Consider the following 57,104-nt stretch of genomic DNA (forward strand, 5'->3'; position numbering starts at 1 on the left):
AGACAGCACCACAAGCATCTCAAATCCACCAACATGCTGGAGCGGCTCAACGAGGAAATCCGCCGGCGCACCTATGTCGTGCGCATCTTCCCCAACACCGAAAGCTGCCTGCGCCTGGTCAGGGCCTTGGCCGTCGAGACCAATGAAAACTGGATGGAGGCCAACCGATACATCAATATGGACGACCTGCGCGAGCACAAGAAGCTCGCTCTGCGCCAAGCCGCATGACCAGCATCATGGCCGCCCCATTTTGCAGAACTTGACGCACACAACCATGAAGGCCCGCGCCGGCGTTGGGGTATTTATGTTTGATGTTAGCGCTGCCCCTCACCCTTACCCCTCTCCCCGTATATTGACTGGGAGGGGGGTAGCGAACGTTTGGCTCAGCGACGACCTCCGTCAGTTCAAGAAAGGCTTAGCCTTCATGGTCTCCGGCACCGGCACACCCAGCCGCTTCAGCACCGTCGGCGCCAGTTGCAGTTGATCAAGCAGCGTGTCCGGATCCGGCCCTTTGCCGGCTCCGAAATAATACAGCGCGAAATCCTGCATTTCGTCGTCATGGCCGCCATGATGGCCGCGGTCTGTCTGGCCGTGGTCGGCGGTTACGATCACCTCGTAACCGGCCTGCCGCCAGCCCGGCAGGAAGGCTGCCAGCATGCCGTCCATCGCATAGCAGGCATGGTCCATTTCGTGGCAGTCATGGCCGAAGCGATGGCCCATCGAATCCAGAGTGCAGGTGTGCAGGATACCGTAGTCGATGGCATGGCGTCGGGTCAGCATGGTCAGCGTCGCAAACAAATCGACATCGCTTGGCGTCATCTGGTTGCGGGCATTGTAGCCGGTCATGGTGTGGAAGCGGCCATGCGCGATCGGTCCGTTGGGCTCGTCATACTCCATGTCCTCGACCAGATCGAACGGATAGGAACGAAAGAATTCCGACCAGTAGGAATGCGTCACTGCGCCGGTCTTGCCGCCGGCCTTGCTGACCTCGGAGAAAATATCCGGCTTGTTGACGAGAAAACGGTTCTCGTTGGACAGGATGCCGTGCTCCTGCGGCGAAACCCCGGTGTGGATCGAGGCATAGCAGCAGGCCGAGGTCGACGGCAGCACCGAGCGCATCTTCCACACCTGCGCCTCGCCCGACTGCACCCAGCCCTCGAGATTGCCCATCAGCCGGCGCCAGTTCCGGTAGGGCACGCCGTCGAGAATGATGAGCAGCAGTTTGGTCTTGAGCGCCATGGGCGGCTCCGGAAAGCTTTTGCCGTTGAAGGAAGTTTTCGCGACAAAGGCCGCGAATTCCCTACTAGTTCCCCGCGCTCGCCATGCGCCGTCCCTTGATCGCCTTTTCCAGCCAGCCGATCTCCATCTCGGGAACGGACGACAGCAGCAGGTCGGTATAGGCGTCGAAGGGCGGCGTCAGCACCTTGCTCTTGGCGCCATAGCGCACCACCTCGCCGCGATACATCACCGCGATCGAATCGGCGATCGACTTCACCGTCGCCAGATCGTGGGTGATGAAGAGGTAGGCGACCTTCTCGTGCTGCTGCAGGTTGAGCAGCAGCTTGAGAATGCCGTTGGCCACCAGCGGGTCGAGCGCCGATGTCACCTCGTCGCAGATGATCAGCTTGGGCTTGGCGGCGAGCGAGCGGGCGATACAGACGCGCTGTTTCTGGCCTCCGGAGAGTTCGGCCGGATAACGATCGAGAAAGCCCTTGCCCATCTCGATCTCGTCGAGCAGTTCGGCGACGCGCTTGTCGCGCTCGCGGCCGCGTATGCCGAAGTAGAATTCCAGCGGCCGGCCGATGATGGTGCCGACGGTCTGGCGCGGGTTCATCGCCACGTCGGCCATCTGGTAGATCATCTGCAATTGCCGCAGATCCTCCTTCGGCCGGTCGGCAAGCCTGTTGGCGAGCGGCCTGCCGTCGAAGGTGACGGTGCCTTCTTCCGGCGGCAACAGCCCGGTGATGGCGCGCGCCAGCGTCGACTTGCCGGAGCCGGATTCACCGACGACGGCCAGCGTCTGTCCCGGATAGATGTCGACCGAGACGTTCTTCAGCACCTTGACGTGGCTGCCGCCGTAAGCGGCGGTGACGTTCTTGACCGACAGGAACGGCGCGGCGCCGGGCTTCTGCTCGGCATGCTCGATCTCATGCACCGAGACCAGCGCATTGGTGTATTCCTGGCGCGGCTCCTTGATGATCTGGCGAGTGCCGCCCCATTCGACCAGCCTGCCATGGCGCAGCACCATGATCTCGTCCGAGACCTGGGCGACGACGGCAAGATCGTGGGTAATGTAGAGCGCCGCGACATGGGTGTCGCGGATGGCGTCCTTGATCGCCGCCAGCACGTCGATCTGCGTCGTCACGTCGAGTGCCGTGGTCGGCTCGTCGAAGACGATCAGGTCAGGTTCCGAACACAGCGCCATAGCCGTCATCACGCGCTGCAACTGGCCGCCGGAGACCTGGTGCGGGAACCGTTCGCCGATGATTTCGGGGTTTGGCAGGCTGAGCTTCTTGAACAACGCCACGGCACGTTTCTCGGCCTCGGCGCGTGTCGCCGTGCCGTGCAGCAGCGTTGCTTCCACCACCTGGTCCATCAGCTTGTGCGCCGGATTGAAGGCCGCGGCCGCCGACTGCGCGACATAGCAGACCTCGCGGCCGCGCAATTTGCGGAAACCTTCCTTGCCGCCCTTGAGGATATCGCGGCCGTTGAGCAGCACCTCTCCGCCGGTGATGCGCACGCCGCCACGGCCATAGCCCATCGACGACAGGCCGATGGTCGACTTGCCGGCGCCGGACTCGCCGATCAGGCCGAGCACCTTGCCCTTTTCCAGCGTCAGCGAGACATCGTGGACCAAAACGATGTTCTTCGGCGCCTCGCCGGGCGGAAACACTGTCGCTTCGATGCGCAGATTGCGGATATCGAGCAGCAGGCCGGGCTTTGCTTTTGTGTCAGCCATCACCCGCGTCCTCCCTTCAGGCTTGTCGTGCGGTTGAGCACCCAGTCGGCGACCAGATTGACCGAAATCGCCAGTGCTGCGATCGCCGCGGCGGGAATGAGTGCCGCCCCGATACCGAAGACGATGCCGTCCTTGTTCTCCTTGACCATGCCGCCCCAGTCGGCATCCGGCGGTTGCACGCCAAGCCCGAGAAAGGAGAGCGTCGACAAGAACAGCACCGCGTAGATGAAGCGCAGGCCAAGTTCCGAGACCAGCGGCGAAAGCGCGTTGGGCAGGATCTCGCGGAAGATGATCCAGCCGCTGCCTTCGCCCCGCAGCTTGGCGGCCTCGACATAGTCCATGACGTTGATGTCGACGGCCACCGCGCGCGACAGCCGGTAGACGCGGGTCGAGTCGAGGACGCCCATCACCAGGATCAGCGTCACCAGATTGGTCGGCAGCACCGAAAGCACGACGAGCGCCATGATAAGGGTCGGGATCGACATCAGCAGATCGACAAGGCGCGACAGAAGCGTGTCGAACCAGCCGCCGAACACCGCCGCCGAAAAGCCGAGGATGGCGCCGAGCGAGAATGACAGCGCGGTGGCCAGCACCGCGATGAACAGCGTGATGCGAGCGCCGTAGATCATGCGCGACAGAAGATCGCGACCGAGATTGTCGGTGCCCAGCAAATGTGCCGCCGTCATCGGTTCCCAGACATCGCCGACGATTTCGGCATTGCCGTACGGTGCGATCAACGGTGCGAAAACTGCCGCCAACACGAACATAGCCGTCAGCACGATGCCGATCAGCGCGGGGATGGGGATGCGTTTGATGTCGAGCATGCCCGCCGCCTATTTCGGATGTCTGAGGCGCGGATTGGCGACGATCGCCCCGATGTCCGCAATGATGTTCAGGCTGATATAAACGGCGGCGAAGACCAGGCCGACCGCCTGCACCACCGGCACGTCGCGCTTGGTGACGTGGTCGACCAGATATTGTCCCATGCCGGGATAGACGAAGATCACCTCGACCACGACGACGCCGACGATGAGGTAGGCGAGGTTGAGCATGACGACGTTGATGATCGGCGCTATGGCATTGGGGAAAGCATGCTTGCGGATGACGTTGAAGGCCGACAGGCCTTTCAGTTCTGCCGTCTCGACATAGGCCGACTGCATGACGTTGAGGATGGCCGCGCGGGTCATACGCATCATATGCGCCAGCACAACCAGCGTCAGCGCGGTGGCTGGCAACGCGATCGCCTGCATGCGCTCACCGAACGGCATGCCGTCATAGACCGTGGAAATGGCCGGGAACCATTGATACTTCACGGCAAAGAAATAGACGAGCACATAGCCGATGAAGAATTCCGGGAAAGATGTCGAGGCGAGCGCCAGGCCGGAGATCAGCTTGTCGACCCAGCCATTGCGGTAACGCACGGCGATCAGGCCGAGGATGATGGCCAGCGGCACGGCCACGATCGCAGCCCAGAAGGCGAGGAACAGCGTGTTCCACAGCCGCCCCTTGATCGACGTGGCAATATCCTGGCCGCTCGACATCGCCGTGCCAAGATCGCCGGTGAGCACACCGCCTAGCCAATGGAAATACCTGATGTAAGCCGGCTGATTCAGGCCGAGCTGCTCGCGCAGATTGGCGAGCGATTCCGGCGTCGCCGACTGTCCGAGAATGGCTTGCGCGACGTCGCCGGGCAGGATCTGGGTGCCGGCGAAGATCAGGACCGAAACGGCCAGCAAGAGGACGATGCCCAGCGCAACGCGCTGGGCCACAAGTTTCACGACGGGTGAGGACATATCCGCAAAGCCGGGCTCAGGCTTCGAGCCAGCACTTCGCCAGCGCGTAGCCGTTCATCAGCTCCTGATGCGGATCGTCTACCCAGCCGCCGACCTTGGCGCCTGTCGCATCGATGAACTGATTGAACATCGGCAGGATCAGGCCGCCCTCGTCGCGCACCAGCACGGCCATGTCGTGGTACATCTGCTTGCGCTTGGTCTCGTCGAGTTCGGCGCGTGCGGCCAGCACCAGCTTGTCGAAGTCCGGACGCTTGAAACGGGTGTCGTTCCAGTCGGCGGTCGACAGATAGGCGGTCGAGTACATCTGGTCCTGGGTCGAGCGGCCGCCCCAATAGGAGGCGCAGAAGGGCTGCTTGTTCCAGACCTCGTTCCAGTAGCCGTCGCCGGGCTCGCGCTTGAGCTCGATCTTGATGCCGGCCTTGGCCGCGCTCTGCTGGAAGAGCTGCGAGGCGTCGACCGCGCCCGGGAAGGCGACGTCGGAGGTGCGCAGCAGCACGGTGCCGTCATGGCCCGACTTCTTGTAGTGGAACTTGGCCTTGTCGGGATCATATTTGCGCTGCTCGATCTCGGAAAACAGCGGATAGGACGAATTGATCGGGAAGTCGTTGCCGAGCGAGCCGTAGCCGCGCAGCACCTTGTTCAGCATCTCTTCGCGGTCGATCGCGAGCTTCAGCGCCATGCGCAGGTCGCTGTTGTCGAAGGGCGCGGTGTTGCAATGCATGATGAAGACGTAGTGGCCGGGGCCGGCATGGTTGCGGATGGTGACGCCCGGTACGCGCTTGATGAGGTCGACGATCTTCGGCTCGACGCGGTTGATCATGTTGACCTGGCCGCCCTGCAGGGCCGCCGTGCGCGCGGTCGCGTCGTTGATGACGATGATCTCGATCTGGTCGGCATGGCCCATCTTGTCGGCCTGCCAGTAATTGGCGAAGCGCTCGCCGCCATGGCGCACGCCGGGCTCGTTGGTGGTGACCTTGTAGGGTCCTGCCGAGATGCCGGCATCCGCCTTGTCCTTGCCGCCGTTGGGCTGGACGATGAGGTGGTAGTCGCTGAGGAGATAGGGAAGGTCGGCGTTGGCCTCCTTCAGCGTCAGGACGACTTCCTTGCCACTGGCCTTGATGCTGTCGATGCCTTTCATGTAGCCCAGCGCGCCGGACTTCGATTTTTCATCGGAATGGCGCTCGAGGGTTGCCGCCACATCCTCAGCGGTCACCGTCTTGCCGTTGTGGAATTCGACGCCGTCGCGGATTTTCAGCGTCCACACCTTGGCGTCGTCCGACGAGCCGATCTCTTCGGCGATGCGGTTCTCGAGTTTGCCTTCCGGGGACAGCTCGACGATCAGCTCGCCCCACATCTTGCCAAAGGCGAACGGCACTTGCGTCATGAACAAAGCCGGGTCCAGGCTGTTCGTGGATTCGCCGCCTACGAGGCCGGCCTTCAGCGTGCCGCCCTTGACCGGGCCTTCCGCGCGAGCCGCACTGGAAAGCAGCATATTGGCGAAGGGCGCTGTGACGCCGAGTGCTGCGGCGCGGCCGAGGAAATCACGACGGCTCAGCTTGCCGGACGCAACGCGCCGGCTCAGATATTCGAGTTCGTTGGACATTTGAGTTCCTCACTCTGTTGGTTCGACCTTATGGTCGTTTTTTGCTTGTTGTTACCAAAGGGATATTGACCGGAAGGCAAAGCGGTAAGCAAGACGGAATGCGACATGCCGTGGCGTAAATCGTGCGTCGCAACTGGACCATTCGGGTGGACGCTCAGAGCAGGTCGCGCGGGATCGTCTCTTCGAAATCGCGTTCGAAAATCAGCGTTTCGCCCTCATAGGCTTCGATTCTGGCGCTGACGATGAAGTTTTGCGCATCGCAGCGCATTTCAGCCGACGTCTCGGTGCGCACCGACCATCCGTTTCGCGACAAGGTCTGCGTCCAGTGCGTGCGGCCCGAGGCAGACAGCGGGTCGTCGGGGTGGATCGTCCAGCTCTCGCGGGCAATGCTGCCATTGGCCAGTCCATGCGCGAGATCGCGCACTTCTCCGAAATCATCCGTGATCGACAGCGTGACGATGCCGGTCTTCTCATCGCGATCCACGTGACGCTCGGAATTCGCTGCACGGACTGTCGCGGTTGCCCAGGGTGTTGCGCCTTCGGGAGACTGGAATGAAGTCTCGTCGCTTTTTGCGAGCGGGCGCAGCGGCAGCCTCAGCGTCGCCGCTGAAAGGTCGAGCCGCACCGGCTCCGGCGACGGCCAGATCATCGGCCAGTAAGCGTTGGAAACAGCGATGCGCAGGCGGTGTCCGGCCGGCACGCGGTAGGCGCACTGGTCGAGAATAACGCGCGCCGAAACCGTTTCGCCCGGCACCAGCGCTTGCGGCTGTTCGTGCGAAGCGCGATGCGTCAGGTTGAGCACGCCGTAGGAGATCAGTTCCGAGGCGCCGTCGGGGTGCACGTCGCACAGTCGAACCGCGATGTTCGCCTGCGGGCGATCGGACGATATCCGGACCAGAAGCTCCGGCGCACCGACAATGTCGATGGCTTCGGCGAGCACAGGCTGATCAAAGCAGACCGATAGTGCATCGTCCGGACGCTGATCGCCCGGCAGCTCCGGGCCGAAGGTGAACGGAAAATACTCGCCGCCGGCGAGCCCGCAGCTTTGCGGGGTCGCAATGATCGCCGGCCTGGCGCCGTCAGCAATGATTTCGATCTTGCGCGTCTTGATGTTGGGCGACGGCCATTTCTGTTCGGCCACCCAACGGCCCGGCCGCTCCGGGTGCCAGCGCGCCGGCCGCACACTGTCCATGACATAGGCGCGGTAGTCCGGGTCGGCCTCGACGCCGGTGTCGACGCCCTTCAACCAGCTGTCCCACCAGCGCAACGCCTCCTGCAGGAAGCCGATGGCGGGTTTGGGTTCGGCATAATGCGGGTATTTGTGGATCCATGGCCCGACAATGCCCTTCACCGGCGCCTGGATGTTGGTGACCAGATGCGAAATCGTGTTGCGGTAGCCGTCATGCCAGCCGCCGATCGACAGTACGGCGGCTTTGACCGCGGAGAAATCCTCGCAGATCGAACCGCGTTTCCAATAGGCGTCGCGATGCTGATGGCTGAGCCAGAGCGGCAGAAGGAAAGACTGGTTCTCCAGCCGCGTCAGCCAGAGGTCGCGCCAGCGATTGTCGCCAGCAATCAGCGGATCCGGCGGTCGCGACGAATAGGACAACATGGTCGAGGCCCAGCCGAAATTTTCCGTCAAAAGGCAGCCGCCCTTGTAGTGGATGTCGTCGGCGTAGCGGTCGACGGTCGAGCACAGGCTGATCACCGCCTTCAGCGCTGGCGGCTGCTTGGCCGCCACCTGCAGGCAGTTGAAGCCGCCCCAGGAAATGCCCATCATGCCGACGCTGCCATTGCACCAGGGCTGGCTGGCCGCCCAGGCAATCACATCGCAGGCGTCCTGCAATTCCTGCTCGGAGTATTCGTCGTCCATCAGACCTTCGGAATCGCCATTGCCGCGCATGTCGACGCGGATCGAGGCGTAGCCGTGGCCGGCAAAATAGGGATGCGTCAGTTGATCGCGAAAGATGGTGCCGTCGCGCTTTCGATAGGGCAGGTGCTCAAGGATTGCCGGTACCGGATCCTCGCTCGCATCGTCCGGCATCCACACCCGCGCCGACAGCCGGCAACCATCCGGCATGACGATGCCCATATCGGGGAATTCGACGACCTTGCGGGGAAATTCGGTGATGGTTTTCATGCGATGCTCCAGGATGTCAGTGACGCATGAAGCGGGCATGTCATGAAGTCAAACGGGCGACGGCCGGTGTCGCCGCGACGACGCCACGATATGTAGCCCGATTGTTTTGCCTGATGTTGCAGGATTATAATTAATGTATTACATTTATTAACTGAACCCAACGTAATGAGGATGGTTTCGCCTGAAAATCGTTTGGGATGAGCCAAATCGCGTGACGAACCTGGACAGCCGGGGTCTCGATTTTGCCGAACTCGATATTGAGTTTTTTGCGACTTCAACCGTCCTTCCAGCCAAGGCCGACCGGTTCAAGGCGATTGGCGAATTCGGAGAGATCATCCTGGCCGTGATTTTCAAGCCGCTTGGTTCGGAGGCGATTTCGGTGATCTCGATGCGCCGTGCCAGCCGAAAGGAAAGGTCAGTATATGAACAATCCTAAATCGCGTGTTCGACCGCTTACCGATGCGGAGGAAGTGGAAATTCAAAGACAAATTGTTGATGATCCCGACGATGCGGAGACGACAGACGAACAGTTGGCGCAAGCCAGGCCTTTCGCGGAAGTGTTTCCAGAACTTTTCGAGAGCATAAGGCGTGCTCGTGGCCGGCCAGCCGTGGAGAAGCCTAAGCAAGTCGTGTCCATCCGTCTGGATCAGGATGTCATCAGTAAATTCAAGGCGACCGGCAAGGGCTGGCAGGCCAGGATCAACGAGGTGCTGAAAAACGCGAAGGTAGGCTAGGCAATCCGCGTCAGTTCAGCGGAATGTCGTTTTCGGACTTGCGCGCCTGATAAGCGCCGGACAGTTCGTCGTAGCGGGCGGAAATATTGCCGATCCTTGCCTCAAGCCGGCCGCGCTCGGCCTCGGGCAGCGCCCGCACCAGCCTGCGAATGGAAAAACTCTTCCAATAAGCGTTCTCGGCATTGTAGCCGCCGGGATCAAGAGTGAAGACCTCTTTCAGGATTTTCAGATCGTGCGGGATCGCAAAGCTGTCGCGTGAATCCTCGTGGCTGAAGAGGTAGTAGAAATTGTCGAAGCCGGTCCAGGTGATCGCCGACAGGCAGAGCGAGCAGGGCTCATGCGTGGCGATGAAGATGGCGTCCTTGGTGTCGACGCGCTCGGCTTTCGGCATTTCATAGAAACGCTTCAGGCAGTGCACCTCGCCATGCCAGAGCGGATTTTCCATCTCGTTGTTGGTTTCGGCCAGCACCAGCGAGCGGTCGCCCTTCCGCAGGATGGCGGCGCCGAACAGCTTGTTCCCATGGGCCACGCCCTCTGCCGTTTTCGGCACGATGTCGTGCTCGATGACATCGAGCAGGCGGTCGATCAGCGATATGTCGGTCATTTCTCAGGTCTCGTTAGGGAGATGGACTTCGTAGGGGTGCGAGAAATGGAACTCTTCGAGGTTGGAGCCGTCACCGCCGCGGTCGACGATGACGAAATCCTGCGCTTCGCCGAGCGGCGTCAGCACGCCGTGCCAGAGATTGCGCGGATAGTTGACGCCTTGCCCGGGTGCGGTGATGAAGGCGTGCGGCTCGCCCGGACCGTCCTTGCCGTCATGGCAGACGACGACCAGGAAAGGCCGCGGTGACAGCGGGATGAACGCCTGGCTGCCTAAGGGATGGCGCTCGACCATGGTCAGCTTCAGCGGCAGGTCGTAAGGCGTCCCGCGCGCCATCGAGATCACCACGCGGGCATTCGGTCCCGCGGCTTCAGCGGTGGCGAGACCGTGGTAGCGCTCGGTCTTGCCGCCATTGATCGGGTAGTGATTGCCGCCGCCCATGTCGATGACATCGCCGAAGCCGGCAAAGCTTTCGCGGGTCAGCGGCCGCGCTGTGATGCGGGTCACCGCGCGCGACCGCCAAAGCCCGCCCCGCCGAGCTTGGCGTGCCGGTTGACGTCCTTGTAAAGGAGATAGCGGAATTTGCCTGGGCCGCCCGCGTAGCAGGCCTGCGGGCAGAAGGCGCGCAGCCACATGAAGTCGCCGGCCTCGACCTCGACCCAGTCCTGGTTGAGGCGGTAGACCGCCTTGCCTTCCAAGACATAGAGCCCGTGCTCCATGACATGCGTCTCGGCAAACGGGATGACGGCGCCGGGCTCGAGTGTGACGATGGTGACATGCATGTCGTGGCGAATGTCGGCCGGATCGACGAAACGGGTCGTCGCCCAGCGGCCCTCGGTGCCGGGCATCGGCGTTGGCGCCACTTGCTGGTCACTGCTGAACAGGGCTTCCGGCGCGTCGATGCCGTCGACGGGCTCATAGGCCTTCCTGATCCAGTGGAAGCGTACGGCGTCGCGACCTTCGTTGCGCACCGTCCAGCCGCTGTCCGGCGGCAGGAAGGCAAAACCGCCGGCTTGCAGCACGTGCTTCTTGCCGGCCAGCGAAACGGTCAACTCGCCCTCAACCACGAACAGCACGCCCTCGGCGCCGGCGTCCGGCTCGGGCCGGTCGCTGCCGCCGCCAGGCAGGATCTCGACGATGTACTGCGAAAATGTCTCAGCAAAGCCCGACAGCGGCCTCGCGATGATCCAGGCCCTGGTCTCGTCCCAGAACGGCAGTGGGCTGGTGACGATGTCCTGCATCACCCCCTTGGGGATGACGGCATACGCTTCGGTGAAGACGGCGCGGCCGGTCAAAAGCTCATTTTGGCCAGGATGGCCGCCACGCGGCGCATAGTAGGTTTTCTGGTCAGTCTTGATCATATCCATAGGTCCTGACCCCTCGGTCATTTCATTAGAGCGGGAGCATGTCTTTCAGGCGGAGCAGCGCGATGCGCTCGACCTGTTTGCAGGCGGTATCGAGTTCGATGCCGCGGCTGTTGCCGATGCGCGCCTCGAACTCGGCGAGGATCTCCTCCTTGGTCTTGCCCCGCACCGCGATGATGAAGGGGAAGCCGAAGGTGGTGACGTAAGCGGCGTTGAGCTTGGAAAACAGCTCGCGCTCCTTGTCGGTCAGCGCGTCGAGTCCGGCGGAGGCCTGCTCGCGGGTCGATTCCGCCGTCAGCCGCCGCGCCTTGGCCAGTTTTCCGGCGAGATCGGGATGCGCGTTGAGGACGCCGATCCGCTCGGTTTCGCTGGCGGCGCGGAAGACGCGGCAGAGCGCATTGTGCAGGCCGCCGGCGCTGTCATGCGCCGGCCCAAGCTCCAGCTCATAGGCACGTTCGGCGATCCAGGGCGAATGTTCGAACACGCCCCCGAAAGTGTCGACGAAGGTCTCGAACGCCATCTTCGACGGCTTGAGCGCCGCCGGCTGGTAAGGGTGGTTCTCCTGCCAGTGCCTGGCGATATCGATGCGCCGTGCCAGCCAGACCTTGTCGTGCGATCTGACATAGTCGACGAAGCGCTTCAGCGCCGCCACCCGCCCGGGACGTCCGACGAGGCGGCAATGCAGGCCGATATTCATCATCCGCGGCCGGCCCGCTTTGCCCTCGGCATAGAGCGTGTCGAAACTGTCCTTCAAATAGGCGAAGAACTGGTCGCCGGAATTGAATCCCTGCGGCGTGGCGAAACGCATGTCGTTGGCATCGAGCGTGTAGGGGATGACGAGTTGCGCGCCGCCGCCGTGCTCGAACCAGTAGGGCAGTTCGTCGTCATAAGTGTCCGACACATAGTCGAAGCCGCCCTCTTCGGCCACCAACCGCACCGTATTGACCGAGGTGCGGCCGGTGTACCAGCCGGTCGGCCGTTGGCCCGTCACCTCGTAGTGCAGCTTGATCGCCGCTTCGAGGTCGCGGCGCTCGTCCTCGGCGCTGTGGTCGCGGTAGTCGATCCATTTCAGCCCGTGCGAGGCCATTTCCCAGCCGGCCTCCTGCATCGCCGCCACCTGGTCGGGCGACCGGGCTAATGCTGAGGCGACCCCGTAGCAGGTCACCGGCACTTGCGCCTCGCTGAACAGGCGCAGCAGCCGCCAGAAGCCTGCCCGCGCGCCATATTCGTAGATCGATTCCATGTTCCAGTGGCGCTGGCCGACCCAGGGCGCGGCGCCGACGATTTCCGACAGAAAGGCTTCCGAGGCCTTGTCGCCGTGCAGCACGCAGTTCTCGCCGCCTTCCTCGTAGTTGACGACGAATTGGACGGCCACATGCGCACCGCCCGGCCATTTCGGATCCGGCGGATTGGCTCCGTAGCCGCGCATGTCTCTAGAGTAACGCATTGCCCCTCCCCGCCGGACGCTGCCGGAAGTTATGATCAGGATAGTCGAAAGGGTTGCTCGCGCATTCCCCCGAAATTTTTGAAAGTGTTTTTGTGCCACTCCGCTCGACCGGGACTTATGCATCGCCTTTAATTGGCGCACAATTCACTGCTTTGTTCGGCTGTATCGGAAATGGGAGGCGCCAGTGGCAGAAACGTCGAAAGCCGATGGCGGACGTCTGACGACGCATGTGCTCGACACCGCGACCGGCAAGCCGGCGGCGGGCCTGTCGATCGCGCTTTATCATCTTGAGAGCGACGCGCGGATACATTTGAAGACCGTCGTCACAAATGCCGACGGCCGCTGCGATGCGCCGCTGCTGGCAGGAGCGGAATTCCGCCTTGGAGAATACGAACTGGTGTTCGCCGCCGGTGACTATCTACGCGGCCAGGGCACCAAACTGCCGGAACCGGCCTTCCTCGACAGTGTGCCGATCCGCTTCGGCATGGCGGAATCCGTGCATTATCACGTGCCGTTGCTTATCTCTCCTTATGGCTACTCGACCTACAGGGGGAGCTGACGCATGGCCAAGATCACCATACGCAACGAGATCCGCTTCATCCTCAATGGCAGGGATGTCGCGCTGTCGTCGGTGGCGCCCGACGCGACCTTGCTCGACTGGCTGCGGCTCGACCGCTCGCTGCGCGGCACCAAGGAAGGCTGCGCCGAGGGCGATTGCGGCGCCTGCACGGTCCTGGTCGGAAAATTGTCCGCCGGCAAGCTGGTTTATGAAAGCGTCAACGCCTGCATCCGTTTCCTCGGTTCGCTCGACGGCACCCATGTCGTCACCGTCGAGCATCTGCGCGGCGCGCCTGGCCAATTGCATCCGGTGCAGCAGGCGATGGTCGATTTCCACGCTTCGCAATGCGGCTTCTGCACGCCGGGCTTCGTCATGTCGCTCTACGGCTTGTGGATGAAGTCGCCGGACCCGTCGAATGCGGCGATCGAGAAGGCCTTGCAAGGCAATCTTTGCCGCTGCACCGGCTATGAGGCAATCATGCGCGCCGCGCGTGCCATCTCCAGCTACGGCAAGGCGGCGAAGGATCCGCTGGCGGCCGAGCGCAAGGCGATCACCGCCAGGCTCGAGGCTATGCATGAGGGTGCCCGCGTCGAAATCGGCGCCGGCAAGCTGAGGTTGATCGTCCCGGCCAACGCCGATGATTTCGCCGCTGTACTGGATAAGGAACCCGACGCCACTGTTGTCGCCGGCTCGACCGACGTCGGCCTGTGGGTCACCAAGCACATGCGCGACATCTCACCGGTAGTCTTCATCGGCAATCTCGAGGGGCTGTGCGCGATCTCCGAAGACAATGACGTCATCACCATCGGCGCCGGCGTTACCTACACCGACGCCTTCGCGACACTGGCCAAGCGCATCCCCGCGCTCGGGCCATTGTTCGACCGCATCGGCGGCGAACAGGTACGAAACATGGGCACCATCGGCGGCAACATCGCCAATGGCTCGCCGATCGGCGACACGCCGCCGCCCCTGATCGCGCTTGGTGCGCAACTGACGCTGCGCCGCGGCAAGAAGCGGCGCACCATCGCGCTCGAGGATTTCTTCATCGCCTATGGCAAGCAGGACCGGCAGCCAGGCGAATTCGTCGAGGCCGTGCACGTTCCCGTGCCGGCCAAGGGCACGAAGTTTGCCGTCTACAAGATCACCAAGCGCCGCGACGAGGACATCACCGCAGCCCTTGGCGCCTTTTTCCTCGACTTGGCCAAGGACGGAACCGTGGCCGATATATGCATCGCCTATGGCGGCATGGCGGCCACCCCGAAGCGGGCTTTCGGTGTCGAAAAAGCGCTGCTCGGCAAGCCGTGGACGGAGACAACGGTGGAAGCGGCCATGGCTGAATATGCCGGCGATTTCACCCCGCTGACCGATATGCGGGCATCGGCCGAGTACCGGGCGCTGGCGGCCAGGAACCTGCTGCTGCGCTTTTTTGCCGAAACCAGCGGCAGCAAGGCGCCGTTCCAGGTGTCACGCAACGAGGCGGCCTGATGAACAAGCACGCCTCTCCAGATCTCAAGGCGCAGAAGATTTCCGGTGGCGTCGCCGCCGACCAGCGCCACGATTCCGCGCACAAGCATGTCAGCGGCAGCGCGGTCTATATCGACGATATGCCGGAACCGGCGGGCATGCTGCATGGCTGCCTCGGCCTGTCCACGGCGACGCATGCGACGATCAGCAAAATGGATCTGTCGGCGGTGCGCGCGGCGCCGGGCGTCGTCGATGTGCTGACGGCCAAGGACGTTCCGGGCGAAAATGACATTTCGCCGACCGGTCGACACGACGAGCCGGTGCTGGCCGACGACAAGGTGCAGTTTTATGGTCAGCCGATCTTCTGCGTTATTGCCAAGACGCGCGAACAGGCGCGCCGCGCCACCCGGCTGGCCAAGGTCGAATACAGTCCATTGCCTTTCGTCACCGACATTGGCGATCTCGACCCCCGCAAGGACAAGCTGGTCACGCCGCCGCTCACGCTGAAGCGTGGCGATGCCGCTGCCGCGATCAAGGCGGCGCCCCGCCGGCTGAAGGGCAAGATGCGCATCGGCGGCCAAGAGCATTTCTATCTCGAAGGCCATATCGCAGTGGCCATTCCTGGCGAGGACCAGGACGTCACCATCTATTCCTCGACCCAGCATCCGAGCGAAGTCCAGCATATGGTCAGCCATGCGCTGGGCGTGCCGAGCAACGCCATCACAGTGGAAATCCGCCGCATGGGTGGCGGCTTCGGCGGGAAGGAGACGCAAGGCAACCAGTTTGCGGCATTGGCTGCGATCGCCGCCAAGAAACACCATCGCGCGGTCAAGATCCGGCCCGACCGTGACGACGACATGATTGCCACCGGCAAGCGCCATGACTTCCTCGTCGACTACGAAGTAGGTTTCGACGACGCCGGCAACATTCTTGGCGTCGACTTCATGTTCGCGGCGCGTTGCGGCTTTTCCTCGGACCTGTCCGGCCCGGTCACCGACCGCGCGCTGTTCCATTGCGACAACACCTATTTCTGGCCGGCGGTGCATGCGCAATCGGCGCCGCTTTACACCAACACCGTGTCGAACACGGCGTTTCGCGGCTTCGGCGGCCCGCAGGGCATGGTCGGCGCCGAACGCGTCATCGACGAGGTTGCCTTTGCCGTCGGCAAGGACCCGCTCGAAATCCGCAAGCAGAATTTTTATGGCACCAGTGGTGATAAAGACGGGGGCCGCAACGTCACCCCTTATCACCAGACGGTCGAGGACAACATCATCCACCGCATCGTCGCCGAGCTGGAGGCGAGCGCCGACTATGCGGGGCGCCGCCGCATCATCCAGGCCTTCAACGCCAACAGCCGCTTCATCAAGCGCGGCCTGGCGCTGACGCCGGTCAAATTCGGCATCTCTTTCACAGCCACCCACTACAACCAGGCCGGCGCGCTGGTGCATGTCTACACCGACGGTTCGGTGCATCTGAATCACGGCGGCACCGAGATGGGGCAAGGCCTCTACGTCAAGGTGGCGCAGGTGGTGGCGGAAGAGTTCCAGATCGACCTCGACCAGGTCAAGATCACCGCGACGACCACCGGCAAGGTGCCCAACACTTCGGCCACCGCGGCGTCGTCCGGCACCGACCTCAACGGCATGGCGGCGCAGAACGGCGCCCGCCAGATCAAGGAACGGCTGACCGACTTCGCCGCCGAAAAATACCAGGTGCCGCGCGAGCAGGTGCTTTTCCTGCCCAACCGGGTGCGCATCGGCAACCAGGAGATCGCCTTCACCGACCTTGTCAAGCAGGCCTATATGGCCCGCATCCAACTGTCGGCGGCGGGTTTTTACAAGACGCCGAAAATCCACTGGAACCGTGACAAGGGCGAGGGCCGTCCGTTCTATTATTTCGCCTATGGCGCCTCGTGCTCGGAAGTCTCGGTCGACACGCTGACCGGCGAATATGTCGTCGAGCGCACCGACATATTGCATGAAACCGGCCGCTCGCTGAACCGCGCCATCGATCTCGGCCAGATCGAGGGCGGCTTCATCCAGGGCATGGGCTGGCTGACGACGGAGGAGCTGTGGTGGGACGACAAGGGCCGGCTGCGCACGCATGCGCCGTCGACCTATAAGATCCCGCTCGCGTCCGACCGGCCGAAGATATTCAACGTCACGCTGGCCGACTGGCCGGAGGCCAACGAGCCGACGGTGCACCGTTCCAAGGCGGTCGGCGAACCGCCCTTCCCGCTCGGCATGTCTGTGCTGCATGCGCTGTCGGACGCGGTGGCAAGTGTGGCCGATCATAAGGTCTGTCCGCGTCTCGACGCTCCTGCAACACCAGAACGGGTGCTGATGGCGATCGAACGGCTGAAGGGTGAAGCCAAGAATAGCGCCTGACTCTGACCTGGATTCTGGCAAAACGTGCAATTCAGACTGAAAAACCCTATATTTCCCGTACGGGAATGCGAAATATGAAGTCGAAAGTGCAAAGCCTCAGAGCTTTTCTCGCCAGCGCCGGCCGGCTTGCTCTGGTCGAAGTGGCCGGCACCAAAGGCTCGACTCCGCGCGAGAAGGGCGCCTTCATGCTCGTATCGCAGGCGGCGATTTTTGGCACGATCGGCGGCGGTCAGCTCGAGTACATGGCGATCGACAAGGCGAGGCAGATGGTGGGGTCTTCACCCTCCCCCTTGTGGGGAGGGTCGGGGCGGGCGCGCCCGCCCGGGGGGGGGGGGGGGGGGGGGCGGACGATCGTGCCAAGCCACCCCGTTTCGCGGACGCCGCCACGCGGCGTCCGCTCACCGACCCTCCCCACAAGGGGGAGGGTAAAGAAGCCCGCATCGCGGTCGATGAAGTCCGCGCCACGCTTGACGTGCCGCTAGGTCCCGAGATCGGCCAGTGCTGCGGCGGGCGCGTCGAAGTCTTGATCCGTATCGTCGATGCCGCGCTTGCTGCCGAGCTGATCGCGGCCGCAGAAGCCGAGGAAGCCCACCTGCCGCATGTCTATATCTTCGGCGGCGGCCATGTCGGCCAGGCGCTGGCCTCGACCGTTGCACTTCTTCCCGTGCGTGGTGTCGTCATCGAGACGCGGGCCGAAGCGCTGGAAGGCATGTCGGAAACCGTCGAGACGCTGCTGACGCCGATGCCCGAGGCCGAGGTGCGAAACGCCCCCGCCGGCACCGCCTTCGCCATCCTCACCCACGACCATGCGCTGGATTTCCTCATCGTCGCCGAGGCGCTGAAGCGCGACGACGCGGCCTATGTCGGCATGATCGGCTCGAAAACCAAGAGAGCGACGTTCAGGAACTGGTTCCTGAAATCGGCGGATGGCACGGAGGCTGAGTTGGCCCGCCTCGTCTCCCCGATCGGCGGCGACGCCGTCAGGGACAAGCGCCCGCCGGTGATCGCGGCGCTCGCGGCAGCCGAGATCATGACGGCACTGGTCGTTCACAACACCGCGCCGAATGCCGACCATCAAGTCCAGCATAAGATGATGGCCGGCTAAGCTTCGGCGCGGCTAAGCAGGCCGCTTCAGGCCGAGATGATCTCGCAAGGTGCTGCCTTCGTATTCCCGACGGAACAGTCCGCGCCGCTGCAGTTCCGGCACCACCAGCGTGGCAAAGGCATCGAGCTCGCCGGGGAAGTATGACGGCATGACGTTGAAGCCGTCCGCGCCGCCGCCCTCGAACCGCGCCTGCAATTCGTCAGCGATCTGCGCCGGCGTGCCGACGATACGCCAATGGCCACGTGCGCCGGCGAAATGGCGCGCAAGCTGGCGGATCGACAGGCCGTCGCGGCGCGATTGTTCGATGACCAGCGCCTGGCGGCTTTTCATTCCCTCGGTCTCCGGCAGCTCGGGCATCGGTCCGTCGATCGGATAGCTCCCGAGATCGGAGATGCTGAGATAGCTGGACAGTAGCGCCACGCCGACATCGTCGGGGATCAGCGCCTGGAATTCCTCCTGTTTCTCCCGCGCTTCGGCCTCGGTGTCTGCCACCACCGGGGAGACGCCGGGCATGATCTTGATGTCGTCGGGTGCCCGCCCATAGGCAGCCATACGGCCCTTGAGGTTGTCGTAAAAGCCCTTGGCTTCCTCGAGGGTCTGCGCCGCCGTGAACACGACGTCGGCGGTGCGGGCGGCAAGGTCGCGGCCGACATCCGAGGCGCCGGCCTGCACCATCACCGGCGCGCCCTGCGGCGAGCGCGGCAGGTCGAGCGGGTCGCGCACCGAAAAGCTCTGGCCGTTGTGACCGTGAAAGCCACTGCCTTGCCAAAGTCCTGATACCACCTCGGCGAATTCGCGCGCCCGCTCGTAGCGGTCGGCATGCGGTTTCAGGCCCGTCGCGCCGAAATTGGCGGCTTCGATGGGGCTGGCCGACGTCACCAGGTTCCAGCCAGTCCGGCCACCACTCAGATGATCGAGCGACAGAAAGGTGCGCGCCAGGCCGTAGGGCTCGTTGTAGCTGGTCGACGCCGTCGAAACGAGGCCGATGCGGCTGGTCTGCACGGCGAGCGCGGACAGCAGGCTGATCGGCTCGAAGCCGATCGAGCGTGAGGTCTGGCTGGCGATGCCGACATTGGCTTCGCGCAGACCGGCGGCGTCCTCGCAGAACACCATGTCGAACTTCGCCGCTTCCGCCGTGCGCGCCAGCTGGATGTAATGATCGATGTCGATGCCTGCCGTGACATGCGCCTTGGGGTGACGCCAGGCGGCGATGTGGTGGCCCGTCGCCCACAGGAAGGCGCCAAGCTTCATCTGGCGGGTCATTGCGCTCCTCCGGCAAGTCTGAGATGAGAGCGCAAGGTGGTGCCGGGATAATCCGGGCGGACGAGGCCGCGGCGCTGCAATTCCGGCAGCACGCGGCCGATGAAACCGTCAATCGCCGCAGGCGGTATTGCGATGTTGAACCCGTCGCAGCTTTGCGTGCTGAACCATGTTTCGAGCGCGTTGGCAGCGACATCTGCGCCAACGTTCAGCAGCAGCTTGACCGCACCCGGATCGCGTCCGCAGGCCACAACGCGGCGCTTGAGATCGTCATGGCGCGCCTTGGGGTCCTTTGTGGGTCTGTCCAGCAGGACGACATCGGCAGTGCGGGCGGCCATATCCAGGTCGGCCTCGGACAGGCCGGACAGCACCAGCACCGGCGTATCCTGCGGCGAGCGCGCGACGTTCAGCGGCCCGCGCACGGAGAAAAATTCGCCCTTGTGGTCGAGCAGGTGCATTTTTTCGGGATCGTGGAAGCGGCCGCCGATCTTGTCGAACAGCAGCGCGTCGGCATCCCAGCCCTGCCACAGGCGCTGAACGATGCCGATGTATTCCTGCGTGCGGCGGCGGAACACATCGTCGGAAAATCCATCCGGCCGGCTGAAATTGGCGGCTTCCCGTGGCGCCTGCGCCATGGTCGCGTGCCAGCCGGCGCGGCCATGGCTGATGATGTCGAGCGAAGCAAAACGGCGCGCCAGATTGTACGGCTGGTGAGCCACCGTCGAGGCTGCAGCGACAAGGCCGATCCGACTTGTCACCGTCGCCAGCGCCGCCAGCAAGGTCGTCGCTTCGAAAGAACTCGACCCGGCGCTGTTCGGCGCGGAATCATCGAGGACAATCATGTCCAGCCCCGCCGCTTCCGCTTGCTTGGCAAAGCCGGCCAGGTCGCTAAACCCGAGCGGCTGCCCGGAAGTAATGTTGAGCGAAACGGCAAGATGCATTGTGGCTTGCTGGTCAGTCGGCATGGGACCATCGATCATAGGGCGGCGTATGCGAACCTAAGGTCACCTGCTTGTAAGACAACCCTGGCGACTGGGCCAACAGCCCCTCACTTGCCGGCCAGCAAATCCTTGATCAGCCGCTGGCAACGCTCGGCCATGAAGTCGAGCAACAGCCGCACCTTTGGATCCTGCAGCTTCTTGTGCGGATAGACGGCGGCGAACTGCACCGGCGTTGGCGGCGTGCTGGCCAGGATGACCTGCAGCCGCCGGTCGCGGATGAAGGGTTCGACCTCGAAGCGCGGCTTGTTGATGATGCCGCGGCCCGACAGCGCCCAGCCGGTCAGCACATCGCCATCGTCGGTGTCGTAGGGGCCGTGCACCTCGAATTTCTGCGGGCCGGACGGCGTCTGCAGCGTCCAGACATATTCGCGCGCCCCGGAATAGCGCAGCATCAGGCAGTCGTGCTTCTTGCCGATCAGCTCCTGTGGCTCCACCGGCTCGCCGCGCGCTTCGAGATATTTCGGTGCCGCCACCAGCACGCGTTCACATTCCATGATGCCGCGCATCCGCAGGCTGGAATCCTCGATGATGCCGAGCTTGAAGGCGACGTCGATGCCTTCCTTCATGATGTCGATATTGTGGTCGGAGAGCCTCAGCCGCACCTCGATATCGGGGTATTTGTCGTGGAAATCCGGAATGCCCGACGCCACCAGCCGCCGTCCGAGGCCGAGCGGTGCGGTCACCTTGATGGTGCCGCGCGGTTGGCCGGAAAGCGCCGAAACCGCGGCTTCCGCCTCGGTGATAGCCTCCAGCACCTGCTTGGCGCCGGAGTAGAACACCGTGCCATGCTCCGTCGGCATCAATTGCCGTGTCGTGCGGTTGAACAGCCGCACGCCGAGGTGTTTTTCCAGCTCCTTGATGCGGTTGGAGGCGACCGCCGGCGAAATGCGCATGTCGCGGCCTGCCGCCGAGAGATTACCAAGCTCGACGACGCGGACGAAGACGGCGATGTTGTCGAGATAGGCCATTCGTGGCTCTTTATGTGGCGGCGTACGTGGTCAGCCTAGTATTTTCCATTTTTTTTTGAAAGTCATCGTACACCTCGCCTCTTTTCGTTTGCGCCCCACACCGTAAAGTCAGCCGATCGGCAGGGACGATTTCACATGATGGATTTCGCGATTTTCTGGGACTGGCTGAGTTTCGCCGTGCGCTGGCTGCACGTCGTCACCGGCATCGCCTGGATCGGCTCGTCCTTCTATTTCGTCGCGCTCGACCTTGGCCTGCGCCAGCGCCCCGGCATGCCGGTCGGCGCATTCGGCGAGGAATGGCAGGTGCATGGCGGCGGCTTCTACCACGTCCAGAAATATCTGGTGGCGCCGGCCGAAATGCCGGAACACCTGACCTGGTTCAAGTGGGAATCCTACGCCACCTGGCTGTCCGGCTTCGCCATGCTGTGCGTGGTCTACTATGCCGGCGCCGACCTGTTCCTGATCGACCCCAATGTTCTGTCCATGTCGGTTCCCGTGGGCATCCTGCTGTCGATGGCGACGATCGGCGTCGGCTGGGTTGTCTACGATCTGCTCTGCCGGTCGCCGCTCGGCAAAAGTGACACCGGACTGATGCTGGTGCTCTATGGCGTTCTGGTGTTCATCGCCTGGGGTCTGACGCATCTGTTCACCGGCCGCGCCGCTTTCCTGCATCTCGGCGCCATCACCGCCACTATCATGTCGGCCAATGTCTTCATGGTGATTATTCCAAACCAGAAGATCGTCGTCGCCGACCTGATTGCCGGCCGAAAGCCCGACCCGAAATACGGCAAGATCGCCAAGCAGCGCTCGCTGCACAACAACTACCTGACGCTGCCCGTGCTGTTCCTGATGCTGTCGAACCACTATCCGCTGGCGTTTGCGACGGAGTTCAACTGGGTCATCGCCTCGCTGGTGTTCATCATCGGCGTCTTGATCCGGCACTATTTCAACACCGTGCATAAGCGTGCCGGCAACCCCCACTGGACCTGGATGGCGGCTGCGGTGCTATTCGTCATCATCATGTGGCTGTCGACAGCGCCGAAAATACTGACCGGCGAGCCCAAGGCATCCGCCGCGGCCGAAGTCTATATCGCCTCGTCGCATTTCCCGGCGGTGCGCGACACCGTGCTTGGCCGCTGCTCGATGTGCCATACGGCCGAGCCGGTCTATGAAGGCATCTACCATGCGCCGAAGGGCGTGATGCTCGACACCGACGCCGGCATTGCCGAGCATGCGCGTGAAATCTATTTGCAGGCCGGGCGCAGCCACGCCATGCCGCCCGCCAACGTCACCCAGATCAGCGACAAGGAACGGGCGCTGCTGGTCGCCTGGTTCGAAGGCGCAGGGAAATAGGGATGACCTCCACACTTCTGCGCGGCCGCACCCTAAGTTTTTTGCGCTGGCCCGAAGCCATCGACGACCATGCCGCCTGGCGCTATGAGGAGGATGGCGGCCTGCTGATCCGCGACGGCCGGATCGTTGCCGTGGGCAGCTACACGGAAGTCGAAAAGCAAGCGGGCGACGGTGCGAAAAAGATCGATCATCGGCCGCATCTGCTGCTGCCCGGCTTCATCGATGCGCATGCGCATTTCCCGCAGATGCAGGTCATTGCCTCCTACGGCGCCGAACTGCTCGACTGGCTGAACACCTACACCTTTCCCGAAGAGACCAAATTCGCCAACGCCCAGCATGGCCGCCGCATCGCCCGGCTGTTCCTGGACGAGATGGTGCGCCACGGCACGACGACGGTCGCCGCCTACTGCTCGGTGCACAAGGCGTCTGCCGAAGCGTTCTTTGCCGAATCGCATGCGCGCGGCATGCTCAACATTGCCGGCAAGGTGATGATGGACCGCAATGCGCCGGCAGGCGTGCTCGACACGCCGCAATCCGGCTATGACGATACGAAGGCGCTGATTGCGGAATGGCACGGCAAGGGCCGCCAGCTTTATGCGATCACGCCGCGCTTCGCCATCACCTCCTCGCCCGAGCAGCTGGAGATGGCCGGCACGCTCTGCCGCGAAAACCCCGACCTCCACATGCAGACGCATCTGTCGGAAAACCACGCCGAAATCGCCTTCACGCAAAAACTCTATCCGCAGGCGCGCGACTACACCGATGTCTACGAGCAGTATGGCCTGCTGGGGCCAAAGAGCCTGTTCGGCCACTGCATCCATCTCTCGGAACGAGAGGCCGATGCGCTGTCGGACTCAGGCTCGGTGGCGGTGTTCTGCCCGACCTCGAACCTGTTCCTCGGCTCCGGCCTGTTCGACTACCAGCGCTTTCGTCGCCGCGACAAGCCGCTCAGGATCGCTGCCGCCACCGATGTCGGCGGCGGCACCAACTATTCGATGCTGCGCACCACGGACGAGGGCTACAAGGTGATTGCGCTGAATGGCGAAAAGCTGAACCCGTTCCAGTCCTTCTGGCAGATAACGCGTGGCAATGCCGAGGCGCTGTCTGTGGCGGACAAGGTCGGCACGCTGGATAAAGGCACCGACGCGGACATCACCGTGCTCGACGCCCGCGCCACGCCGGCGATGCGGCTGAGGATGGAGACTGTGGAGACGCTGGCGGAGGAGCTGTTCCTGCTGCAGACATTGGGCGACGACCGCGCGGTGCGCGAGGTCTATGTTGCGGGGCGGCCGGCCAAGATCGATATGATCGTGGGGTAGGACCCATCATCCGCGCGGGACAAGATGATGATTGCGCCTGGTTGCCAAGTGGTTCCCCCACTCCGTCGCCGCTTCGCGGCGCCACCTCTCCCCCCTCCGGAGGGAGAGGAAGGGAGCCTTTGCTTCGGAGGACGGGCGCCGGTTCGGACAGCTTGGCGCCCTTCCTCTACCCTGTCGATCGGGGGAGAGGTGTCGAGAGAAGCTCGACGGAGTGGGGGTCGACCCTGGCGGGGCAAGACCACCACCGCGACGAGACCTTGACCGGGCGGAGCTTGTCGTACACACGATTTGTGACTGACTTCGGAGAACAAAATGGCCGCTGCCGACGACATCGCTCTGATCCAGAAACAGGAAGAGACGCTGGTCTTCCCGGCCTTCGACGAGGCCGTCGCCTTCAAGGTCGGCGCGGCGATCCGCGAGCGGGCGCTGGCCGAAAAGCTGCCCATCATTGTCGATATCAGGCTGTGGGATCGGCCGCTGTTTTATGCCGCGATGCCCGGTTCAAACGCCTCCAACCCCGACTGGGCACGACGCAAGATCAATGTGGTCAAGCGCTACCTCAGGAGCACCTATCGTCTGGTGCTGGAACAGCAGCGACCGGACCGCACCTTCAAGGTCGGCGAGGGGCTGGATATTGCTGATTACGTACTGGCCGGCGGCGGGTTTCCGGTGACTGTAAAGGGTGCCGGCGTCATTGGCGTCATCGCCGTCTCCGGCCTGCCGGAACGCCAGGATCATGGCGTCGTCGTCGATGCACTGTGCGATCATCTCGGCGTCGATCGGACACAATTGGCGCTGCCGCCGGAAGGTAAATCGTGACGTTGGCGCTGCCCCTCATCCGCCTGCCGGCACCTTCTCCCCGTATAGTGACGGGAGAAAGGACAAGCTCGAGCGCTGGCGATCCCCTCTCCCCGTCTTTCACGGGGTGAGGGTGAGGGGCAGCGCCAACGTTTGCTCATTTTGAAAACCGCCAGTTACGGCCAAGGATAACCGTGCTCGATCCCAAATCCTTTCTCATCTCGATCTTCAATGCCGCTGTTGCCGCTGCCGATCCTGAACGGACCATCAGGGATCATCTGCCGGCCAGGCCCAAGGGCCGTACCATTGTCATTGGCGCCGGCAAGGGCTCGGCGCAGATGGCGGCCGCGTTCGAGAAGGTGTGGGATGGCCCAATCGAAGGGCTGGTCGTCACCCGCTACGGCTATGGCGCCAGATGCGAGCGCATCGAAATCATCGAGGCGGCACATCCGGTACCGGACGCTGCCGGTCTTGAGGCGTCGCGGCGCCTGCTCGAAAAGGTGCAAGGGCTGACTGCGGACGACCTGGTAGTGGCGCTGATATCGGGCGGAGGATCGGCGCTGCTGCCGTCGCCTGCCGCCGGCCTGACGCTCGCCGACGAAATCGCCGTCAACGAGGCGCTGCTTGCCTCCGGCGCGCCGATCGCGGCGATGAACACAATCCGCAAGCATCTCTCGACCATCAAGGGCGGCCGGCTGGCAGCTGCCGCCTGGCCGGCCAAACTGGTATCACTGGTTGTCTCTGACATTCCCGGCGACAACCCGGCCCTGGTGGCCTCCGGCCCGACCGTGCCCGACTCCGGCAACCGCGCCGATGCGCTGGCCTCGATAGCGGCCTACGGCATGAAACTGCCCGACGCCGTCATGGCGCACATCAACTCGCCAGAGGCCGATGCGCCAGATCCGGATGACCAGCGCTTTTCACGCAATGAAGTGCACCTGATCGCCTCGGCTGGCGTGTCGCTGGAAGCGGCAGCCGCTGAGGCAAAACGGCAGGGCATCGAAGCCGTCATCCTCTCCGATTCCATCGAGGGCGAGGCGCGCGAGGTCGGTGGCGTGCATGCAGCCATTGCGCGCGAAGTGGCGACGCGCAACCGGCCGTTCAAAAAGCCGGTGCTGATCCTGTCCGGCGGCGAGACGACCGTGACCTTGCGGGCCCCTGTTGACGGAAAAAGGGGCAAGGGCGGCCGCAACTCCGAATTCCTGCTCGCCTTTGCCATCGGCATCAGCGGCGCGGAAGGTATTCATGCACTGGCCGCCGATACCGACGGCATCGATGGCTCGGAAGACAATGCCGGCGCCTTTGCCGATGGCTCGACCGTCTCGCGCATGCGTGCCGCCGGCGTCGGCGCCAAGGCGATGCTGGCCGGCAACAATGCCTGGACGGCGTTCAACGCGATCGGCGATCTGTTCGTGCCGGGGCCGACGGGTACGAATGTGAATGATCTGAGGGCAATCCTGATCAGTTAATTCGGCCGTGGCGGCCGAAGTTTCCAACGTTGGATTCACGACCGTGAAGCCACTCAGCTTCGTCATCCCTGGGCGAAGCAGGAGCGAAGCTCCTTGTTCCGCCCGCGGATGACGATGTCGCTGAGGCTTTCGCTCATCTCACGACCCCATCAGCCGCTTCACCTCTTTCATATCCTTTAGGAACCGCTCGCGCTCAGCCTCCTTGTCCGTCGGCTCGTGAATGCGCAGGATAAAGGACGGGTGGATGGTGATGAACACGCGCAAGCCATCCTCGCGTTCGATCAACTGGCCGCGCATTTTCGTCACGGCAATGGCCTTGCCCAGCAGCGACAACGCCGCCGTTGCCCCAAGCGCCACGGCGAGGTCCGGCTTGATCAGCTCAAGCTCCCGGCCGATCCACCAGCGGCAGGCCTGGACTTCGCCGGTATTTGGCTTCGAGTGGATGCGGCGCTTGCCGCGCGGCTCGAACTTGAAGTGCTTGACGGCGTTGGTGACGTAGACTTTTTGCCGGTCGACGCCTGCGTCATCGAGAATTGCATCGAACACTTTGCCCGCTGGCCCGACAAAAGGTTTGCCGGCGAGATCTTCCTGATCGCCAGGTTGTTCGCCGACGAAGACCACTTTGGCGTCATCCGGCCCCTCGCCGAACACGGTCTGTGTCGCGTCGCGCCAGAGCGGGCAGCGACGACAACCCTTTGCAGCCTCGCGCAAATCGGAAATCGTCTTGGCATCGTCTTCATCCGGCGCCTCGGCCGGCTCGGGCTTCGGCCAATGTCTTGCCTGCAGCTTGGTGTGGTGCGGCGCCGGCGTCGTCGGTTGTCTGGCAATCATGGCTATAGCGGCCTCGTCCGCTCCTGCGATCAGATCTGGAATGAGCGAGGCCTCGGGAAGGTTCCGCCAATATTTCTTCGGCATCTCCTTCTGCATCGCCTTCACCTTGAGCCGCGCCGGGTTGAAGATGTTCTGGAAATAGGTCAGCCACAACGCCTCGGTGTCGTCCTGATCGGGTGCATCGCCCTTGGCCGCACCCGGGCCGATCGCCAGCCTTTCGCCATTCCAGTCGGCGGAGGCATAGGGCGTCAGGACGGTCCAGCGCATGCCGGTGAACCGCCGGACGAAGAAATCCGCGTTGCGCTCGACAATGAAATGCTCCGGCTCGAACCAGGCGACGTAGCGCTCGTCCTCGCCGTAGCCGATCTTCCGGAAGCGTACGAAGGCATGCATCTTATGGCCGTCGCGCCGCACCGCCTTTTCCATGGCTTCGAGCCGCCTGGTGTCGGGATCGGATGCGATCGCCAGCAGTTTCGGCTCGGTGCGCAGGCGCCAAAGCATCCAGTAGAGAAAGGCAAACCGGCCGGGGTCGGAGTGGCAGAAGGCGGTTTCGGCATGGGCGATGAACTCGCGCGGGACGGTAAGCTGCGCGCCCTCTGGCACCGCCGGCAAGGCATCTCGAGGATCATTGGCGTCGGACCCGACACCCCAACTAATATCCTCAGGCCGGACCTCATTCAGCGTCAGACGCCGTGCCGCATCGCGCCAACCGGCGAAATCGGTCTGGCTCGCTAGCCGGACAGTGTATCGGGCAAGGTCGAGCTGGGCCGGCTGCATGGTCAAAACAGCGACAGTTGTTCGCAGGACTTTACGATCGTATCGCGCAGGCCTGTCTTGTCGGTGAGTCCGCCCGGCGACCAGCCTTCGGCGATGATGAAGGGCCTCAGCTTGGCGATCGAATGGCAGATCCGTCCGACATCTTCCAGCCGCATACGTCGGTGGCGGCGGGTTTCAAGGATCTTCGCCACCACCTTGGTGCCCAGACCCGGAACCCGCAGCAGCGCTTCCCGATCGGCGCGGTTGATGTCGACGGGAAACCTCGCCCGATTGCGCAAAGCCCAGGCGAGCTTGGGGTCAATGGCGAGATCGAGCATGCCGTCGCTGCTGCCGGCGAGGATTTCCGGCTGCGAAAAGCCGTAGAAGCGCATCAGCCAGTCGGCCTGATAGAGCCGGTGCTCGCGCATCAGCGGCGGTTTCTGGAGCGGCAGCGACGATGACGAATCCGGGATCGGGCTGAAGGCGGAGTAATAGACGCGCCGCAGATGGTAGCTGCCATAGAGCCGCGCACTGGAGTGCAAGATACCGTCGTCGGATGTCTTGTCGGCGCCGACGATCATCTGCGTCGACTGACCTCCGGGCGCAAAGCGTTCGCGCTTCTTGGTCCGCAACGTCGGCTCGGCCTTTTCCTCCATCTTCCGGCGCAGGTTCGCCATGGAAAGCCGGATCGTTTGCGGCTTCTTCTCCGGCGCTAGTTTCTTCACGCCCTCATCGGTCGGCAGTTCGACATTGATAGACAGCCGGTCGGCGTAGAGCCCGGCCTGCTCGACCAGTTCGGCCGAGCTTTCCGGAATGGTCTTCAGATGAATATAGCCGGAGAATTTTTCGTCCAGCCGCAGCCGCCGCGCCACTTCCACCATTTCGGCCATGGTCTCGTCGGGCGAACGGATGACGCCGGAGGACAGGAACAGGCCTTCGATGTAGTTGCGCCGATAAAAGTCCATGGTCAGCTTCACCACCTCGTCGATGCTAAAGCGGGCGCGGCGCACATTCGATGACGAGCGGTTGATGCAGTAGCTGCAATCGTAAATGCAGAAATTGGTGAGCAGGATTTTCAGGAGCGAAATGCAGCGGCCATCCGGCGCGTAGGAATGGCAGATGCCCATGCCTTCCGTGGAGCCGATACCGCCGGATTGGAGCGAATCCTTCTTCGCCGAGCCGGACGAAGCACAGGAGGCGTCGTATTTGGCGGCGTCAGACAGGATTGCCAGCTTTTCACGGACGGTGGGCGCGCTCATCTGTTCATGATATGTTCTTGAAGGCTGCAGCGCCACCTCATTTGATGCAGGCGGCGAAAAAGTGATCGCCGCCCGCCGTCAGGGCAATCAGAGACCGTTTCGAAATTCGCTCTGGCGAGTCATATGGTGGTGGTTTCGAGAACCGAAGCGCAGCGGACATTTGGTCCGTGAGCATCGGAAGCGCAGAAACCACCATCGATGGCCGCCGGAGTAGAATTTCGAAACGGTCTCTCAGACCTCGTGCAGGTAGAGGTGGTAGTCCAGCTCGCTCACCGTACGCGCGACGCGCAGATACTCCGACTGCTTGATCGCCACGAAGGTGCGATGCAGATCCTCGCCAAGCGCCTCTTTCAGGAAGCTCGAGGCCCGCGCCGCCTCGATCGCGGCGCGCCAGTCGACCGGCATGGTCGTGCGCGTGACAGCGGCTTCATAGCCATTCCCAGTGGTTTCAGGGCCGGGGTCGAGGCCTTCGTCCAGACCCTTGATGATGCCGGCCAGCACCGTTGCCGCGATCAGGTAGGGATTGGCGTCGACGCCCGACGGCCGGTGCTCGATGCGCCGGTTCTTGGCGTCGCCGGCCGGCACGCGCAGCGCCACCGAACGGTTGTTGACGCCCCAGGTCGGCGCCACCGGCGCATAGGACTGCGAGACGAAGCGCCGCCAGGAATTGGCGTGCGGCGCAAACACCAGCATCGATTCGGCCATGGTCTGGATCAGCCCGCCGAGCCCCTGCAGCAGCGGCAGCGACCAGCTTTCGCCGCCGGCTTCGGCAAAAACGTTGCGGCCGTTCTTGTCCTGCAGCGAAACATGGAAATGCATGCCGGAGCCGGCATATTTTTCGATCGGCTTGGCCATGAAGCAGGCGGTAACACCATGGCGGCGCGCCTGCGCCCGCACCAGCCGCTTCAACATGACGAGGTCGTCGGCCGCCCGCATGACATCCTTGCGATAGTTCAGCGTCAGCTCGTACTGGCCGGGCGCGTATTCGGAAATCACCGTTTCGGCCGGAATGCCTTGCGCCTTAGCCGCGGCATAGATGTCGGAAAACAGCGGCTCCATGCCGTGCAGATGGTCGACGGAATAGACTTCCGTCTTGGCCGAGCGGCGGCCGTCGAGCACGGCGTCCGCCGGCTTTACCTTGCCGTCGGCGTCACGCTCATTGGCAAGCAGGAAAAATTCGAGTTCGAAGGCGCCGGCGGGATAGAGGCCCTTGGCCGCCAAGATGTCGACCTGCCTGGCCAGCGCCAGCCGTGGGTCCGACGACATAGGCTGTCCCTCGAGATGGTACATCGCCATCAGCAACTGGCCGCGCGGCGGGTTCGTGCCGTAAAGCGGCACCAGCGTGCCGGGGATCGGCCATGCCCTGAGATCGCCGTCTCCAGTCGTCCAGATCAGCCCGGTTTCGTGCACATCCTCGCCGGTGATGTCGAGGCCGAGGATCGAGATCGGCATGTGGCGGCCGCCCTCGAAGATGCTTTTCAGCTCATGCCGGCGCACGATCTTGCCGCGGCCGACCCCGTTGGCGTCGGTCAAGACGATATCGAAGGCTTCGATTTCGGGATGGGCGTCGAGAAAGGCTTGCGCCTCGGCGGGCGTCGAGCCCGAAGGTGAAGTCATGATTAGTGTACTCGAGTTTGGCTTGGCAGCTTGTCTCATGCCGTCAGCCTTGCCGCAACCGTGGCGAAGGCGGTGATCAGCCGGTTGACCTGGGCGCCGGTGGTGGCCGGCGAGATCAGCATCATGTTGTGAAAGGGCGCGATCAGCACGCCCTGGTTGACCAGCGCGACATGGATAGCCGCCTCAAGCTCCGGCGCATGGGCAGTCTCGGCTTCGGCGCTATTCCTGAGCGGGCCAGGGGCGCAGACGAACTCGACGCGGGCGCCGACGCGGGCGACATGCCAGGGCAGATTGTAGCGATCGATGACGCCGGTCAGCCCGGCATCGAGCCGCAGGGCGAGGCGATCCATCCGGGTATAATTCTCCTGCGTCATCACCTCTTCGAGCGTTGCGCGCATGGCTGCGAACTGCAGCGGGTTCGCCGACAGCGTCGTGCCCATGCCGGAATAGCCCGGCTCCTTGGTCCGATTGTAGTCGGCATAGCGCGAGGCGACCTCGTCGCTCATGCCCCACACGCTTGCCGACACGCCACCGGCGATCGGCTTGCCCAGCACGAAAAGGTCGGGCTGCAGTCCGAATTTTCTGGTGTAGCCCCCTGGGCCGGTCGAGATGGTGTGGGTCTCGTCGATCAGCAGCAGCGTTCCGGCCGCGCGCGTCAGTTTGCGCAACGCGTCGTGAAAACCCGGATCGGGCAGCACCATGCAGGAATTTGTCAGCACCGGCTCGGCGATGACGCAGGCGACATCGCGGTCGGCGAGCGCCGCTTCCAGTGCAGCAACATCGTTGAATTCGATGACCTTCGCCATCCTGGTCAGGTCGCGGAATTCGCCCGCCAGGCCCGGCCGGTTGACAGCTTTGCCGTCGACCAGCCGCACCATCGTCTCGTCGACCGAGCCGTGATAGCAGCCGTTGAAGACCAGGATCTTTTCCCGACCGGTGATAGCGCGGGCAACACGCAGCGCGAAGCGGTTGGCGTCGGTGGCGGTGCTGGCGATCTGCCAGAACGGCAGACCGAAACGCTGTGTGAGCAGTGGCCCGATGGCCAGCGCATCTTCCGAAGGCAGCATATAGGTCAGGCCGCGCCCGGCCTGGCGGCGGATGGCGCGCGCCACCGGCGGCGGCGAATGGCCGAACATCGAGCCGGTGTCACCGAGGCAGAAATCGTCGAGCCTGTTGCCGTCGATATCCGTGATGGCGGCGCCCTTGGCGCTTTCGACCAGGATCGGGAATGGCGTCGGCCAGTCGTTCATCCAGTGCATCGGCACACCGCCGAAGAAGCCTGGCAGGCCGTTACCGACCTTGGCCTGCGATTTCGGCCGCGCCTTGCGGAAGGTGTTCGCCTCGCTTGTCCGCAATGCAGCGATGCGGTCACGGCTGATACCGCCAATGGACGCCTTTGAACTGTTCGTGCTGTACATGAAATCCCTCTCGGCCGGCACACTACCCAATTGGCGACGGCAACCGCAATTGGCCGTGTTGGTGCGCTGCATTGGGTCAGCAGCAAGTTCGGCAGACTTGACCTTCCGGCGCAGTCGGGCGCCAATGCGATCGGGTCTGTGGTTTGGGGAGAAAAATGCGGACGATCATCTGCGCTATTGCGCTACTCTTGTCGGCCGCTGCGGCTTCCGCATCGGGCGGCGTCTGGTGTTCCGTCGATGACAAAGCGGTGCAATTCGAGGTCGGCGCCGGGGTCACCAGAGGTATGGGCGGCCCGACCTTCAATTTTCGCGGCGATCTCGAGATACTTGGCCGGCCGGAAGGCGACAGTCTGCGCAAGACCGTCTTCGAGGATTCCGACCTCACCCAGTACTGGCTGGACGACAAGGAGTTGCGGCTGAACGTCTACCACGAGCATCAGCTCGGAGATAAATTCAACTCTGTCGAACTGACGATCCTGACCAAGACCAGTGACGAGGGCGTCTATGACGGCCGGTACACGCTTGCCGTCTACGACAACGCCGCCGACACGGAACAGGACGGCAAGCCGAAAGAATTGACCGGCAAGGTGTCGTGCGGAGCCGAATAGGTCACGCCGAGATATCGATGACGCCGCAGTCGCCGGCGGCACTGCCGAAGGCGACCCGGCGCTCTTCCTTGTCCCACATCATCGCGGTGATGGCGCCCATGCCCGGGCGGCGCAACAGCACCTCTTTGGCATCGGTAAAGCGCACCGCCATGACCATGCCGTCATCATAGCCGACGGCGACGACATCCTGGCTCGGATGGCAGGCAACCGATGTCACCATGGCGTTGCCGCGCGTGCCGAGCTCCAGCGGCGCCTTGCCCATCGGGCCGTCCTTGCCCGAAAACGGCCAGACGATCGCCGCCGGCGCGCCGGAACTCGCCAGCCACTTGCCCTTCACGCTCCACGACAGGCTTTTGACCTTGCCGGGATAGCCGGTCATGCGCATGTGCTTGCCGTCGGCGAGCTTCCAACCATGCAGCGCGTTTTCCTGCATGGTGGTGACGAGGAAGGCGCCATCCGGCGAGAAGGTCACGCCGGTATGGGCGCCGGCCCATTCCAGCTCCACCGGTCTGCCCTCGGCGGCCGGGAAATGCAGCGTCGCGCCATTGTAGCGGGCGACGCCGAAGCGCATGCCCTTGGGGGAGAAGGCCAGCCCCTCGACCGAACGTGGATGGGCAAACTCTTTGGTCTTGCCGTCGGCAAAGCGCACGAACGCAGTCTTGCCTGTGGCATAGGCGATAGCGCCTTGCGGCCCGGCGGCGACGCTGGTGATCCACTTCTTGCCGGCGCTGGCGAGTTCGCTGACATTGCCGCCGGCGGCAACGGCAAAAATCTTGCCGTCCTCGCCGCCGGTGATCAGGCGGTCGTTGGCGGCGTCATGGAACGTGGAGAGCAGGCCGTCATTGGCCTGAATTGTCTTGTGGCCGTTGTCGAGCCTATGAACTGTCCCATCGGCGAGCGCAAAATGCGGCACGTTGTCGAGGAAGACGGCGGCAAGGCAGTGACCTTCCAGGTCGAGGGGAGCAACTGTGGGCATCAGGACCATTCCAATGAAGCTGTCACCACTCCCGGGAAGCCACTGAGGCGGCCAGGCCTGGCGTCAACCTTCTCCCCTTGTGGGAGAAGGTGGATCGGCGCGCAGCGCCGAGACGGATGAGGGGTGTTGGACGGATCACCGTCGGTGCCGAGCTGGAGCACCCCTCATCCGACCTCGCTTCGCGAGGCCACCTACTCCCACAAGGGGAGAAGGAAGAGCGGGCAGCGCTAGCGCCATAGAGTCCGGAAATCAAGCCGCCTGGCAGGCGTCAAAGCTCTTCTTCAGCCGTTCGGCGTCAAGCTCGCGGCCGATGAACACCAGCCGGCTCTCATGCTTTTCGCCGTCTTTCCAGGCGCGCTGGTGGTCGCCTTCGATGATCATGTGCACGCCCTGGATGACATAGCGCTCGTCGTCGCCCTTGAGCGCGATGATGCCTTTCAGCCGCAGGATGTTGGGACCTTCCATCTGAGTGATCTTCTCGATCCACGGGAAGAATTTCTTCGGGTCCATCTCGCCGCCGCGCAGCGACACCGACTGCACGGTCACGTCATGGATGTCGGAGGGATGCGCGTGATCGTGATGATGATGGTCGTGATCATGGTCGTGGTGATCGTGGTCGTGGTGATCGTGGTCGTGATCATGGTGGTCGTGATCATGATCGTGCGCCTCGAGAAAATGGGGATCGTTTTCCAATGCGCGCGACAGGTCGAAGGCGCCGCGGTCGAGCACTTCCGACAGCGCCACGCCGGCGCGCGTGGTGCGGTGGATCCTGGCCGCCGGGTTGATGGCGCGGATGGTGGCTTCGACCTTGGCCAGCTCTTCGGGCGTCACCAGATCGGTCTTGTTCAGCACGACAACATCGGCGAAGGCGATCTGGTCCTCGGCTTCCTTGGAATCCTTCAACCTGAGCGGCAGGTGCTTGGCGTCGACCAGGGCCACGACAGCGTCGAGTTTGGTCTTGGAGCGCACGTCGTCGTCCATGAAGAAGGTCTGCGCCACCGGCACAGGATCGGCGAGGCCGGTGGTCTCGACGACGATGGCGTCGAAGCGGCCGGGACGGCGCATCAGGCCTTCGACGACGCGGATCAGGTCGCCGCGCACCGTGCAGCAGACGCAGCCATTGTTCATTTCGTAGATTTCCTCGTCGGATTCCACGATCAAATCATTGTCGATGCCGATCTCGCCGAATTCATTGACGATGACGGCATAACGCTTGCCATGGTTTTCCGACAGGATGCGGTTGAGCAGCGTCGTCTTGCCGGCGCCGAGATAGCCGGTGAGAACGGTCACGGGGATTTGCGTCTGTGCTTCGCTCATATCTTGCCTCGAAATGGCTGGGCCACGGAATTGCGGGCCGCAAGAAGGGATTGTTGGCCTGATATAGGATGTGTGCCGGCCTTTTGCACGAGGCAAACCGCCTGGGTGTTTGACCCAGGATTGACGAAGCGGATGGGTAGACCCGAGAGGCCGAGTGCGAGGGATGCCGACCATCAACGTGTCGCCGGAAACGCCTCTTCGTTGACCTGTGCTGAGCCGCGCCGCGTCAAACCGTTGCAATCGCCTTGGCGGAAACTCGTTTGTCATCTAACTGAAATAAACATCTGGCATCACCATTTCGAGCACCACAAATGCTTGCCGGCAAAGCTGTTTCGAAAGCCGGAATCTTTTTGATCGTCGATTGCCAACCGGCCGGCTGCGTCTATGCTGCACGCACCGGTACGGCCGAAGAGGGATCACCATGGCCAAGGCGGACAAGACTGCAACGATGAGCCGGCTGCATTCGGCGGCAAGGCTGGCAAGGACCGCGCTGGCGGCGCGGCTTCTGGCGCACGGCTTCTATGCCGGCCAGGACCAGATCATGCTGACGCTCGACCGCGAGGACGGCCAGACGCCCGGCAATCTCGCCGGCCGCCTCGGCGTGCGCCCGCCGACCATCACCAAGACCATCAACCGGCTGCAGGCCCAGGGCTTTTTGGAAAAGCGCGCCTCTTCCGCGGATGCACGCCAGGCGCATATCTTTCTCACCGACACCGGCCGCGAGATCATCCACGCCATCGAGAAGTCGGTGAAGAAGACCGAGAAGCAGGCGTTGAAGGGCCTCGACAAGAAAGAACAGAAGACGCTGTTCAAGCTGCTCGCCCGCATCGAGGCCAATTTGTCGAACGAGGAGCTGGTGCTTGTCGACGACGATGGCGACATCGACGATTGATCTTCCTGACCTAGGCGGCTACCGAAGGCCCGCGCACCAGGGTCGACCAGCGGCCGGGCGTCAGGCCGAATGCTTTCTTGAAATGCCTGTTGAAATGGCTCTGGTCGCTGAAGCCGGCGCCAACGGCAATCTCGGCCAGCGGCTCGCCCACCTCGATCATCCGTCTTGCCTTTTGCAGCCGGCGCATCAGCAGGAACCGATGCGGGCTGGTGGAATAGGTCGCGCGAAAATGGCGTGACAGCGCATAGCGGTCGAGCCCGGTGACGGCTTCCAGCTCATCGGAACGAACGGACCGCTCGGCATTCTCCTCGAGATAGCCGCGCGCCAGCGCTGCCGCACGCGAGGCCGACTTCCCCATCGGCTTTGCTTTCTGTCCCGCATGACGCCCCAGATGCTGCGCCAGCTCCGCAACGAAATCGGCGACGAACAGCTCGTCCAGTTCCTCATCGAGCGGCGCCAAGGCCGAAAGCAGCGTGCCGCGCAAGGCAGGATCGCTGACCACAGCATCCCTGACGAAAGGCAGCGGTGCGCCGTCGAGGCAGTCGAGCAGCAGAGACGGTTCCAGATAGAGGATCCGGTAGCGCAGACCATCCTCGGTCCCGGCGCCGCCATCGTGCACTTCGTCGGGATGCAGCACGATAACCTGGCCGGGCAGGCTGTGGTTGACAGTGCCCCTGTAGTGGAAGCGCTGCACACCGGAAAGCGTCACGCCGACGGCAAGCGTATCATGACGGTGCAGGTCGAAGGCGTTGCCATGGAAATGCGCCTCGATGCGCTCGATGCCAGCGGTAACAGGCGCCGACACGATCCGGTCTTCATCCGCGCACGAACGTTCAAGACCCTGCGTCGCCTCACCTTCTAGATCGTGCGTCATCACCTATCCCTGCCCTTCATGGGCGTGCTCCGGAGTCCTCATCTTGGTGTTCGATACTAAATTTGCAATCGTGCTGCGGGACGATCTCGCCGTCTGGCAAAAGCTCAACGTCGCCGCCTTCCTGACCAGCGGCATCGTCGCGCAATTCCCCGCCATTATAGGCGAACCCTACCGCGACCGCGCCGGCAACCTTTACAATCCTCTGTCGATCCAGCCGGTCATCGTGCTTTCGGCCGATGGGCCGACGCTCAACTCCATCCACCGGAAGGCGCTGGAGCGGGGCGTGACGGGGTCAGCCTATGTCGAGGAGATGTTTGCCACCGGCTTCGATGCGGCCAACCGCGCGGTCTTCGCCGAGTTCGGGCCTGAGGACGCCAAGATCGTCGGCATCGCGCTGCGTGCCGACAAGAAACTCGTCGACAAGATCACCAAGGGCGCCCGCATGCACGCCTAATTCAGCAGGAAGCGTGTAACGGCGCTCATGAATTCAGTCGGCCGCTCGACGTTCAGCATATGGACGCCCGGAAGCAGTGTAAGCGTGGCGCCGGGGATGCTGGCTGCGATCGCGTCGCTGTGGCTTGCCAGCGTTACCTTGTCGTCTTCTCCACCGATCACCAGGGTGGGGCGGTAATGAGGGAGACAGTCCGGCGCAGATCGCAATCGCGTACGGCGGCGAAGCATCCCGCGAGACCTTGGGGCGGCGTCGCCAGGACCATCGCGCGGAACGCGTCGACGGTTTCGTTTGGGCCGGCAAGCATCGAGGCGGGAAACCAGTTGTGCATGAACATGTCCGCGGTGGCCGACATGTTGCTCGCTGCAAGGACAGTACTGATCTGCTCATCAAAGTAAGACGCCGGCCCGAGATGCGGCGAGGTGTTGGAAAGGATGAGACGCTCGATGCGGTCCGGGGCATGGATACCCAGCCACTGCCCTACGAAGCCGCCCAGCGACAGCCCGCAGAAATGCACGCGGGCGATTTGAAGCGCATCCAGCAGCTCAAGGACGTCGCGGCCCAGCCGATCAAGCGAATAGGCTCCGGCCGGAGCATCGGAACTGCCATGGCCGCGCAGATCATAGCGCAGCACCCGGAAAGATCCGGCAAGTTCCGCTAGCTGCCGGTCCCACATATGCAGGTTCGTCGCAATGGAATTCGAGAGCACAAGCACAGGGCCGGCCCCCGCCAGCTGATAGGCGATCCGGCAGCCGTCGCCGGTCGTAAAATAAAGCGTGTCAGTCATCTGGTCCTCATCTCACCCTGGCAAAAGGAGTTCGATGCTCCCGCCGCCCTTTGAATGAGCCACCCTAGGCCTCGTAATTATCCAGGAAAATTACTATGATTGGACAATCTCAGTAGGTTTTGGCGATAATGAATGGTCTGAAACTCCACGACCTACGGTGCTTTGACGCCGTGGCAAGCGAGGGCAGCTTCCAGGCGGCCGCCCTTGCCTTGAACCGATCGCATCCATCCGTCTTCGCCGCTGTCGCACGCCTCGAGCAGTTGCTCGGGCTCACACTTCTCGACCGCAGCGGATATCGGGTGGGGCTGACGGAGGCGGGCCGCGAGTTTCACGCGCGAGCGCAGCTGACATTGCGCGAGCTCGACCATCTGCGAACCTATGCGGGCCAGTTGGCGAGTGGCGAGGAGACGGTCCTGCGTGTGGTCGTGGGTGATCTGTGCCCGCGACCGCAAATCCTGCCTATGCTCAGCGGCTTCTTTGCCGAACGCACCGGGACACGCCTGCACCTGGAGTACGAGGCGGTCGGCGGTCCGCTCGAACGGTTGATGGAAGGCGAGGCTGACCTCATCTTCCATCGCGCGGATCCTTCCGATCCGCATCTCGAGCGGATCGATCTCTGCGCGGTGCCCCTCGTGCCGGTGGTGGCGCCTGGGTTCCTTCCGTTCGCGCCTGGCCGCGAGATTGCGCCGGAGCAGATGCGGCCCTTCACCCAGTGCGTGATCCGCGACACGGCGCGGCGGCCGTCGCCGGAGAGCTATTTCCTCGTCGACGGTGCGCATCAGTGCTCGGTGCCGGATCATCTGATGAAGAAGGAACTGATCCTTCACGGATTGGCCTGGGGCCATCTGCCGGCATGGCTGATCGAGGACGAACTGCGGGATAGGAGGCTGATCTCGATCGCTGGTGCACATCTGCCCGGCCGGACGGAGACCCTGGCGGCGGTGCGCCGGCGCGACCGACCGCATGGACCCGTCGCCCAGGCGTTGTGGCTTCATCTCCAGGCGCAAGTGGCATCCGGCGAGGCGCTTTAGCCGGCATAGGATCGGCCCGCGCTGAGCCTGCGCGCGGCTCCTGTTGTGCCAGTCGCTTTTGGCTTGCCGGGCGCAGGCGATTGCCGCAAAGGTTAAGCGTTGATCCTCCCTGCCCGGCCTGACATTGAACGTTCCCGCAAAATCAGACGAAAGCGCAACGCCGCCCGCGGCGATGCTGTTCATGCTTTCGACCTATGTCTTTTTCACCTTTCTCGACACCTCGAGCAAATATCTGGTCCTGGCCGGCGTCTCGGCGCTGATCGTCGCCTGGGCCCGCTTCACCGTCCATGTCCTGCTTGTCGGCGTCTTCCTGCGCGGCTGGCGCGAGCCGTCGCGCTTCCGCGCCAACAATTTGCCGGCCCACATCCTGCGCGGCGGTCTGCTTTTCGGTTCGACCATGTGCAACGTCATGGCGCTCAAGACCCTGCAACTGGCCGAGACCACCTCGATCTACTTCTTCGGCCCGATGGTGATCACCGCACTTGCCGGTCCGCTGCTCGGCGAATGGGCGGGCTGGCGGCGCTGGCTGGCGATCCTGACGGGTTTTGTCGGCGTGCTGGTCATCACAAGGCCTGGCGTCGGCGTGTTCGGTCTCGGCCACCTCTTCGCGCTCGGCTCCATGCTGTCGAACTGTTTTTACGTCATCATGACGCGCCGCATGTCGGCCAGCGAAAGCTCGGAAAGCCTGATCCTGTTTTCGGCGCTGGCGCCGGCCGTGCTCCTTTTGCCGATGCTGCCGTTCTCGCATCAGCTGCCGCAGGATGGCTGGCATTGGGTCATCCTGGTGATGCTGGGCGTGTTTGGCGCCGGCGGCCACCGGCTTCTGGTGCAGGCCTATCGCCTGGCAACCACCACGGCGCTGGCGCCGTATCCCTATTCGCAGATGGTCTGGATGATCCTGTCCGGCTGGATCATCTTCCACCAGTTCCCCGACCGCTGGACGCTGGTGGGTGCTGCCATCATCGTCGCCAGCGGCCTTTACATCATCCATCGCGAGCACCGTTTGCGGCTGCGCAATCGCACGACCGTCGATGTAGAGGCGGAGGCTCTGGCGAAAAAACTTTGATTTGCTCCGAATCCGATGGCATAACGCCGCATTTAAAAAATTTAAAAAACTCGGGGAGCGAAGGGCTGGCACAAAAGATCAAGCTTTCGACGATCGCGGATGCGCTTGGCGTGTCCACGGCCACCGTCTCCCTCGCCTTGCGCGATAGCCCGCTGGTCGCCGGCGCCACGCGTGACCGCATCAAGGAACATGCGCGGGCCATCGGGTATATCTACAACCGCCGCGCCGCCTCACTGCGCACCTCGCGCTCGGGGATTGTCGGCGTCGTTGTGCACGACATCATGAACCCGTTCTTCGCCGAGATCCTGCGCTCGATCGAAAGCGAACTCGATCGCAGCCGGCAGACCTTCATCCTGTCCAACCATTATGACCAGTTGGAAAAGCAACGCACCTTCATCGACACGCTGCTGCAGCTCGGCGCCGACGGCGTCATCATGTCCCCGGCCATCGGCACGCCGGCCTCCGACATCGTCATGGCCGAGGAAAACGGCCTGCCTGCGGTGCTGATTGCACGCAGCGTGGAAGGCGCCGACGTGCCGGTGTTTCGTGGTGACGATGCCTATGGCACGGCACTTGCCACCAATCATCTGATCTCGCTCGGGCACAAGCGCATCGCCATGATCGGCGGCACCGACCAGACCTCGACCGGGCGCGACCGCTACCAGGGCTATCTCAACGCCATGGAGGCCGCCGGGCTTGAGGTCAGGCCATCCTGGCGCATCGCCGGGCCGCGCACCAAGCAGGGCGGATTCGAGGCGGCTGGACAGTTTTTGGCGCTTAAAGACAAGCCAACCGCCGCTTGCTGCTGGAATGATCTGGTCGCCATAGGCCTGATGAACGGCATTGCCCGCGCCGGCCTGGTGCCGGGCGCCGACATCTCGGTCACCGGCTATGACGATCTCGAGGAGGCGGCAATCGCGACACCGGCGCTCACCACGGTCTGGAATGGCCAGCGCGAGGTCGGCCGCCGTGCCGCCAGCGCGCTGCTCGACAAGCTGAACGGACAGGCGGTACGGCCGTCACAGGAACTGATCAAGCCGGAACTGCATGTGCGCCAGTCGACCGGCAAGCCGGTGGAGCGTGCATGACCAAGACTGATGCGTTGCAGACCGTCGCCGTTCTGGTGCCAGGACATTTCAACGACCATGCGGTCGAGCGCATCGACCGCACCTTCAAGCGGGTCAAGATAGAGCGCGCCGATCCCGCCCTGGTCACCGAGGAGATGCGCCATGACGTGCGCGCCATTGCGTCCTTTGCCGGCGTCAATGCGGCATTGATGGATGCATTGCCCAACCTCGAACTCATCGCCTCCTTCGGCGTCGGCTATGATTCGGTCGATGCCGGCCATGCGGCCAAGAAAAACATCATGGTCACCAACACCCCCGATGTTTTGACCGAGGAGGTCGCCGACACCACGATCGGCCTTTTGCTCAACACCGTGCGTGAACTTTACAAGGCCGAGAAATGGCTGCGCGACGGCAGTTGGGTGAAGAAGGGCAACTATCCCCTGAGCCGGCTGACCTTGCGCGGTCGGCATGTCGGCATTTTCGGCATGGGCCGCATCGGCCTTGCCATTGCGCGCCGGCTGGAAGCGTTCGGGCTGCCGGTGGCCTACCACAACAGGCGCAAGGTCGAAGGTCTGGCTTATGAATACCACCCGACGCTGAAGGGCCTTGCCGAAGCGGTCGATACGCTGATTTCCGTAGTGCCGGGCGGCGCTTCCACGGAGAAGGCGGTCAATGCCGAAATCCTGGCGGCGCTTGGCGCCAACGGCGTTTTCGTCAACATCGGCCGTGGCAGCACGGTCGACGAGGCAGACCTCGCCGCAGCGCTTGCCAACGGCACCATCGCCGCGGCCGGGCTCGATGTTTTCGCCGATGAACCGAATGTGCCCAAGGCTTTGCTGGAGGCGCCAACCTCGCTTTTGCCCCATGTCGGCTCGGCCTCGCACCATACGCGCCGCGCCATGGCGGATCTGTGCGTCGACAATCTGGTATCCTGGTTCAGCGAGCGCCGGCCACTGACCCCGGTGCCTGAGACGGCGCAAGTCAAGCCACGAAGCTGAGCGGCTCTCTGCCACACTCGTTAACGTCGGCTTAACGCTTTGGAATCATTCTGCATCTGCGCCGGGGGGCGCGGAGTGCAAGATGACGAAACTTCCGGCATTGATTGCGGCAGCGGCACTTTTCGCCGGCTTTCAGCTGTTTCACGGCGGCAGCAGTGAAAGTTCGGCCAATGAAGCAAGGCCGGCAACCACCTTCAGGCTGGTCGCCAATGGCGACGAAGGCGACTGCGCGGTTAGCCGCGGCGCCGCGATTGACGATGGCCTGTCGCTGTTGACCGTGGCGCCGAGTTGCCGCGGGTTGCTGCCGGGGATCGAGCGGGCAAGATTCTGGCGAGAGGGCGAGGACGGCACAATCGCGTTCAGCGCCGACGGCACTGACCCGATCGTCACCTTCTCGGTTGCGGATGGCGACGGCTACGAATCCTACGCTCCGGCCACGCCGCTGCTTTCGCTGGCGACAACCGGCGAACGGGATCAATCCGCCGGCAATTGATCGTCGGGATTTATTCCGCCGCCGCCCGTGCACCGGCCTTCGCCGCCGCATGCAGCCGCACCGCATCGCCGAAGGCGCGGAAGATCTTGGCCGAGTTGCCGTCCGACTTGACCCAGTATTCGGGGTGCCATTGCACGCCGACGGCGAAGGCGCGGGCGTCCTTCACCGAAACCGCCTCCACCGTGCCGTCGCCGGCAACCGCCTCGACCTGCAGCTTCGAGCCGAGCCGGTCGATGCCTTGGCGGTGCAGCGAGTTGACCTTGATGTCGCCGGCGCCGAATACACCGGCCAGGCAACTGCCCGGCTTGATCGAAATGGTCTGGTGAATGGCGAAACGTTCGTCCTGATTGTCGCTCACCGGCGCGCGATGGTCCAGCGAACCTTCGCGCTCCTGGATCTCGGTGCCAAGCGTGCCGCCTAGCGCCACGTTCAACTCCTGGATGCCGCGGCAGATGGCAAGCAGCGGCACGCCGCGCTCGATCGCCTTGCAGATCAACGGCAGCGTGGTGGAATCGCGCGCCGGGTCGTAGGGGCCGTTGGCCTCGCTGGCGTCGCCGCCATAGAGCGAGGGATGCACGTTGGACTTTGAGCCGGTGACCATGACACCATCGACCGAGGACAACAGCTCGTCGAAATCGAGCCGGTCGCCGAAGGACGGCACCAAAAGCGGGAACACGCCGGCGCCGGAAAGTGCTGCCTCGATATATTGCTGCGGGACGGCATGCCAAGTGTAGTTGTCAAACTGACGGACGTCGGTGGATATGGCGACGAGCGGCTGGTGCATTTGGGTCCGGATTCCATTTGGAGCGAAGCGAATTATCTATTGTGCCTGCAAAATAGGCGATCCGAAGGCGCTTTTCCATGGCAAGTTTCGCCATCTCGCATGGGCCACGCGGCGAACGTTAGACTATAGTTGCAGGCTGGCCGGCCGGCCCGCGGATTTGTCGCCAGCGCCGCCGTCAAATCCCGCTGCCATGCTGGACTCGACCCCTTGCCCGTGTATTGTTTCGGCAAATCGATACCGGGCGTGAGGAGACGTCCCTGATGTCGGTTTGTTGGTCCAAAAGGGAGGTTCTGCATGGATCGTCGTTCATTCATCCGCAAGGCCGGGGTCACCGGCGTGGGCGCAGCGGCGGCTGCCGCGACGCTAGCCGCACCGGCAATCGCCCAGTCCAATCCGAAAGTGACGTGGCGGCTGGCGTCATCTTTCCCCAAATCACTCGATACGATCTATGGCGGCGCCGAAGTCTTCTCCAAGATGCTGTCTGAGGCGACGGACGGCAATTTCCAGGTCCAGGTCTTCGCCTCCGGCGAACTCGTACCCGGCCTGCAGGCCGCCGACGCCACCACGGCCGGCACCGTCGAGGCCTGCCACACGGTGTCATACTATTATTGGGGCAAGGACCCGACATGGGCGCTCGGTGCGGCGGTGCCGTTCTCGCTCAACGCGCGCGGCATGAATGCCTGGCACTATCATGGCGGCGGCATCGACCTGTTCAACGAGTTTCTCGCCACGCAAGGCCTGTTCGGCCTGCCCGGCGGCAACACCGGCGTGCAGATGGGCGGCTGGTTCCGCAAGGAGATCAACACCGTCGCCGATCTCTCCGGCCTCAAGATGCGCATCGGCGGCTTTGCCGGCAAAGTGGTCTCGAAGCTCGGCGTCGTACCGCAGCAGATCGCCGGTGGCGACATCTATCCGGCGCTGGAAAAAGGCACGATCGACGCCGCCGAATGGGTCGGCCCCTATGACGACGAGAAGCTCGGCTTCTACAAGGTCGCGCCCTATTACTACTATCCCGGCTGGTGGGAAGGCGGCCCGACCGTCCATCTCCTGTTCAACAAGGCGAAGTACGAAGAGCTTTCGCCGGCCTACAAGTCGCTGGTGCACACGGCCGCGCACGCGGCGGACGCCAACATGCTGCAGAAATACGACTACCTCAATCCTGCAGCAGTCAAGCGGCTGGTGGCCGGCGGCGCGAAATTGCGCCCGTTCAGCCAGGACATCATGGCCGCCTGTTTCGAGAAGGCCAATGAGGTCTACACCGAAATGGAAGCCACCAACGCACCGTTCAAGAAGATCTGGGACTCGATCAAGGGCTTCCGCAAGGAGCACTATCTGTGGGCGCAGGTGGCCGAGTACAATTACGACACCTTCATGATGGTCCAGCAGCGCAACGGCAAACTGTAGGTTGGGATCTGTCCCTTCTCCCCGTCACTATACGGGGAGAAGGTCCCGGCAGGTGGATGAGGGGCGGCGCAAACTTCGGCGATTGACCGCCTTGGGCTTGGTAGCCGCCCCGAAATTATAGCTTATCTTTCCAAGCGTTGACGCTGCACCTCACCTGCCTGCCGGCATCCTCTCCCCGTATAGTGACGGGGAGAGGATGCGGTCATCGTCGTTTCGCCAATCGCCAACGTCGCAGGATTGAGGCTGCCCTTCATTCCCTGCCCGGCACCACCAACACCTTGACCTCGCCGGGGGCGGCCGGGTTGGAGATAACCGAGGGGGCTCCGTCCAGGCCGACCTGTCTGGAGATGAGCTTGTCGATCTCGATTGCCCCGGACGCGACAAGGTCCGCCGCTCGCCCGTGGGTGAAGGGGTTGATGAACGAGCCGAGAACCTTCAGTTCGCGAAACAGGATGTCGAACGGTTCGAAGGGCACTTTCACGCCTTGCGGCATCACGCCGACGATCACCACCGTGCCGCCGGACTTCGCCAGCCGCATCGATTGTTCGACGGTATCGGGGACACCGGCGCATTCGAGCACCACGTCGGCCCCGCCGGGCACAAGGCCGGTTGGGCCGGCGATCGCCTCGATCGGGTCGACCGCGTTTGGGTCGACCGTCGCCGTTGCACCGAGCTCTTCGGCGAGCGCACGGCGGGAGGCCTGCCGCGTCGACAGGATGATGGTCGCCGCTCCTGCGAGCCTCGCCAATTGCACGGTAAGCAGGCCGATGACGCCGCCACCAAGCACCACCACGGCAGCGCCGGGTCTGATTCCGGCGAGGTCGACAGCGTGCAGGCAGCAGGCCAGCGGCTCGCAGAAGGCGCCATGCGTTGGCTTGAGGTTCGCAGGCAGAAGAAAGGCCTGGCTCTGCGGCATCACGACGTAGTCGGCGAAGCCGCCGTCGCGATGGATGCCGATGGCCCTGAGATTGCTGCACAAATTGACCCGGCCAGCCCGACAATGGCTGCAGCGTCCGCAGAAGATGTTGGGATCGCCGGTAACACGGTCACCGATGGCGATGCCGGAAACCGCATCACCGACAGCCTCGACGATGCCGCAGAATTCGTGACCAAGCGTCACCGGCGGGCTCGAAGGGAATTCGCCGTGGAGGAGGTGACGGTCGGTGCCGCAAACGCCGCAGGCTTCGACGCGCACCAGAACGTCCTGCGGTCCCGCAACAGGCTTGTCGACCTCCCGTAGCGCAATGCTGCCCACGGCTTCCAGGCGCACGGCTCTCATAACATCCTCACTCAGGTTCTCAGTGTTCACACATCAGTTGAAGTTCGGCGGCTGCGACAGGTCGGTCGCCGGCGGCGCCGGCTTGGCGGGCGGTGTCTCGCCGAAATTCGGCGGCTGCGAGAGATCGTTCGACGGTGGCGCCGCGGGTGATGGGCCACCGTTGGCTGGTGGTGGTGTGCCGAGAGGCGCAAGGCCTGGCATATCAGGCAAGTTGATCTCGATCGTTCCCGGATCGACGGCCGCACCCTTGTAGCGCATGACCATTTGCGGGAAGGCGATGGTCAGCCCGATCATGATCACCTGGATGCAGACGAAGGGCACGGCGCCCCAATAGATCTGGCCGGTGGTCACCGGCGCGATCTGCTTGCCGGTGAGGCGATCGAGATAGGGCACGCGCGCGGCGACAGAGCGCAGGTAGAACAGCGCAAAGCCGAAAGGCGGGTGCATGAAGCTTGTCTGCATGTTGACGCCGAGCAGCACGCCGAACCAGATCAGGTCGATGCCGAGCTTATCGGCAGCCGGTGCCAAGAGCGGTACGATGATGAAGGCGAGCTCGAAGAAGTCGAGGAAGAAGGCGAGCACGAAGACCAGGATGTTGACGCCGATCAGGAAGCCGACTTCGCCGCCCGGCAGCGACGTCAACAAATGCTCGACCCAGACGTGGCCGTTGACGCCGTAGAAGGTCAGCGAGAACACCCGCGCGCCGATCAGGATGAACAGCACGAAGGAGGAAAGCCTGGTCGTTGACGCGAGCGCCTGCTTGATGACATCCAGCGACAACCGCCCCTTCATGGCTGCCATCGCCAGGGCGCCAACCGCGCCCATGGCGCCGCCCTCCGTGGGGGTCGCGATGCCGAGGAAGATGGTGCCCAGCACCAGGAAGATCAGTGCCAGAGGCGGGATCAAAACGATGATCACCTGCTGCGCCAACCTGGACATCATGTTGATGTTGAGGCCCTTGTCGGCGATCGCCACGATGTAGATGAGGATCACGCCGATGCTGGCGCCAAGGATGTCGGCATTGTCGCCATGCGCCGGGGCAAGGTAGCGATAGGCCGCATAGGAAGCCGCGACTGCCACCAGCAGTGCCGCGAGCAGCGACAGCACGCCGTGGCCAAGCGTGCGGGCCGCCAGCGGCAACGCCGGCATCGAGTTCGGCCGGACGATCGACATGATCAGGATGTAGAGCGTGTAAAGGCCGGTCAGCACCAGGCCGGGGATCAGCGCGCCGGCATACATGTCGCCGACCGAGCGGCCGAGCTGGTCGGCCAGAACGATCAGCACCAGCGATGGCGGGATGATCTGCGCCAGCGTGCCGGATGCAGCAATCACGCCCGACGCCAGCCGGCGGTCATAGCCGTAGCGCAGCATGATCGGCAGCGAGATCAGGCCCATGGCGATGACCGAAGCCGCCACGACGCCGGTGGTTGCTGCCAGCAGCGCACCGACGAAGATCACCGCATAGGCAAGGCCGCCGCGAACCGGGCCGAACAGCTGGCCGATCGTGTCGAGCAGGTCCTCGGCCATGCCCGATCGTTCCAGCACGATGCCCATGAAGGTGAAGAACGGGATTGCCAAGAGCGTGTCGTTCGACATCACCCGGCTGCCGTAGAAATTGTCGGGCAGCGCATGCAGCAGCGGCCACGCCAGGTTGATCGAGCCGCCCGAATAGGGCGACAGCACGACGCCGATGAAGAAGAACATCAGGCCGTTTGCGGCGAGTGAAAAAGCGACGGGATAGCCGATCAGCAGGAAGATGATCAGCGAAGCGAACATGATCGGCGCCATGTTCTGGGCGATGAACTCGATCATGGGCGCGCCTCCTGGGCGAGCGCCTTGGCTTCTTCGGCAAGGGCTTTCGCCTCGAGCTCGGCCTGTTCGTGCACCGAGATGAACGGATTGGGATCGTCCATGTCGCCGCGCATGATGGCGATCTTCTTGATGATCTCGGAGATGCCTTGCAGCGCCAGCAGAAAGAAGCCGACGAGCAGGATCGCCTTGGCCGGCCAGATGATCAGGCCGCCGGAATTGTTCGACATTTCGCCGCTGCGGAACGACAGCGACACGTAGGGGACAAAATAGATCACCATCAGCGTCACGAACGGCATCAGGAAGAAGAGATGACCGAGCAGGTCGATCCAGTGCTGCACGCGGCGCGACCACATGCCGTAGACGATATCGATGCGGATATGGTCGTTCTGTTTCAGCGTATAGGCGGCGGCCAGCATGAAGGCGGCGCCGAACAGGTACCACTGCAGTTCCAGCCAGGCATTCGACGAGACGTCGAAGACCTTGCGGATGATGGCATTGGCGGCGCTGACCAGGATTGCCAGCAGGATCAGCCACGATATCCACCGGCCGATGAACTCGTTCATACGGTCAATCGTTCTGGATAGAGCGAGCAGCCCTGCCATGCATTTCCTCCCTGAGGTCGAAGGCGCGCCGGCTCCCCTATTTTCCGTCGCGCCGCTGTGGCCCAACGGTATGCCGTGGGTGGTTCGGCGGGTCAACATGGCATGGCGCGATCAACGCCGTCGTGACGGGAGGCAGGGGATAAAGTGCCGACCGGCTGCTGCGTCATGCAACCAAAGTCTGACAGCGGATGCGGCGATCAGGCGATCTTCTGCTGGTCGCGGCCAGGACCGATCAGCACAAGTGCCGCGACCAGGAACAGATACATCCAGCCATCGCGCCATTCGATCGGGAAATAGCCCGCCCATAGCGATTCGGCCATGCCGAAGGCGGCCGCACCGAGCGCGGCCCGAGGCGGCGAGAGATAGCCGCCCACCGCCGTCACGAACAGGATTTTCAGCCCGTAGACGAGGCCTGAGCCGAAGCTGACATTGCCGTAGTAAAGGGCGGCCATGATTCCGGCCAGCGCGGCGCAGAAACCGCCAAACAGCACCGCATGCCGGAACACTGCGCGCACGTCCACGCCGCACATGGCAGCCGCTTTGGGATCGTCGGAGACGGCGCGCCAGCGGCGGCCGAAGCCCGAGCGGGCAAACGCCCATGCAGCGAGCATGATTGCCGCCAGAACCACCGCGCAATCGATGAGCTGGATCAGCGTCAGCGTCGCCTTGAAGCTGGCATCCTGAGCAAAAACGATGGGCTGCGCCAGCATCGGCGGCAGCCACCAATCATGCGTGTCGGCGGCGATACGGCTTGCTTCCGACAGCACCAGCAGGATGCCGAGCGTCGTCACCACAATGGCATTGGGCGTGCGGTCGGCCAGCGGTTCGAAGACGCTGCGCGACAGCACGTGGCCGATCAGCGCGGCATAAAGGAAAGCCGTGACGACGCCGAGCACCACTGCCGCCAGCAAGGTCAGCCACAATACCTGATAGCCGAAGGCCACGGTCAGGATCATCGTCTGGCCGCAAAAGGCGAACAGCGCGCCATAGGCGAGATTGGTCCGGTGCAGGATGCCGTTGGTCAGCACGTAGCCGAAGGCAAGCAGCGCATAGAGCGCGCCGGAATGCAGCCCGTTCAGCACCTGCTGGAAGAAATAGAGCATAGACAGCTTTCCGGGCGCCGGAGCCCGCGCCAAGTTTGCATCGTAAATCTAACTTGTCAAACGCGATTTATCGGTTAGATTTCCGGCATGACGGTATCCTGGACCCCGCATCGCTTCACCGGCGGCATTCTTGCGCTCGATACGGCCAACACCGTGGTGTTGCGCAACGATCCGGAAAAGACCTTCGACCGTTTTGACGATCCGGCCGAGATCGCGCGCTTCGCCAACGCCGCAAGCGGCTTTCGCGGTGCCGAGCTTGGCGGCAGACCGCTGGAGGCGACCTCGCCGGACAGGATCGCCCCGGTGGTGCTGGCGATCCGCGAGACGACCGATCGCCTGTTTCGCAGTGCTGTGTCGCAAGGCGCGCTTGCCGCCGGCGACCTCGCCGCTTTTCTCAAGGCCTGCGCCGACGGCCTCGATCGGAGCCCGGCCGAAATCGGCGCCCCGGGCAGACCGTTCGGCGATCCGGCGACGCCGATCGCGTTCGAGGCGGCGCTGGCGGTTTCGGCCTTGTCGCTGCTGCGCGACGACACGGTCGCCAGGCTCAGGATCTGTCCCAATTGCAGCTGGCTGTTCGTCGACAGGAGCCGCAATTCCAGCCGCCTTTGGTGCGATATGGCTGTGTGCGGCAACCGCCAGAAAGCAAGCCGTCACTATCGCCGCCGCCGCACGGCGCCCCATGAGGTCAACAATGCCTAGGGTTGTTTTTCGTTCGATCCTTGTCGGTGCAGCGCTCATTGCAGCCGTTGCGCTTGGCGCCTGCCGCGACACCGGCGGCGACAGCAAGCTGTTCGAGGTTTCCGGCAAGGTCGTCGTCTTCAACTACCGTCTCGCCCGGGCGACCTATGTCGTGACGCTGCGGCCCCTGCAGCCGATGGGCGAAGGCCAGGTTGCGGTCGCCAGTTTCCAGAATCCGGCCGGCGGCCCTCCCCTGGTAGTCGAGCAGAAGGTCTGGCCGAAGCTCGACAAGGTCAGCCTGGAGAGCCCGGCGCTCACCTGCATCGTCAAGGACAAACCCTATGCGATCTCCATCAGCATCAGGGGTCCTGACGGCACGTTCCTGCAGAAGATCGACACGACGCTGATGTCGAGCGAGGACCAGTCGATCCTTCCCGACCGGCCGCTGGTGGTCGACCAGCTCTATACGGCCAATCCCGATCTTGCCGGCCATCCCGACGGCAAGCTGCCGGGTGAGCCGAAGCCGGATTGCTCGAAAGGCTGACGCGTCTTTGCCGGGCGCGACTGCGTGGAAATTTTCGGTCGCCGGACAACCGCCGCGGACCGATTTCGTGCCGGATACGCGACGGCAGCGGATCGTTCGTTGCGCTTTGCCTGGCACTTTCGATTTCGTTTGACCTGCCTTGCAAGCGGAGAAAGACTGCGCCATCTCACTCCTACGTTGGCTGCGCGCCCCCGGTGCTGTCTCCGCAGAGGAAATGCCTGATGACGCTGCACGACGTCGCGCTCGACGACAAGTTCGATCTTGGCAAGGAGCGCATCTTCCTGTCCGGCGCACAGGCGGTCATCCGCATGCTTTTGATGCAACGCGAGCGCGACCGCCGGGCCGGCCTCAACACGGCCGGCTTCGTGTCCGGTTATCGCGGCTCGCCGCTCGGCGGCCTCGACATGCAGCTGTGGCGGGCGAAAAAGCAGCTGGCGCAGGCCGACATCGTCTTCCAGCCCGGCCTCAACGAGGAGCTTGCCGCCACCGCCTGCTGGGGCTCTCAGCAGACGGAATTAATGGGCGAAGGCAAGCATGACGGGGTGTTTTCGGTCTGGTACGGCAAGGGACCGGGCGTCGACCGCTCCGGCGACGTTTTCCGCCACGCCAACCTCGCGGGATCGTCGAAGTATGGCGGCGTGCTTGCGCTGATGGGCGACGACCATATGGCCGAATCATCGACCAATGCGCACGCCACCGAATTCCTGTTCGTCGACACCATGGTGCCGATCCTCAACCCGGCCGGCGTTCAGGAGATCATCGACTACGGCCTCTACGGCTTTGCCATGTCGCGCTTCGCCGGCACCTGGGCGGCTATCAAATGCGTCAAGGACAACATCGAATCGACGGCCTCGGTCGATGCCGCGCTCGAGCGCCTGAACATCGTCGTGCCGGAGTTCGATATGCCGCCCGGCGGCCTCAACATCCGCGATGAGATCGACATGCTCGGCCAGGAGGAGCGCCTGCATGAATACAAGCGCGCCGCTGCGTCCGCCTTCATCCATGCCAACGGCCTGAACCGCATCGTCTATTCGGGCGGCCGGGCGCCGAAGCTCGGTATCATCACGCTCGGCAAGAGCTATCTCGATGTCCGCCAGGCGCTGGAAGACATCGGCGTCGACGAGGCCGCCGCCAACCGCATCGGCATCCGCCTGTTCAAGGTCGGCTGCCCGTGGCCGCTCGACCTGCAGCATATCTCAGAATTCGCCCGCGGCCTCGACACCATCGTCGTCGTCGAGGAGAAGCGCTCGCTGATCGAGGTGCAGCTGCGCGAAAACCTCTACGGCACCGCCACCCAGCCGGCGATCGTCGGCAAGAAGGACGAGCGCGGCGACTGGCTGTTCCCGGCCAAGGGCGCGCTCGACCCCAACGAGATCGCCATTGCGCTGGGCGAGCGCATCCTGCGCACAATCGGCCCTTCGGAAGAGATCACTGCAAAGGTGGCAAAGCTGCGCCAGTTCCAGGCGATGCTTGCCGACACCAGCGATATCGGTTCGCGCACGCCGTTCTTCTGCTCCGGCTGCCCGCACAATTCCTCGACCAAGGTGCCGGACGGCTCGATCGCCGCCGCCGGTATCGGCTGCCATTTCATGGCGCTGTGGATGGACCGCAACACGGTCGGCTTCACCGCCATGGGCGGCGAGGGCGCACAATGGGTCGGCCAGGCGCCATTCTCCAAGCGCGGCCACATTTTCCAGAATCTCGGCGACGGGACCTACAATCACTCCGGCACGCTGGCGATCCGCTTCGCGCTGTCGACCGATGCCAACATCACCTACAAGATCCTCTACAACGACGCCGTCGCCATGACCGGCGGCCAGCCGCATGAAGGCGGCCTGACTGTCGACATGATCGCCACGCAGGTGCGCGCCGAAGGCGTCGAGCGCATCGCCATCGTCACCGACGAGCCGGACAAATATGCGGGGAAGGCCGAATTCCCCTTCGGCGCCACCATCCACCACCGCGACGACCTCGACCTCGTTCAGCGCGAGCTGCGCGACGTCAAGGGCGTCTCGGTGCTGCTCTACGACCAGACCTGCGCCGCCGAAAAGCGCCGCCGCCGCAAGCGCGGCACCTTCCCGGATCCCGACAAGCGGGTCTTCATCAACGAACTGGTCTGCGAGGGCTGCGGCGATTGCGGGGTGCAATCGAACTGCGTCTCGATCCAGCCGGTCGAAACCGAGTTCGGCCGCAAGCGCAGAATAGACCAGTCGAGCTGCAACAAGGACTTCTCCTGCGTCAACGGCTTCTGCCCGTCCTTCGTCACCGTGCACGGCGCCAAGATCAGGAAGGCCGAAGGCATTGCCGGGCGCTCCGACCCGCTTGACGGCGTGCCGGTGCCAGCCGAATTCCCGCTCGGTAGCGAGGGTTGGGCGGCGATCATCGACGGCGTCGGCGGCACCGGTGTCGTCACCATAGGTGCTGTGCTCGGTATGGCCGCCCATCTCGAGGACAAGGGCTGCGGCATGATCGACATGGCCGGCCTCGCCCAGAAGGGCGGTTCGGTGTTCACTCATGTCCGCATCGCCCGCACGCCGGACGACATCCACGCGATCCGCGTTTCGGCCGGCAAGGCCGACCTGGTACTCGGCTGCGACCTTGTCGTGTCCGGCGCCAAGAAGGTGCTTGGCGCGGTGCGCGAAGGCCATACCATCTTCCTTGCCAACACCGCCGAGATCATGCCTGGCGAGTTCGCCCGCTCGGCCGATTTCTCGCTGCCCATCGAGCGCCTGAAGAAGGCGATCCGCGCTGCCGCTGGCGACGACAAGACGCATTTCTTCGACGCGACGGGCACCGCCACCCAATTGTTCGGCAATTCGCTCGGCGCCAACATGTTCATGCTCGGCTTCGCCTTCCAGCATGGCGGGCTGCCGCTGTCGGCGCAAGCCGTTGAAAAAGCAATCGAATTGAACGGCGAGGCGGTGGCGATGAACATCGCCGCCTTCCGCTGGGGCCGGCGCGCCGCGCATCAGCCGGAGTTTGTGCGCGGCCTGGTCGCCCAGCCGGGCAAGGCCACTGAGATCGCCAAGACGCTGGACGATATCATCGCCCGCCGCGTCGCTTTCCTCTCTGCCTATCAGAATGCCGCCTATGGCAGGCGCTACGCCGAGAAGCTGGCGGTTTTGCGTGCTGCCGAGGCCAAGGCCGTGCCTGGCTCGACCGCGGTGACCGAGGCCGCCGCCAGAAACCTGTTCAAGCTGATGGCGATCAAGGACGAATATGAGGTGGCGCGGCTTTACACCGACGGCTCCTTCGCTATGGAGCTCTCAAAACAATTCCAGAGCTACGACAAACTCGAATTTCATCTGGCGCCACCGATCATGGGCAGGCGCGGCAATGACGGCAAGCCGAGGAAATCGAGCTTCGGCCCGTGGATGATGAAGGGATTTCGCCTGCTGGCGGCGCTGAAAGGCCTGCGCGGCACGGCCTTCGACGTGTTCGGCTACAGCACTGAGCGGCGCATCGAGCGGCAGCTTCTGGCCCGCTATGAGGCCGATCTGGAGCTTGTCGCCAAGGCACTTGCGCCAGGCAGGATCGAGGCCGCCATCGCCCTTGCCTCGGTGCCGGCGCTCATTCGCGGCTACGGCCATGTCAGGCAGGCCAGCGCCGAAAAGGCGGCGGATGAACGAAATCGCCTTCTTGAACGATTCAAGTTGCCGGTGCAGCCAAGCGCATTACAAGCCGCTGAGTAGCCAAAAGGGCCGGAAAAACAGGCCCTTCAGCGCGAGCTAAAGGTTTTTTAATGGGACTATGCCAAGGCTGTGGTTCAGTTGGGCGCCAGTAATGGGCAGAACAAAGACCGATAACATCCCTGTGGATGTTTATATCCAGTTTGTGCGCTCGTTGTTCGACAACGCGCATATGCTGGTCATTGGCGCGCTTTGCCACGCAACCGCCAGCCTTATGGTCTATTGGCGCAACGGCCAGCCTGTCTTCCTGGTTCTTGCCGGAGCACTGCTTGGCATCGGCGTTTGGCGGTATTTCAGCTTGCGGCGGTTCCATCGCCTAGGTGGTTCCATCCACGATGCCTTGGATGCGACACGATGGGAGCGCGAATATATCCTGAACGGCAGCATCCAGGGGCTGATGCTGGGCCTGTTCTGCTTCATTTCGATCTATGTCTACTCGGATGCGTATGCCGAGATCGCAGCGCTCGCCATAACGCTTGGCTCTCTGGTCACGGTCGTAGGCCGAAACTACGGCTCGCCCCGCATGGTCACGATCTTCGCGGTAACCTTCGTCGGGCCGATCGCAGCAGCCCTTATCCTCAGGTTTGACATCCCCAGTGTCGTGCTTGGGCTGCTCATCATCCCGTTCATGTTCATCATCAAGGGCAGTGCCGACCATGTGCGCAACGTGCTGTTCTCGGCCGTGGTCGGGCATAAGCAGGCGAGGCAAATCGCGCAGCGCTTCAACCGCGCACTCAACACCATGTCGCATGGCCTGGTCATGCTCGGACCCGACGGCAAGGTCGTGGTCGGCAATGCCGAAGCAGCGCATCTGATGTCGCTGCGCTCGCCCGACCAGCTGCTCGGGCGGTCGATCCATTCGCTGCTCCTGCGCGGCGTTGCGGGCGGCATGCTGGCGCCGAAAGACTGCCGCTATGTCGAAGCGCAGCTGACGCGCGCGTTGCGCGAAGGCCGTGACCGCAAGGTGCTGGTCTCCTTCTCCAATGGCCAGCACTACGAGTTCTCGGCCCGCGAGGGCAATCAGGACCTCGGCGTCATCACCTTCGAGGACGTCACCGCCCGCGTCGAGTCCGAAGAAAAGATCCGCTTCATGGCGCGCTATGACAGCCTCACAGGCCTGCCGAACCGCGCCTATTTCCATGAGCTCGTCGGCGAGGCCATGGCGTCGGGCAGCCGCGACCGGCTGTGCGCGCTGGCGGTGCTCGATCTAGACGATTTCAAGAGCGTCAACGACACACTTGGCCATCCGGTCGGCGATGGGCTGATCTATGCCGTTGCCGAGCGACTGGCGGCCGTCGCCGGGCAAGGCGTCAATGTCAGCCGTTTCGGCGGCGACGAGTTCATGATCTTCTTCGACCGCGTCGAGGATGAAAGCCATCTGACCGGCCTGCTCGACCAGATCTTTGCCGATCTGCAGGGCGAAGTCGATGTCGCTGGTCACAGCCTGCGCATCCAGGCAAGCGCGGGCACCGTGCTGTCCAGGGTCGAGGACACCGATGTCGACGCCATGATCGTCAAGGCGGATCTGGCGCTCTACAAGGCCAAGGAACTCGGCAAGAACAACTGGCGACTGTTCGAGGCGGCGATGGATGCGGCGTTCCGCAACCGCCAGATGATGAAGGCCGACCTGCGCACGGCGGTCGAAGGCAAGGCGCTGCGGGTGGTCTATCAGCCCATCGTGGCGATGAACACCATGCGCATCGCCAGCTGCGAGGCGCTGTGCCGCTGGGATCATCCCGACCTCGGGCCGGTTTCGCCCAGCGTCTTCATTCCGCTGGCCGAAGAAATGGGCATCATTTCCGAGATCAGCACCTTCGTGCTCGCGGCTGCCTGCGCCGAATGCGCCAAATGGCCCGCACAGACCAGCGTCTCGGTCAACCTTTCGGCCAAGGATTTCCGCAGCCGCGACGTCGTCCAGAAGGTTCGCGACGCGCTTGCCACTTCGGGGCTCGCCGCCGGCCGCCTCGAGATCGAAGTCACCGAAACCGCGCTGCTCGACGACAAATCGCTGACGCGCCAGTATATCGAGGAACTGAAGCAGCTTGGCGTGCGCATCGCGCTCGACGATTTCGGCACCGGCTATTCAAGCCTGAGCTACCTCCACAAGCTGCCGCTCGACAAGATCAAGATCGACCGTTCGTTCCTGATGGACGTGACCCAGAACAAGCGTTCGCTCGACTTGTTGAAGGGCATCGTGGACCTGACCCGCGTGCTCGGGCTGACCGTCACCATCGAAGGTGTGGAAACGTTCGAACAGCTGAAGATCCTGGTGCATTCGGTGAAACCCGACCTCGTCCAGGGCTTCCTCTTCGGCGCAGCTCTCAGCGCGTCCGGCATCGAAACGATGTCCAGTGTGACCTGGCCCTTCGCCGCGGAATTGCGGCCCGTCGCCAAACTCGCGACCACATGAAGCCCAACCTTTAAATCGCGCTTGGAAGCCGTCA

The 57,104-nt window shown here is 63.3% G+C and carries 50 protein-coding genes and 1 pseudogene; 24 read left to right on the forward strand and 27 right to left on the reverse strand.

Going from position 1 to position 57,104, the window contains the following annotated elements; translation table 11 throughout:
* Nucleotides 1-228, forward strand: a 228-nt coding sequence (locus tag NKI31_RS20305) for a transposase (RefSeq protein WP_352459861.1), incomplete at its 5' end; no start/stop codon positions are given.
* Nucleotides 229-399: 171 nt separating this feature from the next.
* Here NKI31_RS20305 and NKI31_RS20310 read toward each other — a convergent pair.
* The 6 genes from NKI31_RS20310 to NKI31_RS20335 all read right to left on the reverse strand — a co-directional run bounded on the left by NKI31_RS20310 (nt 400) and on the right by NKI31_RS20335 (nt 8,495).
* Nucleotides 400-1,239 carry an alkaline phosphatase family protein gene (locus NKI31_RS20310; protein ID WP_352652416.1) on the reverse strand — a complete coding sequence of 280 codons (840 nt, stop codon included), beginning with the start codon at nt 1,237-1,239 and terminating at the stop codon, nt 400-402.
* Nucleotides 1,240-1,303: 64 nt separating this feature from the next.
* Nucleotides 1,304-2,959 (reverse strand): ABC transporter ATP-binding protein, encoded by a 1,656-nt coding sequence (locus tag NKI31_RS20315; protein ID WP_023671390.1) that lies wholly within the window; start codon nt 2,957-2,959, stop codon nt 1,304-1,306.
* A complete protein-coding gene (locus tag NKI31_RS20320) occupies nt 2,959-3,783 on the reverse strand; it encodes an ABC transporter permease (protein ID WP_023671389.1) in 825 nt (274 codons plus the stop codon). Before NKI31_RS20320 ends, NKI31_RS20315 begins: the two co-directional genes overlap by 1 nt.
* A gap of 9 nt (nt 3,784-3,792) precedes the next feature.
* The gene (locus tag NKI31_RS20325; protein ID WP_023671388.1) at nt 3,793-4,752 is read right to left on the reverse strand and encodes an ABC transporter permease; all 960 of its coding nucleotides are present in this window, start codon (nt 4,750-4,752) and stop codon (nt 3,793-3,795) included.
* A 16-nt stretch (nt 4,753-4,768) separates the two neighbouring features.
* Nucleotides 4,769-6,355: an ABC transporter substrate-binding protein gene (locus NKI31_RS20330; protein WP_023671387.1), complete on the reverse strand. Its 1,587-nt coding sequence runs from the start codon at nt 6,353-6,355 to the stop codon at nt 4,769-4,771.
* Nucleotides 6,356-6,509: 154 nt separating this feature from the next.
* Nucleotides 6,510-8,495 (reverse strand): CocE/NonD family hydrolase, encoded by a 1,986-nt coding sequence (locus tag NKI31_RS20335; protein ID WP_352652417.1) that lies wholly within the window; start codon nt 8,493-8,495, stop codon nt 6,510-6,512.
* Between the two features lie 181 nt (nt 8,496-8,676).
* On the opposite strand from NKI31_RS20335, the gene NKI31_RS20340 reads away from it, so the two are divergent.
* Nucleotides 8,677-8,931 carry a BrnT family toxin gene (locus tag NKI31_RS20340; protein ID WP_352652479.1) on the forward strand — a complete coding sequence of 85 codons (255 nt, stop codon included), beginning with the start codon at nt 8,677-8,679 and terminating at the stop codon, nt 8,929-8,931.
* Complete coding sequence (locus tag NKI31_RS20345) at nt 8,918-9,229, forward strand: BrnA antitoxin family protein (RefSeq protein ID WP_023671384.1); 312 nt, start codon at nt 8,918-8,920, stop codon at nt 9,227-9,229. Before NKI31_RS20340 ends, NKI31_RS20345 begins: the two co-directional genes overlap by 14 nt.
* A 10-nt stretch (nt 9,230-9,239) precedes the next feature.
* On the opposite strand, the gene NKI31_RS20350 is transcribed toward NKI31_RS20345, so the two are convergent.
* Genes NKI31_RS20350 through puuE form a run of 4 tightly spaced genes read right to left on the reverse strand, consistent with a single transcriptional unit; the run spans nt 9,240 to nt 12,641 of the window.
* Nucleotides 9,240-9,833 (reverse strand): nucleoside deaminase, encoded by a 594-nt coding sequence (locus NKI31_RS20350; protein ID WP_352652418.1) that lies wholly within the window; start codon nt 9,831-9,833, stop codon nt 9,240-9,242.
* A gap of 3 nt (nt 9,834-9,836) precedes the next feature.
* Nucleotides 9,837-10,337, reverse strand: a complete 501-nt coding sequence (locus NKI31_RS20355; RefSeq protein ID WP_352652419.1) for an ureidoglycolate lyase — start codon at nt 10,335-10,337, stop codon at nt 9,837-9,839.
* A complete protein-coding gene (locus NKI31_RS20360) occupies nt 10,334-11,191 on the reverse strand; it encodes a bifunctional allantoicase/(S)-ureidoglycine aminohydrolase (RefSeq protein ID WP_502899158.1) in 858 nt (285 codons plus the stop codon). Before NKI31_RS20360 ends, NKI31_RS20355 begins: the two co-directional genes overlap by 4 nt.
* A gap of 31 nt (nt 11,192-11,222) precedes the next feature.
* On the reverse strand, nt 11,223-12,641 hold the full coding sequence (puuE, locus tag NKI31_RS20365) for an allantoinase PuuE (protein ID WP_023831265.1): 1,419 nt from the start codon (nt 12,639-12,641) through the stop codon (nt 11,223-11,225).
* A gap of 184 nt (nt 12,642-12,825) precedes the next feature.
* On the opposite strand from puuE, the gene uraH reads away from it, so the two are divergent.
* From uraH to xdhC, 4 genes and pseudogenes are all read left to right on the forward strand, one after another.
* Entirely contained in the window at nt 12,826-13,200 is a 375-nt protein-coding gene (gene uraH / locus NKI31_RS20370) for a hydroxyisourate hydrolase (protein WP_023694734.1), read from the forward strand.
* 3 nt (nt 13,201-13,203) lie between these two features.
* Nucleotides 13,204-14,685 carry a xanthine dehydrogenase small subunit gene (xdhA, locus tag NKI31_RS20375; RefSeq protein WP_352652420.1) on the forward strand — a complete coding sequence of 494 codons (1,482 nt, stop codon included), beginning with the start codon at nt 13,204-13,206 and terminating at the stop codon, nt 14,683-14,685.
* Nucleotides 14,685-17,051, forward strand: coding sequence for a xanthine dehydrogenase molybdopterin binding subunit (gene xdhB, locus NKI31_RS20380; RefSeq protein ID WP_023671377.1), 2,367 nt, complete (start codon nt 14,685-14,687; stop codon nt 17,049-17,051). The genes xdhA and xdhB overlap by 1 nt, the downstream gene beginning before the upstream one ends.
* A 74-nt stretch (nt 17,052-17,125) precedes the next feature.
* Nucleotides 17,126-18,156, forward strand: a pseudogene (xdhC, locus tag NKI31_RS20385) (xanthine dehydrogenase accessory protein XdhC).
* A 12-nt stretch (nt 18,157-18,168) separates the two neighbouring features.
* Here xdhC and NKI31_RS20390 read toward each other — a convergent pair.
* The 3 genes from NKI31_RS20390 to NKI31_RS20400 form a co-directional block, all read right to left on the reverse strand.
* Nucleotides 18,169-19,419 carry an LLM class flavin-dependent oxidoreductase gene (locus NKI31_RS20390; RefSeq protein ID WP_352652421.1) on the reverse strand — a complete coding sequence of 417 codons (1,251 nt, stop codon included), beginning with the start codon at nt 19,417-19,419 and terminating at the stop codon, nt 18,169-18,171.
* A complete protein-coding gene (locus NKI31_RS20395; RefSeq protein WP_352652422.1) occupies nt 19,416-20,357 on the reverse strand; it encodes an LLM class flavin-dependent oxidoreductase in 942 nt (313 codons plus the stop codon). Before NKI31_RS20395 ends, NKI31_RS20390 begins: the two co-directional genes overlap by 4 nt.
* A 107-nt stretch (nt 20,358-20,464) precedes the next feature.
* Complete coding sequence (locus NKI31_RS20400) at nt 20,465-21,385, reverse strand: LysR family transcriptional regulator (protein WP_023671373.1); 921 nt, start codon at nt 21,383-21,385, stop codon at nt 20,465-20,467.
* Nucleotides 21,386-21,520: 135 nt separating this feature from the next.
* Between NKI31_RS20400 and NKI31_RS20405 the strand changes: the two genes are divergently transcribed.
* From NKI31_RS20405 to NKI31_RS20420, 4 genes are all read left to right on the forward strand, one after another.
* Nucleotides 21,521-22,738, forward strand: coding sequence for a urate hydroxylase PuuD (locus NKI31_RS20405; protein ID WP_023671372.1), 1,218 nt, complete (start codon nt 21,521-21,523; stop codon nt 22,736-22,738).
* 2 nt (nt 22,739-22,740) lie between these two features.
* The gene (guaD, locus tag NKI31_RS20410) at nt 22,741-24,057 is read left to right on the forward strand and encodes a guanine deaminase (protein WP_352652423.1); all 1,317 of its coding nucleotides are present in this window, start codon (nt 22,741-22,743) and stop codon (nt 24,055-24,057) included.
* Between the two features lie 312 nt (nt 24,058-24,369).
* Entirely contained in the window at nt 24,370-24,876 is a 507-nt protein-coding gene (locus NKI31_RS20415; RefSeq protein ID WP_023711326.1) for a heme-degrading domain-containing protein, read from the forward strand.
* Between the two features lie 167 nt (nt 24,877-25,043).
* Nucleotides 25,044-26,324 (forward strand): glycerate kinase type-2 family protein, encoded by a 1,281-nt coding sequence (locus NKI31_RS20420; RefSeq protein WP_352652480.1) that lies wholly within the window; start codon nt 25,044-25,046, stop codon nt 26,322-26,324.
* A 138-nt stretch (nt 26,325-26,462) separates the two neighbouring features.
* Here NKI31_RS20420 and NKI31_RS20425 read toward each other — a convergent pair whose 3' ends face one another.
* From NKI31_RS20425 to NKI31_RS20440, 4 genes are all read right to left on the reverse strand, one after another.
* The gene (locus tag NKI31_RS20425) at nt 26,463-27,932 is read right to left on the reverse strand and encodes a UdgX family uracil-DNA binding protein (protein ID WP_352652424.1); all 1,470 of its coding nucleotides are present in this window, start codon (nt 27,930-27,932) and stop codon (nt 26,463-26,465) included.
* A gap of 2 nt (nt 27,933-27,934) precedes the next feature.
* Entirely contained in the window at nt 27,935-29,170 is a 1,236-nt protein-coding gene (locus tag NKI31_RS20430; protein ID WP_023683504.1) for a putative DNA modification/repair radical SAM protein, read from the reverse strand.
* A 231-nt stretch (nt 29,171-29,401) separates the two neighbouring features.
* On the reverse strand, nt 29,402-30,787 hold the full coding sequence (locus NKI31_RS20435; protein ID WP_023683505.1) for a glutamine synthetase family protein: 1,386 nt from the start codon (nt 30,785-30,787) through the stop codon (nt 29,402-29,404).
* A 35-nt stretch (nt 30,788-30,822) separates the two neighbouring features.
* On the reverse strand, nt 30,823-32,205 hold the full coding sequence (locus tag NKI31_RS20440) for an aspartate aminotransferase family protein (protein WP_352652425.1): 1,383 nt from the start codon (nt 32,203-32,205) through the stop codon (nt 30,823-30,825).
* Nucleotides 32,206-32,360: 155 nt separating this feature from the next.
* Between NKI31_RS20440 and NKI31_RS20445 the strand changes: the two genes are divergently transcribed.
* The gene (locus tag NKI31_RS20445; RefSeq protein ID WP_023683507.1) at nt 32,361-32,813 is read left to right on the forward strand and encodes a hypothetical protein; all 453 of its coding nucleotides are present in this window, start codon (nt 32,361-32,363) and stop codon (nt 32,811-32,813) included.
* 1 nt (nt 32,814) lies between these two features.
* Here NKI31_RS20445 and NKI31_RS20450 read toward each other — a convergent pair whose 3' ends face one another.
* Both NKI31_RS20450 and NKI31_RS20455 read right to left on the reverse strand, forming a co-directional pair.
* A complete protein-coding gene (locus NKI31_RS20450; protein WP_023711331.1) occupies nt 32,815-33,789 on the reverse strand; it encodes a WD40 repeat domain-containing protein in 975 nt (324 codons plus the stop codon).
* Nucleotides 33,790-34,038: 249 nt separating this feature from the next.
* Nucleotides 34,039-35,106 carry a CobW family GTP-binding protein gene (locus tag NKI31_RS20455; RefSeq protein ID WP_023700417.1) on the reverse strand — a complete coding sequence of 356 codons (1,068 nt, stop codon included), beginning with the start codon at nt 35,104-35,106 and terminating at the stop codon, nt 34,039-34,041.
* Between the two features lie 421 nt (nt 35,107-35,527).
* Between NKI31_RS20455 and NKI31_RS20460 the strand changes: the two genes are divergently transcribed.
* Complete coding sequence (locus tag NKI31_RS20460) at nt 35,528-35,998, forward strand: MarR family winged helix-turn-helix transcriptional regulator (protein ID WP_023671361.1); 471 nt, start codon at nt 35,528-35,530, stop codon at nt 35,996-35,998.
* 10 nt (nt 35,999-36,008) lie between these two features.
* Here the strand turns inward: NKI31_RS20460 and NKI31_RS20465 are convergent, their stop codons facing one another.
* Complete coding sequence (locus NKI31_RS20465; RefSeq protein WP_023711333.1) at nt 36,009-36,872, reverse strand: AraC family transcriptional regulator; 864 nt, start codon at nt 36,870-36,872, stop codon at nt 36,009-36,011.
* Between the two features lie 46 nt (nt 36,873-36,918).
* On the opposite strand from NKI31_RS20465, the gene NKI31_RS20470 reads away from it, so the two are divergent.
* Complete coding sequence (locus NKI31_RS20470) at nt 36,919-37,326, forward strand: DUF2000 family protein (protein ID WP_023683511.1); 408 nt, start codon at nt 36,919-36,921, stop codon at nt 37,324-37,326.
* Here the strand turns inward: NKI31_RS20470 and NKI31_RS31865 are convergent.
* On the reverse strand, nt 37,323-37,487 hold the full coding sequence (locus NKI31_RS31865) for an alpha/beta fold hydrolase (RefSeq protein WP_502899160.1): 165 nt from the start codon (nt 37,485-37,487) through the stop codon (nt 37,323-37,325). The genes NKI31_RS20470 and NKI31_RS31865 overlap by 4 nt on opposite strands.
* On the reverse strand, nt 37,484-38,110 hold the full coding sequence (locus tag NKI31_RS20475; RefSeq protein WP_502899161.1) for an alpha/beta fold hydrolase: 627 nt from the start codon (nt 38,108-38,110) through the stop codon (nt 37,484-37,486). Before NKI31_RS20475 ends, NKI31_RS31865 begins: the two co-directional genes overlap by 4 nt.
* A 128-nt stretch (nt 38,111-38,238) precedes the next feature.
* Here NKI31_RS20475 and NKI31_RS20480 point away from each other — a divergent pair, with 128 nt between their 5' ends.
* From NKI31_RS20480 to NKI31_RS20500, 5 genes are all read left to right on the forward strand, one after another.
* Complete coding sequence (locus NKI31_RS20480) at nt 38,239-39,141, forward strand: LysR family transcriptional regulator (protein WP_352652426.1); 903 nt, start codon at nt 38,239-38,241, stop codon at nt 39,139-39,141.
* Between the two features lie 181 nt (nt 39,142-39,322).
* The gene (locus NKI31_RS20485) at nt 39,323-40,207 is read left to right on the forward strand and encodes a DMT family transporter (RefSeq protein WP_352652427.1); all 885 of its coding nucleotides are present in this window, start codon (nt 39,323-39,325) and stop codon (nt 40,205-40,207) included.
* Between the two features lie 65 nt (nt 40,208-40,272).
* Complete coding sequence (locus NKI31_RS20490; protein WP_023671355.1) at nt 40,273-41,295, forward strand: LacI family DNA-binding transcriptional regulator; 1,023 nt, start codon at nt 40,273-40,275, stop codon at nt 41,293-41,295.
* Nucleotides 41,292-42,272 carry a 2-hydroxyacid dehydrogenase gene (locus NKI31_RS20495; RefSeq protein WP_352652428.1) on the forward strand — a complete coding sequence of 327 codons (981 nt, stop codon included), beginning with the start codon at nt 41,292-41,294 and terminating at the stop codon, nt 42,270-42,272. Before NKI31_RS20490 ends, NKI31_RS20495 begins: the two co-directional genes overlap by 4 nt.
* Before the next feature lie 82 nt (nt 42,273-42,354).
* Nucleotides 42,355-42,765, forward strand: a complete 411-nt coding sequence (locus NKI31_RS20500) for a hypothetical protein (RefSeq protein WP_352652429.1) — start codon at nt 42,355-42,357, stop codon at nt 42,763-42,765.
* 10 nt (nt 42,766-42,775) lie between these two features.
* Here NKI31_RS20500 and NKI31_RS20505 read toward each other — a convergent pair whose 3' ends face one another.
* Nucleotides 42,776-43,549, reverse strand: coding sequence for a gamma-glutamyl-gamma-aminobutyrate hydrolase family protein (locus NKI31_RS20505; protein ID WP_023725934.1), 774 nt, complete (start codon nt 43,547-43,549; stop codon nt 42,776-42,778).
* A 294-nt stretch (nt 43,550-43,843) separates the two neighbouring features.
* Here NKI31_RS20505 and NKI31_RS20510 point away from each other — a divergent pair, with 294 nt between their 5' ends.
* Nucleotides 43,844-44,953: a TRAP transporter substrate-binding protein gene (locus tag NKI31_RS20510; RefSeq protein WP_023725935.1), complete on the forward strand. Its 1,110-nt coding sequence runs from the start codon at nt 43,844-43,846 to the stop codon at nt 44,951-44,953.
* A 250-nt stretch (nt 44,954-45,203) separates the two neighbouring features.
* Here the strand turns inward: NKI31_RS20510 and NKI31_RS20515 are convergent, their stop codons facing one another.
* From NKI31_RS20515 to NKI31_RS20530, 4 genes are all read right to left on the reverse strand, one after another.
* Nucleotides 45,204-46,232, reverse strand: coding sequence for a zinc-dependent alcohol dehydrogenase family protein (locus tag NKI31_RS20515; RefSeq protein ID WP_352652430.1), 1,029 nt, complete (start codon nt 46,230-46,232; stop codon nt 45,204-45,206).
* 33 nt (nt 46,233-46,265) lie between these two features.
* Nucleotides 46,266-48,044: a TRAP transporter large permease gene (locus NKI31_RS20520; RefSeq protein ID WP_352652431.1), complete on the reverse strand. Its 1,779-nt coding sequence runs from the start codon at nt 48,042-48,044 to the stop codon at nt 46,266-46,268.
* Entirely contained in the window at nt 48,041-48,646 is a 606-nt protein-coding gene (locus tag NKI31_RS20525; RefSeq protein ID WP_352652432.1) for a TRAP transporter small permease subunit, read from the reverse strand. Before NKI31_RS20525 ends, NKI31_RS20520 begins: the two co-directional genes overlap by 4 nt.
* Before the next feature lie 197 nt (nt 48,647-48,843).
* Nucleotides 48,844-49,749 carry a branched-chain amino acid ABC transporter permease gene (locus tag NKI31_RS20530; protein ID WP_352652433.1) on the reverse strand — a complete coding sequence of 302 codons (906 nt, stop codon included), beginning with the start codon at nt 49,747-49,749 and terminating at the stop codon, nt 48,844-48,846.
* Nucleotides 49,750-49,836: 87 nt separating this feature from the next.
* Between NKI31_RS20530 and NKI31_RS20535 the strand changes: the two genes are divergently transcribed.
* The 4 genes from NKI31_RS20535 to NKI31_RS20550 all read left to right on the forward strand — a co-directional run bounded on the left by NKI31_RS20535 (nt 49,837) and on the right by NKI31_RS20550 (nt 57,070).
* Nucleotides 49,837-50,448, forward strand: coding sequence for a CGNR zinc finger domain-containing protein (locus NKI31_RS20535; RefSeq protein WP_352652434.1), 612 nt, complete (start codon nt 49,837-49,839; stop codon nt 50,446-50,448).
* A complete protein-coding gene (locus NKI31_RS20540; protein WP_502899162.1) occupies nt 50,441-50,971 on the forward strand; it encodes a hypothetical protein in 531 nt (176 codons plus the stop codon). The genes NKI31_RS20535 and NKI31_RS20540 overlap by 8 nt, the downstream gene beginning before the upstream one ends.
* 221 nt (nt 50,972-51,192) lie before the next feature.
* A complete protein-coding gene (locus tag NKI31_RS20545) occupies nt 51,193-54,663 on the forward strand; it encodes an indolepyruvate ferredoxin oxidoreductase family protein (protein ID WP_352652436.1) in 3,471 nt (1,156 codons plus the stop codon).
* Nucleotides 54,664-54,754: 91 nt separating this feature from the next.
* A complete protein-coding gene (locus NKI31_RS20550; protein WP_023739659.1) occupies nt 54,755-57,070 on the forward strand; it encodes a putative bifunctional diguanylate cyclase/phosphodiesterase in 2,316 nt (771 codons plus the stop codon).
* The last annotated feature ends 34 nt before the right edge of the window (nt 57,071-57,104 follow it).

The organism is Mesorhizobium sp. M0659 (assembly GCF_040320605.1).
GTDB lineage: Bacteria > Pseudomonadota > Alphaproteobacteria > Rhizobiales > Rhizobiaceae > Mesorhizobium.

Bases quoted from the DNA above. Each gene is read 5' to 3' on its own strand.
- NKI31_RS20435 (WP_023683505.1), bottom strand. From the start codon at position 30,787: ATGACTTCACCTTCGGGCTCGACGCCCGCCGAGGCGCAAGCCTTTCTC.
- NKI31_RS20345 (WP_023671384.1), top strand. From the start codon at position 8,918: ATGAACAATCCTAAATCGCGTGTTCGACCGCTTACCGATGCGGAGGAA.
- NKI31_RS20390 (WP_352652421.1), bottom strand. From the start codon at position 19,419: ATGACCCGCCAGATGAAGCTTGGCGCCTTCCTGTGGGCGACGGGCCAC.
- puuE (WP_023831265.1), bottom strand. From the start codon at position 12,641: ATGCGTTACTCTAGAGACATGCGCGGCTACGGAGCCAATCCGCCGGAT.
- NKI31_RS20325 (WP_023671388.1), bottom strand. From the start codon at position 4,752: ATGTCCTCACCCGTCGTGAAACTTGTGGCCCAGCGCGTTGCGCTGGGC.
- NKI31_RS20450 (WP_023711331.1), bottom strand. From the start codon at position 33,789: ATGCCCACAGTTGCTCCCCTCGACCTGGAAGGTCACTGCCTTGCCGCC.
- guaD (WP_352652423.1), top strand. From the start codon at position 22,741: ATGACCTCCACACTTCTGCGCGGCCGCACCCTAAGTTTTTTGCGCTGG.
- NKI31_RS20405 (WP_023671372.1), top strand. From the start codon at position 21,521: ATGATGGATTTCGCGATTTTCTGGGACTGGCTGAGTTTCGCCGTGCGC.
- NKI31_RS20465 (WP_023711333.1), bottom strand. From the start codon at position 36,872: ATGACGCACGATCTAGAAGGTGAGGCGACGCAGGGTCTTGAACGTTCG.
- NKI31_RS20400 (WP_023671373.1), bottom strand. From the start codon at position 21,385: ATGGCCTATCTCGACAACATCGCCGTCTTCGTCCGCGTCGTCGAGCTT.
- NKI31_RS20505 (WP_023725934.1), bottom strand. From the start codon at position 43,549: ATGCACCAGCCGCTCGTCGCCATATCCACCGACGTCCGTCAGTTTGAC.
- NKI31_RS20530 (WP_352652433.1), bottom strand. From the start codon at position 49,749: ATGCTCTATTTCTTCCAGCAGGTGCTGAACGGGCTGCATTCCGGCGCG.
- NKI31_RS20455 (WP_023700417.1), bottom strand. From the start codon at position 35,106: ATGAGCGAAGCACAGACGCAAATCCCCGTGACCGTTCTCACCGGCTAT.
- NKI31_RS20415 (WP_023711326.1), top strand. From the start codon at position 24,370: ATGGCCGCTGCCGACGACATCGCTCTGATCCAGAAACAGGAAGAGACG.
- NKI31_RS20535 (WP_352652434.1), top strand. From the start codon at position 49,837: ATGACGGTATCCTGGACCCCGCATCGCTTCACCGGCGGCATTCTTGCG.
- NKI31_RS20495 (WP_352652428.1), top strand. From the start codon at position 41,292: ATGACCAAGACTGATGCGTTGCAGACCGTCGCCGTTCTGGTGCCAGGA.
- NKI31_RS20425 (WP_352652424.1), bottom strand. From the start codon at position 27,932: ATGCAGCCGGCCCAGCTCGACCTTGCCCGATACACTGTCCGGCTAGCG.
- xdhB (WP_023671377.1), top strand. From the start codon at position 14,685: ATGAACAAGCACGCCTCTCCAGATCTCAAGGCGCAGAAGATTTCCGGT.
- xdhA (WP_352652420.1), top strand. From the start codon at position 13,204: ATGGCCAAGATCACCATACGCAACGAGATCCGCTTCATCCTCAATGGC.
- NKI31_RS20460 (WP_023671361.1), top strand. From the start codon at position 35,528: ATGGCCAAGGCGGACAAGACTGCAACGATGAGCCGGCTGCATTCGGCG.
- NKI31_RS20335 (WP_352652417.1), bottom strand. From the start codon at position 8,495: ATGAAAACCATCACCGAATTTCCCCGCAAGGTCGTCGAATTCCCCGAT.
- NKI31_RS20350 (WP_352652418.1), bottom strand. From the start codon at position 9,833: ATGACCGACATATCGCTGATCGACCGCCTGCTCGATGTCATCGAGCAC.
- NKI31_RS20525 (WP_352652432.1), bottom strand. From the start codon at position 48,646: ATGGCAGGGCTGCTCGCTCTATCCAGAACGATTGACCGTATGAACGAG.
- NKI31_RS20475 (WP_502899161.1), bottom strand. From the start codon at position 38,110: ATGACTGACACGCTTTATTTTACGACCGGCGACGGCTGCCGGATCGCC.
- NKI31_RS20310 (WP_352652416.1), bottom strand. From the start codon at position 1,239: ATGGCGCTCAAGACCAAACTGCTGCTCATCATTCTCGACGGCGTGCCC.
- NKI31_RS20330 (WP_023671387.1), bottom strand. From the start codon at position 6,355: ATGTCCAACGAACTCGAATATCTGAGCCGGCGCGTTGCGTCCGGCAAG.
- NKI31_RS20520 (WP_352652431.1), bottom strand. From the start codon at position 48,044: ATGATCGAGTTCATCGCCCAGAACATGGCGCCGATCATGTTCGCTTCG.
- NKI31_RS20360 (WP_502899158.1), bottom strand. From the start codon at position 11,191: ATGATCAAGACTGACCAGAAAACCTACTATGCGCCGCGTGGCGGCCAT.
- NKI31_RS20515 (WP_352652430.1), bottom strand. From the start codon at position 46,232: ATGAGAGCCGTGCGCCTGGAAGCCGTGGGCAGCATTGCGCTACGGGAG.
- NKI31_RS20550 (WP_023739659.1), top strand. From the start codon at position 54,755: ATGGGCAGAACAAAGACCGATAACATCCCTGTGGATGTTTATATCCAG.
- NKI31_RS20545 (WP_352652436.1), top strand. From the start codon at position 51,193: ATGACGCTGCACGACGTCGCGCTCGACGACAAGTTCGATCTTGGCAAG.
- NKI31_RS20485 (WP_352652427.1), top strand. From the start codon at position 39,323: ATGCTTTCGACCTATGTCTTTTTCACCTTTCTCGACACCTCGAGCAAA.
- NKI31_RS20320 (WP_023671389.1), bottom strand. From the start codon at position 3,783: ATGCTCGACATCAAACGCATCCCCATCCCCGCGCTGATCGGCATCGTG.
- NKI31_RS20445 (WP_023683507.1), top strand. From the start codon at position 32,361: ATGCGGACGATCATCTGCGCTATTGCGCTACTCTTGTCGGCCGCTGCG.
- NKI31_RS20510 (WP_023725935.1), top strand. From the start codon at position 43,844: ATGGATCGTCGTTCATTCATCCGCAAGGCCGGGGTCACCGGCGTGGGC.
- NKI31_RS20395 (WP_352652422.1), bottom strand. From the start codon at position 20,357: ATGCATCTTGCCGTTTCGCTCAACATTACTTCCGGGCAGCCGCTCGGG.
- NKI31_RS20440 (WP_352652425.1), bottom strand. From the start codon at position 32,205: ATGTACAGCACGAACAGTTCAAAGGCGTCCATTGGCGGTATCAGCCGT.
- NKI31_RS20540 (WP_502899162.1), top strand. From the start codon at position 50,441: ATGCCTAGGGTTGTTTTTCGTTCGATCCTTGTCGGTGCAGCGCTCATT.
- NKI31_RS20480 (WP_352652426.1), top strand. From the start codon at position 38,239: ATGAATGGTCTGAAACTCCACGACCTACGGTGCTTTGACGCCGTGGCA.
- NKI31_RS20500 (WP_352652429.1), top strand. From the start codon at position 42,355: ATGACGAAACTTCCGGCATTGATTGCGGCAGCGGCACTTTTCGCCGGC.
- NKI31_RS20430 (WP_023683504.1), bottom strand. From the start codon at position 29,170: ATGAGCGCGCCCACCGTCCGTGAAAAGCTGGCAATCCTGTCTGACGCC.
- NKI31_RS20315 (WP_023671390.1), bottom strand. From the start codon at position 2,959: ATGGCTGACACAAAAGCAAAGCCCGGCCTGCTGCTCGATATCCGCAAT.